The 57,671-nt window shown below is 42.4% G+C and carries 59 protein-coding genes (2 of these 59 only partly in view); 41 read left to right on the top strand and 18 right to left on the bottom strand.

Translation table 11 applies throughout. The features are described from left to right. The 4 genes in view from IQ13_RS09270 to mraZ are tightly spaced (at most 60 nt apart) and all read right to left on the bottom strand, a layout consistent with a single transcriptional unit that may run on beyond the window. Positions 1-858, bottom strand: partial view of a PASTA domain-containing penicillin-binding protein gene (locus tag IQ13_RS09270; RefSeq protein WP_144886063.1) — the beginning only. It extends 1,248 nt beyond the left edge of the window; the window shows 858 of its 2,106 coding nt (coding positions 1-858); it begins with the start codon at positions 856-858; the stop codon falls past the left edge of the window. Then, positions 858-1,184, bottom strand: a complete 327-nt coding sequence (locus IQ13_RS09265) for an FtsL-like putative cell division protein (protein WP_144886062.1) — start codon at positions 1,182-1,184, stop codon at positions 858-860. Before IQ13_RS09265 ends, IQ13_RS09270 begins: the two co-directional genes overlap by 1 nt. A gap of 60 nt (positions 1,185-1,244) precedes the next feature. Next, a complete protein-coding gene (gene rsmH / locus IQ13_RS09260; RefSeq protein WP_144886061.1) occupies positions 1,245-2,201 on the bottom strand; it encodes a 16S rRNA (cytosine(1402)-N(4))-methyltransferase RsmH in 957 nt (318 codons plus the stop codon). A gap of 14 nt (positions 2,202-2,215) precedes the next feature. After that, a complete protein-coding gene (mraZ, locus tag IQ13_RS09255) occupies positions 2,216-2,665 on the bottom strand; it encodes a division/cell wall cluster transcriptional repressor MraZ (RefSeq protein WP_144886060.1) in 450 nt (149 codons plus the stop codon). 219 nt (positions 2,666-2,884) lie between these two features. On the opposite strand from mraZ, the gene IQ13_RS09250 reads away from it, so the two are divergent. Beyond that, entirely contained in the window at positions 2,885-3,292 is a 408-nt protein-coding gene (locus IQ13_RS09250) for a DUF3052 domain-containing protein (RefSeq protein ID WP_144886059.1), read from the top strand. 3 nt (positions 3,293-3,295) lie between these two features. Here the strand turns inward: IQ13_RS09250 and IQ13_RS09245 are convergent, their stop codons facing one another. Then, positions 3,296-4,624 (bottom strand): sensor histidine kinase, encoded by a 1,329-nt coding sequence (locus IQ13_RS09245; RefSeq protein WP_144886058.1) that lies wholly within the window; start codon positions 4,622-4,624, stop codon positions 3,296-3,298. A gap of 157 nt (positions 4,625-4,781) precedes the next feature. Here IQ13_RS09245 and IQ13_RS09240 point away from each other — a divergent pair, with 157 nt between their 5' ends. Beyond that, positions 4,782-5,336 carry a YqgE/AlgH family protein gene (locus IQ13_RS09240; RefSeq protein WP_144886266.1) on the top strand — a complete coding sequence of 185 codons (555 nt, stop codon included), beginning with the start codon at positions 4,782-4,784 and terminating at the stop codon, positions 5,334-5,336. A gap of 66 nt (positions 5,337-5,402) precedes the next feature. Here IQ13_RS09240 and IQ13_RS09235 read toward each other — a convergent pair whose 3' ends face one another. From IQ13_RS09235 to atpD, 4 genes are all read right to left on the bottom strand, one after another. After that, complete coding sequence (locus IQ13_RS09235) at positions 5,403-6,464, bottom strand: VOC family protein (RefSeq protein WP_144886057.1); 1,062 nt, start codon at positions 6,462-6,464, stop codon at positions 5,403-5,405. Between the two features lie 165 nt (positions 6,465-6,629). Then, positions 6,630-8,525, bottom strand: coding sequence for a DUF4139 domain-containing protein (locus IQ13_RS09230; protein WP_144886056.1), 1,896 nt, complete (start codon positions 8,523-8,525; stop codon positions 6,630-6,632). A gap of 107 nt (positions 8,526-8,632) precedes the next feature. After that, entirely contained in the window at positions 8,633-8,884 is a 252-nt protein-coding gene (atpC, locus tag IQ13_RS09225) for an ATP synthase F1 subunit epsilon (protein ID WP_144886055.1), read from the bottom strand. Between the two features lie 86 nt (positions 8,885-8,970). After that, positions 8,971-10,470, bottom strand: coding sequence for a F0F1 ATP synthase subunit beta (gene atpD, locus IQ13_RS09220; protein WP_144886054.1), 1,500 nt, complete (start codon positions 10,468-10,470; stop codon positions 8,971-8,973). Between the two features lie 287 nt (positions 10,471-10,757). Between atpD and IQ13_RS09215 the strand changes: the two genes are divergently transcribed. From IQ13_RS09215 to IQ13_RS09130, 18 genes are all read left to right on the top strand, one after another. Further along, positions 10,758-11,591: a dienelactone hydrolase family protein gene (locus IQ13_RS09215; protein ID WP_242009517.1), complete on the top strand. Its 834-nt coding sequence runs from the start codon at positions 10,758-10,760 to the stop codon at positions 11,589-11,591. A 194-nt stretch (positions 11,592-11,785) separates the two neighbouring features. Continuing rightward, a complete protein-coding gene (locus IQ13_RS09210) occupies positions 11,786-12,202 on the top strand; it encodes a lipocalin-like domain-containing protein (RefSeq protein WP_144886053.1) in 417 nt (138 codons plus the stop codon). Positions 12,203-12,435: 233 nt separating this feature from the next. Continuing rightward, positions 12,436-13,155 carry a ferredoxin--NADP reductase gene (locus IQ13_RS09205; RefSeq protein WP_144886052.1) on the top strand — a complete coding sequence of 240 codons (720 nt, stop codon included), beginning with the start codon at positions 12,436-12,438 and terminating at the stop codon, positions 13,153-13,155. A gap of 189 nt (positions 13,156-13,344) precedes the next feature. Further along, positions 13,345-13,695 (top strand): NADH-quinone oxidoreductase subunit A, encoded by a 351-nt coding sequence (locus IQ13_RS09200; RefSeq protein WP_144886051.1) that lies wholly within the window; start codon positions 13,345-13,347, stop codon positions 13,693-13,695. Between the two features lie 19 nt (positions 13,696-13,714). Next, on the top strand, positions 13,715-14,257 hold the full coding sequence (locus IQ13_RS09195; protein WP_144886050.1) for an NADH-quinone oxidoreductase subunit B: 543 nt from the start codon (positions 13,715-13,717) through the stop codon (positions 14,255-14,257). Further along, complete coding sequence (locus tag IQ13_RS09190) at positions 14,254-14,718, top strand: NADH-quinone oxidoreductase subunit C (RefSeq protein WP_144886049.1); 465 nt, start codon at positions 14,254-14,256, stop codon at positions 14,716-14,718. The genes IQ13_RS09195 and IQ13_RS09190 overlap by 4 nt, the downstream gene beginning before the upstream one ends. 82 nt (positions 14,719-14,800) lie before the next feature. Continuing rightward, a complete protein-coding gene (locus tag IQ13_RS09185) occupies positions 14,801-15,916 on the top strand; it encodes an NADH-quinone oxidoreductase subunit D (RefSeq protein ID WP_144886048.1) in 1,116 nt (371 codons plus the stop codon). A 70-nt stretch (positions 15,917-15,986) separates the two neighbouring features. Next, positions 15,987-17,063, top strand: a complete 1,077-nt coding sequence (gene nuoH, locus IQ13_RS09180) for an NADH-quinone oxidoreductase subunit NuoH (RefSeq protein WP_144886047.1) — start codon at positions 15,987-15,989, stop codon at positions 17,061-17,063. Positions 17,064-17,220: 157 nt separating this feature from the next. Beyond that, positions 17,221-17,715, top strand: coding sequence for a 4Fe-4S binding protein (locus tag IQ13_RS09175; RefSeq protein ID WP_242009516.1), 495 nt, complete (start codon positions 17,221-17,223; stop codon positions 17,713-17,715). Between the two features lie 28 nt (positions 17,716-17,743). Then, positions 17,744-18,259, top strand: coding sequence for an NADH-quinone oxidoreductase subunit J family protein (locus IQ13_RS09170; RefSeq protein WP_144886046.1), 516 nt, complete (start codon positions 17,744-17,746; stop codon positions 18,257-18,259). Next, the gene (nuoK, locus tag IQ13_RS09165) at positions 18,256-18,570 is read left to right on the top strand and encodes an NADH-quinone oxidoreductase subunit NuoK (protein WP_144886045.1); all 315 of its coding nucleotides are present in this window, start codon (positions 18,256-18,258) and stop codon (positions 18,568-18,570) included. The genes IQ13_RS09170 and nuoK overlap by 4 nt, the downstream gene beginning before the upstream one ends. A 4-nt stretch (positions 18,571-18,574) precedes the next feature. After that, positions 18,575-20,536 carry an NADH-quinone oxidoreductase subunit L gene (gene nuoL, locus IQ13_RS09160; protein WP_144886044.1) on the top strand — a complete coding sequence of 654 codons (1,962 nt, stop codon included), beginning with the start codon at positions 18,575-18,577 and terminating at the stop codon, positions 20,534-20,536. A gap of 2 nt (positions 20,537-20,538) precedes the next feature. Then, on the top strand, positions 20,539-22,029 hold the full coding sequence (locus IQ13_RS09155; RefSeq protein WP_144886043.1) for a complex I subunit 4 family protein: 1,491 nt from the start codon (positions 20,539-20,541) through the stop codon (positions 22,027-22,029). Between the two features lie 8 nt (positions 22,030-22,037). Continuing rightward, positions 22,038-23,441, top strand: a complete 1,404-nt coding sequence (locus tag IQ13_RS09150; protein ID WP_144886042.1) for an NADH-quinone oxidoreductase subunit N — start codon at positions 22,038-22,040, stop codon at positions 23,439-23,441. Between the two features lie 63 nt (positions 23,442-23,504). Further along, positions 23,505-23,912, top strand: a complete 408-nt coding sequence (locus IQ13_RS09145) for a hypothetical protein (RefSeq protein WP_144886041.1) — start codon at positions 23,505-23,507, stop codon at positions 23,910-23,912. Further along, entirely contained in the window at positions 23,903-24,355 is a 453-nt protein-coding gene (locus IQ13_RS09140; protein ID WP_144886040.1) for a DUF1569 domain-containing protein, read from the top strand. Before IQ13_RS09145 ends, IQ13_RS09140 begins: the two co-directional genes overlap by 10 nt. Before the next feature lie 52 nt (positions 24,356-24,407). Further along, complete coding sequence (locus tag IQ13_RS09135; protein WP_144886039.1) at positions 24,408-24,650, top strand: hypothetical protein; 243 nt, start codon at positions 24,408-24,410, stop codon at positions 24,648-24,650. Positions 24,651-24,891: 241 nt separating this feature from the next. After that, positions 24,892-26,268, top strand: coding sequence for a tryptophanase (locus IQ13_RS09130; RefSeq protein ID WP_144886038.1), 1,377 nt, complete (start codon positions 24,892-24,894; stop codon positions 26,266-26,268). Positions 26,269-26,331: 63 nt separating this feature from the next. On the opposite strand, the gene nifJ is transcribed toward IQ13_RS09130, so the two are convergent. The 3 genes from nifJ to IQ13_RS09115 all read right to left on the bottom strand — a co-directional run bounded on the left by nifJ (position 26,332) and on the right by IQ13_RS09115 (position 31,744). After that, a complete protein-coding gene (gene nifJ / locus IQ13_RS09125; protein WP_144886037.1) occupies positions 26,332-29,907 on the bottom strand; it encodes a pyruvate:ferredoxin (flavodoxin) oxidoreductase in 3,576 nt (1,191 codons plus the stop codon). A gap of 304 nt (positions 29,908-30,211) precedes the next feature. Beyond that, positions 30,212-31,393: a hypothetical protein gene (locus IQ13_RS09120; protein WP_144886036.1), complete on the bottom strand. Its 1,182-nt coding sequence runs from the start codon at positions 31,391-31,393 to the stop codon at positions 30,212-30,214. Between the two features lie 87 nt (positions 31,394-31,480). Then, a complete protein-coding gene (locus tag IQ13_RS09115; RefSeq protein ID WP_144886035.1) occupies positions 31,481-31,744 on the bottom strand; it encodes a hypothetical protein in 264 nt (87 codons plus the stop codon). 136 nt (positions 31,745-31,880) lie between these two features. Between IQ13_RS09115 and IQ13_RS09110 the strand changes: the two genes are divergently transcribed. Continuing rightward, positions 31,881-32,495 carry a low molecular weight phosphatase family protein gene (locus tag IQ13_RS09110; protein WP_144886034.1) on the top strand — a complete coding sequence of 205 codons (615 nt, stop codon included), beginning with the start codon at positions 31,881-31,883 and terminating at the stop codon, positions 32,493-32,495. A gap of 68 nt (positions 32,496-32,563) precedes the next feature. On the opposite strand, the gene IQ13_RS09105 is transcribed toward IQ13_RS09110, so the two are convergent. The 3 genes from IQ13_RS09105 to glpK all read right to left on the bottom strand — a co-directional run bounded on the left by IQ13_RS09105 (position 32,564) and on the right by glpK (position 36,528). After that, positions 32,564-33,274, bottom strand: coding sequence for an MIP/aquaporin family protein (locus tag IQ13_RS09105; protein ID WP_144886033.1), 711 nt, complete (start codon positions 33,272-33,274; stop codon positions 32,564-32,566). Between the two features lie 120 nt (positions 33,275-33,394). Then, on the bottom strand, positions 33,395-34,945 hold the full coding sequence (locus IQ13_RS09100; protein ID WP_144886032.1) for a glycerol-3-phosphate dehydrogenase/oxidase: 1,551 nt from the start codon (positions 34,943-34,945) through the stop codon (positions 33,395-33,397). 98 nt (positions 34,946-35,043) lie between these two features. After that, positions 35,044-36,528, bottom strand: coding sequence for a glycerol kinase GlpK (gene glpK / locus IQ13_RS09095; protein WP_144886031.1), 1,485 nt, complete (start codon positions 36,526-36,528; stop codon positions 35,044-35,046). Between glpK and IQ13_RS09090 the strand changes: the two genes are divergently transcribed. The 11 genes from IQ13_RS09090 (at position 36,529) to IQ13_RS09040 (ending at position 46,997) form a co-directional block, all read left to right on the top strand. Then, positions 36,529-37,773: a hypothetical protein gene (locus IQ13_RS09090; RefSeq protein ID WP_242009514.1), complete on the top strand. Its 1,245-nt coding sequence runs from the start codon at positions 36,529-36,531 to the stop codon at positions 37,771-37,773. Between the two features lie 84 nt (positions 37,774-37,857). Further along, a complete protein-coding gene (locus tag IQ13_RS09085; RefSeq protein ID WP_144886030.1) occupies positions 37,858-38,970 on the top strand; it encodes a VIT1/CCC1 transporter family protein in 1,113 nt (370 codons plus the stop codon). 50 nt (positions 38,971-39,020) lie between these two features. Then, the gene (locus tag IQ13_RS09080) at positions 39,021-40,808 is read left to right on the top strand and encodes a DNA polymerase III subunit gamma/tau (RefSeq protein WP_144886029.1); all 1,788 of its coding nucleotides are present in this window, start codon (positions 39,021-39,023) and stop codon (positions 40,806-40,808) included. Between the two features lie 280 nt (positions 40,809-41,088). Next, complete coding sequence (locus IQ13_RS09075) at positions 41,089-42,732, top strand: pyruvate dehydrogenase complex dihydrolipoamide acetyltransferase (RefSeq protein ID WP_144886028.1); 1,644 nt, start codon at positions 41,089-41,091, stop codon at positions 42,730-42,732. A gap of 94 nt (positions 42,733-42,826) precedes the next feature. Then, positions 42,827-43,585 (top strand): type I methionyl aminopeptidase, encoded by a 759-nt coding sequence (gene map, locus IQ13_RS09070; protein WP_144886027.1) that lies wholly within the window; start codon positions 42,827-42,829, stop codon positions 43,583-43,585. Between the two features lie 215 nt (positions 43,586-43,800). Beyond that, positions 43,801-44,307, top strand: coding sequence for a GbsR/MarR family transcriptional regulator (locus IQ13_RS09065; RefSeq protein ID WP_144886025.1), 507 nt, complete (start codon positions 43,801-43,803; stop codon positions 44,305-44,307). Positions 44,308-44,378: 71 nt separating this feature from the next. After that, the gene (locus IQ13_RS09060; RefSeq protein ID WP_144886024.1) at positions 44,379-44,732 is read left to right on the top strand and encodes a hypothetical protein; all 354 of its coding nucleotides are present in this window, start codon (positions 44,379-44,381) and stop codon (positions 44,730-44,732) included. 23 nt (positions 44,733-44,755) lie between these two features. Next, positions 44,756-45,202, top strand: coding sequence for a hypothetical protein (locus IQ13_RS09055; protein WP_144886023.1), 447 nt, complete (start codon positions 44,756-44,758; stop codon positions 45,200-45,202). A gap of 35 nt (positions 45,203-45,237) precedes the next feature. Continuing rightward, positions 45,238-46,035, top strand: a complete 798-nt coding sequence (locus tag IQ13_RS09050) for an energy transducer TonB (RefSeq protein WP_158637360.1) — start codon at positions 45,238-45,240, stop codon at positions 46,033-46,035. A gap of 3 nt (positions 46,036-46,038) precedes the next feature. After that, complete coding sequence (locus IQ13_RS09045) at positions 46,039-46,401, top strand: CoA-binding protein (RefSeq protein WP_144886021.1); 363 nt, start codon at positions 46,039-46,041, stop codon at positions 46,399-46,401. 122 nt (positions 46,402-46,523) lie between these two features. Further along, positions 46,524-46,997: a ribonuclease H-like YkuK family protein gene (locus IQ13_RS09040; protein ID WP_144886020.1), complete on the top strand. Its 474-nt coding sequence runs from the start codon at positions 46,524-46,526 to the stop codon at positions 46,995-46,997. A gap of 67 nt (positions 46,998-47,064) precedes the next feature. On the opposite strand, the gene IQ13_RS09035 is transcribed toward IQ13_RS09040, so the two are convergent. Then, positions 47,065-47,778 carry an RsmE family RNA methyltransferase gene (locus IQ13_RS09035; protein WP_144886019.1) on the bottom strand — a complete coding sequence of 238 codons (714 nt, stop codon included), beginning with the start codon at positions 47,776-47,778 and terminating at the stop codon, positions 47,065-47,067. A gap of 65 nt (positions 47,779-47,843) precedes the next feature. Beyond that, positions 47,844-49,442, bottom strand: coding sequence for a replicative DNA helicase (gene dnaB / locus IQ13_RS09030; RefSeq protein ID WP_144886018.1), 1,599 nt, complete (start codon positions 49,440-49,442; stop codon positions 47,844-47,846). A 450-nt stretch (positions 49,443-49,892) separates the two neighbouring features. Here dnaB and pheT point away from each other — a divergent pair, with 450 nt between their 5' ends. Further along, complete coding sequence (gene pheT, locus IQ13_RS09025) at positions 49,893-52,316, top strand: phenylalanine--tRNA ligase subunit beta (protein ID WP_144886017.1); 2,424 nt, start codon at positions 49,893-49,895, stop codon at positions 52,314-52,316. A gap of 19 nt (positions 52,317-52,335) precedes the next feature. Next, positions 52,336-52,623 carry a hypothetical protein gene (locus IQ13_RS09020; RefSeq protein WP_144886016.1) on the top strand — a complete coding sequence of 96 codons (288 nt, stop codon included), beginning with the start codon at positions 52,336-52,338 and terminating at the stop codon, positions 52,621-52,623. Here IQ13_RS09020 and IQ13_RS09015 read toward each other — a convergent pair whose 3' ends face one another. Continuing rightward, positions 52,624-52,875 (bottom strand): hypothetical protein, encoded by a 252-nt coding sequence (locus IQ13_RS09015; protein WP_144886015.1) that lies wholly within the window; start codon positions 52,873-52,875, stop codon positions 52,624-52,626. A gap of 119 nt (positions 52,876-52,994) precedes the next feature. On the opposite strand from IQ13_RS09015, the gene IQ13_RS09010 reads away from it, so the two are divergent. From IQ13_RS09010 to IQ13_RS08985, 7 genes are all read left to right on the top strand, one after another. Continuing rightward, positions 52,995-53,297, top strand: coding sequence for a cell division protein ZapA (locus IQ13_RS09010; protein ID WP_144886014.1), 303 nt, complete (start codon positions 52,995-52,997; stop codon positions 53,295-53,297). A gap of 140 nt (positions 53,298-53,437) precedes the next feature. Beyond that, positions 53,438-54,997 (top strand): ribonuclease Y, encoded by a 1,560-nt coding sequence (gene rny, locus IQ13_RS09005; protein ID WP_144886013.1) that lies wholly within the window; start codon positions 53,438-53,440, stop codon positions 54,995-54,997. A 124-nt stretch (positions 54,998-55,121) separates the two neighbouring features. Beyond that, a complete protein-coding gene (rplS, locus tag IQ13_RS09000) occupies positions 55,122-55,475 on the top strand; it encodes a 50S ribosomal protein L19 (RefSeq protein ID WP_129132311.1) in 354 nt (117 codons plus the stop codon). 175 nt (positions 55,476-55,650) lie between these two features. Further along, entirely contained in the window at positions 55,651-55,776 is a 126-nt protein-coding gene (locus IQ13_RS21640; RefSeq protein ID WP_262711280.1) for a hypothetical protein, read from the top strand. Between the two features lie 119 nt (positions 55,777-55,895). Further along, positions 55,896-56,105: a Sec-independent protein translocase subunit TatA/TatB gene (locus IQ13_RS08995; protein WP_144886012.1), complete on the top strand. Its 210-nt coding sequence runs from the start codon at positions 55,896-55,898 to the stop codon at positions 56,103-56,105. A gap of 58 nt (positions 56,106-56,163) precedes the next feature. Continuing rightward, positions 56,164-57,606: an Asp-tRNA(Asn)/Glu-tRNA(Gln) amidotransferase subunit GatA gene (gatA, locus tag IQ13_RS08990; RefSeq protein ID WP_144886011.1), complete on the top strand. Its 1,443-nt coding sequence runs from the start codon at positions 56,164-56,166 to the stop codon at positions 57,604-57,606. Between the two features lie 10 nt (positions 57,607-57,616). Then, on the top strand, positions 57,617-57,671 hold the 5' end (the start) of the coding sequence (locus IQ13_RS08985) for a lytic transglycosylase domain-containing protein (RefSeq protein ID WP_158637359.1). Its footprint extends 1,031 nt past the window's final position; 55 of the gene's 1,086 nt are visible here — the first part of the coding sequence; it begins with the start codon at positions 57,617-57,619; the stop codon falls past the right edge of the window.

Genomic DNA, 57,671 nt, shown 5'->3' with positions numbered 1-57,671 from the left:
TTCGGGTGTACGACCCAAATTTGCAATGGCTTTAATTTTTCCTGTAGCTACTTCCATTACAATACAGGTTCCTTCCAATGCTTCGTTGGTGGTCATGGTACGCATCAATGCACGCTCAGTAATATCCTGGATATTTACATCAATGGTTGTGTACACATCATCCCCATTCTCCGGCTCTACTTCAAAACCTTCAACCGGCATTAATACACCGCCTGCTACATAGCGCACCAAACGTTTACCCGTTGTACCACGCAATACACTATCAAATGACCGCTCTAAACCTACGAGCTTCGAATTTTCACGATACAATCCAATGGTGCGGAAACCTAACTCACCAAACGGATTGAGACGCTTGGTTTTTACTTCGGCTATAAAACCACTTTTGTTACGTCCTAACCGAACCAACGGAAACGAACGCAACGCTTTGTATTCTTCAAATGAAACTTTTTTGTGCAACTGATAGTAGCGCTCTTTGTCTGCATATGCCTGCTTCAGTTCCTTTTTGTATTCAGCTGCCGTTTTATCGTTGAATAATCCCGCCAGTGAAATACTTAAGGAATCGATGTTCTCGTAAAAATTCTTTCCGTCTTTTGCACGCAAACCATCTGCACCAAAATCAATATAAATATCAAATTGCGGCAACGATGTACTGAGCATACTTCCATCTTCACTATAAATAGTGCCACGCTCTGCAGCGAGGTCGAGGATTTTTGTATGCAGACTATCGCCCATGCTTTTCCAGTAGCTACCTTCGAAACGCTGTGTGTAAAAAGCTTTCCCTAAAATGAGGAAGCCAAATACACCCAGGCCGAGAAAGCCGAGATACACACGCCACAATATGTCTTTTTTAACTTCCATTAATTGTCTTTCAGTTTGGTACTGTCGGTTAATTTGATGGGTTGCTGAATATTTTCTTTTAAACCAATTGCTTCGGTTGCTTTTGCTACTTCACTCAAACGATTCTGATACATTAATCGTCCGTTCAGTGTTTTGTATTCGTACTCCTGCTCCCGTAGCTCTTTGGTTGTTTTGTTAATGTTCCGGATGGTATTATCGGCATAATGGCCATTGGCGATGTAGATGATCGCCAGCACTGAGAGAAAGAGAAAGTATGGAACGTTGCGAACGATCCACTGGTAATTGAACCACTTTTTTACATCGATCTTCGGCTCTTTTACTGCCATTGGTTGTTTGTAATTTTCCCGTTTTCAGTTGTTGTTTATGCGCAATGTTTTACAATGGGTCTAAATTTTTTCGGCAACACGCAAGCGTGCGCTTCTCGATCTTGGGTTTCGCTTCAACTCTTCAGCAGAAGCTTCGATTGGTTTTTTCGAAAGGACATTAAAGACTTGTTCTTTTATTTCCCGATCAAATGGGTTATAGGTTTCCTCTTCAAAACTTCCTTTTTTAAAAAAGTTTTTAACCAATCTGTCTTCCAGCGAATGAAACGAAATGATGGCCGCTCGGCCTTTGGGTTTCAGTACTGCAGGCAACTGCTCTAACAACTCCTTCAATACACCTAATTCATCATTCACTTCAATACGCAATGCCTGAAATACCTGTGCGAAATATTTATTGGGATTACCCTTTACCACCGGTTGCAGTGCCTGTTTCAACTGCTCAATAGTTTGAAACGGATTGGTTTTGCGTTGCTGAACAATTGTTGCTGCAAGCGTTTTGGCATTGGTTACCTCACCATACTGTTCAAACAATTTATGCAGTTGCTGTTGCGAATAGTTGAGAAGAATGGAAGAAGCGGTTGCAGGCTGCGATGGATCCATCCGCATATCAAGCGGACCATCGAACCTTGTAGAAAAGCCTCTTGCACCTTCATCGAACTGGTGACTGGAAACGCCGAGGTCGGCCATAATGCCATCCACTTTTGAAAAACCGTTGAGTTTTAAAAAGCGGGTAAGATGCTTGAAGTTGTGCGGTACAAAAACAATACGCTCATCACCAGGGAGATTGCGTTTGGCATCGGGGTCCTGGTCGAAAGCAACCAGTTTACCATGCTTCCCCAAACGTTTCAATATTTCCCGGCTGTGCCCACCGCCGCCAAATGTGCAATCAACATACACACCGTTGGGCTGTATGTTCAATGCATCAACAGTTTCCATCAACAGTACAGGTACATGATAAACGTCCTGTTGCTGATTGGCCTCGCCATCATCAGCAGTTGGTATGTGTTTCTGTTTCGCCATACTTCTTGCAACACCTAAGGTTTCACCATCACCTCATTCGCCAGGTTACTGAAATCGCTGGCCGAAAGGGTTTCAAAGAACTGTTTGTACTTATTACTATCCCATATTTCTATCTTATTCCCTTTGGCAAATAACACAACGTCTTTGTCGAGCCCTGCATATTCTTTCAGCTGAGCGGGGATGAGCAAACGACCTGCAGAATCCAGTTCCACCGTAGTAGCCCCGTTCAAAAAGAAGCGTTGGAATTGCCTTACCTTCGGATCAAAATCGTTTAACTGACTGATGTGGGCGAATATGGGTTCCCAATGCTTGGTGTGGTACAGCGTGAGACATGAGTCTAAGCCACGGCTGATCACAAACTGGTTGTTCCACTCTTCCGGCACTTGCTTTTTAAAGCCGGCCGGGAGCAGGAATCGACCTTTTGCGTCGAGCGTAACCTCATATTCTCCCAGAAAACCAATCATTTAAACTTGTTTACTTCTAAACTTACACAATTACACACAAAATAACACTTTTTCCCACTTTCGAACCAAAACGGGAAAGTTTTATTTTTTCCACAAACCGCTATGCCCTGCTGGCAAAGGCTTTCGGGGGAAAATGGAAGCATTTTAGTGGAAACAGATGTGGATTAGCGTGAATAGCCTGTGGATAAGCCAAACTTCAATGTGAATTAAACATTTGTCATGACAGGTTACTCGGGTACACCGCTGCTGAAGAAACTCGGAATTAAAGAGGGAATGAGATTGTTCATTTTTAACCCGCCAGGTGGAATGGAAGATTATTGGAGGCTGATAGGGGCCGATTGTTCTGCACAATTATGCGGCACAAAAGAACGTCCAGACTTTATTCATCTGTTCGTCACTTCACAAAAAGAATTGCATCACTTATTCAGCACAATTGAAAAGCGCCTGAGCGGCAACGTTAGTGTGTGGGTGAGCTGGTACAAAAAAAGTTCGGGAATAGCAACCGATGTTACCGAAGACTGGATACGGCAGTTTGCCTTAGCGAATAATTTTGTTGATGTAAAAGTGTGTGCAGTTACAGAAAAATGGAGTGGTTTGAAGTTAGTGATACCGGTGGCGAAGAGATGATGATTATTTCTTCAACGGCAAATCAACAGTAAACGTACTGCCCTTACCAACCACACTATCGGCTTTTACTTTGCCGCCGTGTGCCTCCACCATTGTTTTTACATAGCTTAAGCCTAAACCAAAACCTTTTACGTTGTGTACATTACCGGTGTGTGCACGATAGAATTTTTCGAACACTCTTGCCAGTGTTTCTTTGTTCATACCAATACCGTGATCTTCTACACTAATCCGTATGAATTTGCCGGCATTGCGTGTAGCAATGTTTAATCGGAACGAATCATCTTTGGAGTATTTCAATGCATTGTCAACAAGGTTGTTGATGAGGTTGGTGAGATGTACTTCATCTGCATCCATCAGATCGTTGGTTGCGTTGAGCTGCACATCTACCTTGCCCTGTTTCTCTTCAATCTGCAGTTGCAGGTTACTTAATACTTTGTTGATGATGTCGTGTACATGCAGTTCACGCAGATTCAACTGTACTTCCTGCCGCTCCATTTGTGCCGCCTGCAAAATCGATTCAACATGCTTATTCATGCGTCTGTTTTCATCCTTGATCATATTGGTGAAATAGCTGAGCTTATCAGGATTGCTCAATACTTTTTCGCTCTTCAACGCATCTACGGCCAGTGAAATAGTAGCCAATGGTGTTTTCAGTTCATGCGTCATATTGTTAATGAAATCGTTTTTCATATCGCCGAGCTTTTTCTGACGCAACAACGTACGGATGGTTAAGAAGAAGGCAGTGATGATGATGAGTGTAAACAACAACGAACCTGCAATCATCCAACCCAACGACTGAATAACGTAGTTCTTTACATCGGGTACAACAATTACAAATACTTCATCGGGAGCTAGACTTTCCAGATAGGTGCCGCTTGCAGCAACCAACGGATACCAAACTTTCAGGTTATGTACAGTATCCACTGCCATGTCCATGAAATGTTGCGACTTGAGCTCGTAATGTCCAAACACATTGTCGCTTGCAACAGCAAATTCAAACCTTGTATCCCTTAAGTTCTGCCGTTGAAAGGCTTTCTGTAACTTTTCTCTTATCTCGTATAACGTAAAACGGTTGGTAACTGAAAACTGTTTGTAAATATCATAGCCATCACCACGAAACTTCATTCCCGGCATACGCCCGAGATTATTAAATGCATCGCTCCGCTGCATAACCATTTCATCGCCCACCTGCTGAATAACCGTTGACAACTTTTCCTTCAACTGCTCTTCCCGCAGCTGTGCAAGGTTTTTTAACCACGATACCTGGATGTAGATAATACCCATCAACGATAACGTGATCAATGCAATAATTACGGGAAATGTTTTCTTCATGTGTTGTGTTCCAGTTATTCAATTTTCGGCAGTCTGCAAAAATACCCTTGAAAATTAAAGGAAATACCCGATTTAAAAACAATACCCCTTTTTAACGTGCCTTTTACATTGGTTGTTAAAAGAAGGAAAATTGAATTTTCCGCAGTATATTACTGATATGATTGATCCTGCGAGTGGCATATTATTAATTTCTGATCCCTTTCTTCGAGATCCTAACTTCATGCGTACGGTTGTGCTTCTTTGCGAACACAACGATGCAACCGGAACGTTTGGCCTTGTCATTAACCGCACATTTGAACAAACGCTGGATCAATTGATAACTGATATTGACGGTTTTGATGTGCCGGTGTATTATGGCGGGCCTGTACAAATGGATACACTGCATTTTCTGCATCAACTGCCCAACGAAATACCCGGCGGACAAGAAATAGGAAAAGACATTTTCTGGGGTGGCGATTTTGATATTGTACTTACACTGTTACGGCAAGGCTTGCTTGATCTTGATAAGATCCGTTTTTATCTTGGCTACAGCGGTTGGAGCAATGGCCAGCTCGACAGTGAACTGAAAGAAAAAAGCTGGCTAACCGTTGAGGCTTCGAACCAGCTTGTATTTGAAAAAGATACTGATCTAATCTGGAAAAATTCATTGAAAGCAATGGGCGGTCAATACACACAACTCATCAATTACCCTATTGATCCGCAGTTGAATTGATAACTAAATTTTCAAACGTCCATCTCGACTATCGCTCGATGGACGCCTAAGCTCCTTCGACTGCGCTCAGGATACTTTCACTCTCGAAAAACTTAAACTCTTCACCATCCAGTTCGGCAATGGCTTTTCGGGTTTCCTGTTTTTCAAATTTAAATACCAGCCGATTTTTTTAAGAATTGGTACACGATGTGTTTCTACATATTCAATCCATGTGCCATCCGGATCTTCGTTGTACGAGAAGTGACCTGCAGCTTCACCCATATCGAAACTGTTGGCGCTATCAACCGTAAACGGAAAACCATTTTCGTTACAAATGCGTTCGTGTTCTTCGTAACCATTAATATCGAAGCAGAGATGAATATATCCCTGATCGCCCCAGTAACGGTTTTCAAATATTTTCTTGGGTGTACGATCGGTTACTTCTACTAACTCAATGTATGTTGGACCAAGCAGTTTTGAAAACGCACCTTCCTGCTTACGTGTATGCCCAAGCATTACACGTTTAAAATGATGCTGACCGCCAGGCATTTTGCTGAACTCTTCGTAATGACCTTCGTCTAAAAACAATTGCTTGTCGTAACCCAATACCTTTTCATAAAAAGGAATTGCTTTGGCAATAGAACTCACGCCAATCGTTACACCACATACACCACCGGTGTATCTGCCTGTATCGCCAAACCAGTTATCATCGGCCATTACTTCAAAGATGTTTCCGTAAGGATCTTTTAAGAAAAATGATTCGATACCACCGGGATTTTCTTTCGGTGCACTTAATAAATTCAAGCCGGCTTTCTGATATTCCGCATACGCCGCTTTTACATTCTTGCATTTTATTTTGATCACGAAAATACCGGTGTCGCCCAACTGCACTTCAAAAGCTGCCGGCTGCGATTTACGGCTGCGGTATTCCCAAATTTCGAAACCTCCACCACCTTGCATATTAATGGCAAGAATGGCATAACGCTCATGTCCTTCGCCACCTGTATAACGCTTCATTAATTCTGCACGGGCAGCATCTTTAAACACCACTACATCGGTACCAAAATGTTTGTTATACCATACAAAAGCTTCGTCGGCATTTGTTACGCCAATACCTACCTGTTGAATACCACTGATGATTCTACGCATATCAAGAATTTTGAAGTGCGTGAAGATAGGAAAGAAGTTTTTTGCTGCAAAAGAGGTTTTGAACCACGAAGACACAAAGACACTACGTATCACAAAGGAAAGTATAGAACCCTACATAGCCCTTAGTATATCTTTTTACCTTCGTGTCTTTGTGGTTCAGCTTTTCTAATCGAGTTGCAGCTTCTTTTCCTTCGGGTATTTTACACTGTATTTCAACTCCATTTTTTTCAATTGTTTTGCATCGATCCTATGCGTCCAGGTAACGATTTTTGTTTCATCGTTGAGCTTTCCGCCATCATATTTCAGATCATCCACTTCAATTTCTTTGAGGGTTGAAATCGGGAACTGATCTTCCACAATCATATTCACCGGCACATTTTTATTGTTGCGGATTACAATTTCATATTGTTTGTTATCGGTACGATTGCTGCCAAGAAATTTCTTATTGCTGAACTCTTTCAGCAATGTTCGCTTTACTGTAATGCCTTTATCTACACCTAATGAAAGTGATAAGGTATCTGAATCAGTTGACAGATCGAGGTAGGACTTGCCGAGAAATGTTCCTTCAAAAAACAAATTCGTTTCACCGGGAATTAAATTCAGCTCCTGCCAGTTGATGAGTTTGGCAGTGAGATAAGCTGCTTCATCCAGCTTTGGTGCCGTGTAGTATTCATAGTAAGCTTCAATACTTTTCTCATTGATGCTGATCGTATTTATTTTACCATCGTTATTTACCGTTGCAACTTCCTGAATTTCGTATTGGGCGGTGATAGGCTGGAAAGTTGTGATAACTTGCAGAGGCATCGACTTGGTTTCTTTTTTCACTGATGACGTTCCTCTTATTTGAACGCCGGGAGCACTTCCGGCTAAATACCCATCTGTACTTCCGTAGCCAACAACAACAACTTCTTGCAAATTATTCATAGCAGGTTTCAACGAAACATTGACAAAACTTCTTCCCGCAGCAAATTCATATGACTCATATCCTACAGAAGAAATAGCCAGCGTCTGTCCTACACCGTTTGTTTTAACACGGTAAAACCCATTGGCATCAGTAATTACAGCCTGGTTTGTTCCTTTTACTACTACACTTGCGTTTGGAAGAGGAACACCCTTGTCATCTGTTACTCTTCCCATCAGCATTTGATCACTTCCGCCAATATACCATTGCTTCATATAGTTGCTCATTTGTGCGTCGGCATAAGAAATAAACCAGGGATTAATGAGTGGCTTCGAATTATTTTCATTGGGATTGCCGGTTGATAAAACGAGTTTGATATTGTTCCAGTTTTCTCCACTTGTCTGGTAAACATTTGCATTCATTTCGAGTTGAAGGTTACTCACCACATCTTTTACACGGATATTATACGTAGGATACCAACCTGCTTTTTGTACGAGATAAGTTATCTCGAAAGGAACTGTTGCTGTCTCTTTTACATCAGTAAGCACAACAATTTCATTGGTAGAAAGATCGAACTTACGATTCATTTCTGCCAGCTGATTATTGAGCTTGTTGCGCTCTTTGTTCAACTCTTCTATTTCTTTTTGCAAAGCGAGTTGTTGCTTCAGCACTTCGGTTAAGCGTTGCCGTTGAAAATCGAGTGCCTGCCGCAATTCTTCAGGCTTTAGTGTAACTGTTGAACCAGCTATCTGCTGATTCTTGATGAGCATGGATTCTTCCTGTTTAAATACATCCAGTGTTTTTGCTGTGATACTGATTTTATCGTTGAGTGTACTTACTCTCTCCTGCAACTGTTTAATTTCTTCTCTTACCTCCTGTTCTTTCAAATAATCACGCTGCACACGCACCGATAGAATGATGAGTTTACCATCGGCTTTTACCTGTACACTCTGCTTTTCAATATCGGTGGAAATGCCGGTGAAGATGATCTCCTGTTTACCTGCAACGAGTGATTGCTTACCCGTACGTTTTACCTGTGCTCCCTTGGTAAACACGGTTACCTGCTCCATTTTGGTATCGACAGTTGTGCGTTTTATCTGTTGTGAAAGGAGTAAAAAAGGAGAAAGAAGAACGACAAGAATTGCTGCTGCTGTTTTCATAAACAATTGTTTTATGAAGGATGGATGCAGCTAAGCGGAGGATTACATAAAACAAAAATCCCGCCTGCTCGGCGGGACTTTTACATTCTTACCTGTATAGAAAAACTTTATACTGCTTCACTGCCTTCAACCAGCACCGTTACCTTGTTGTTGAGCACTTCTACAAAACCACCCTGAATCTTGTACGATTCATTGCGGTTCTTTTCAACCAGCACTTTTACCTGTCCGGCTTTCAATGCACTCACCAACGGAGCGTGGTTATCGAGCACTTCAAAGCTACCATCAATACCGGGTAACTGTACGCCGATTACTTCGCCGCTATATGTTTTTCCGAGTGGAGTTAATATTTCTAAATTCATACAATTTGAAAATTTGTGAATTTGAAAATTTGAAAATTGACGGGTTTCATTTTCAAATTAACCCATCTTCAAATTTTCAAATTGGTTTATCCTTTCGCTGCTGCCAGTAATTTCTTACCTTTTTCAATAGCATCTTCAATCGTACCTACCAGGTTAAAGGCTGCTTCAGGATACTCATCCACTTCACCATCCATAATCATATTGAAACCACGGATTGTGTCTTCGATACTTACGAATACACCTTTCAAACCGGTAAACGCTTCCGCTACGTGGAATGGTTGCGAAAGGAAACGCTGTACTTTACGTGCACGGAATACAGTCATTTTATCTTCTTCGCTCAATTCATCCATACCAAGGATAGCGATGATATCCTGCAGTTCCTTGTAACGCTGAAGAATCAGTTTCACACGGTTGGCAGTGTTATAATGCGCTTCACCAACGATAGCTGGCGTAAGGATACGTGAAGTAGATTCCAACGGACTTACCGCAGGGTAGATACCTAAGTCAGCGATCTTACGATCCAATACAGTAGTCGCATCCAGGTGAGCAAATGTTGTTGCAGGCGCCGGATCGGTTAAGTCATCCGCAGGTACGTATACCGCCTGTACGGAGGTAATTGAACCGTTACGTGTTGAAGTGATACGCTCCTGCATGAGACCCATTTCAGTAGCAAGTGTTGGCTGGTAACCTACCGCTGAAGGCATACGGCCTAACAACGCAGATACTTCAGAACCTGCCTGTGTGAAACGGAAGATATTATCTACGAAGAACAAGATATCTTTTCCTTTGCCGGTACCATCTCCATCACGGAAGTACTCAGCGATTGTTAAACCGGAAAGTGCTACACGGGCACGTGCACCAGGAGGTTCGTTCATCTGACCAAACACGAAGGTTGCTTTTGATTCTTTCAAACCTTCCATATCTACTTTAGAAAGATCCCAACCACCTTCTTCCATGCTGTGCTTGAAGTTGTCACCATATTTCATAATGCCCGCTTCAATCATTTCACGCAACAGATCGTTACCCTCACGAGTACGCTCACCTACACCGGCAAATACAGAAAGACCACCATAACCTTTTGCGATGTTGTTGATCAATTCCTGGATCAATACGGTTTTACCTACACCAGCACCACCAAACAAACCAATTTTACCACCCTTTGCATAAGGCTCGATCAAATCGATTACTTTAATACCTGTAAACAGGATTTCGTTAGATGTACTGAGGTTTTCGAAAGCCGGGGGCTTTGAGTGAATCGGGCGACCGGTAGCCTTGCTTACCTGTGGCAAACCATCAATCGCATCACCGGTTACATTAAATAAACGGCCATTAATCAGCTCACCGGTTGGCATCAGGATGTTTTTGCCGGTATCGGTTACTTCCATACCACGAACCAGACCTTCTGTACCGTCCATCGCAATTGTACGAACGCTGTCTTCACCAAGGTGCTGCTGAACTTCCATAACAAGCACATCGCCGTTTGGACGTTTTAATTCAAGAGCACTGTAAATTTCCGGGAGTTGACCGTCGAACTGAACGTCTACAACGGCACCGATAACCTGTTTTACCTTACCAGTATTGGCCATATTGAATGTTATTTAAAAGAATGGTTTTGAAAACTGGGCGCAAAGGTAAGTGTGAGCGAATGAATTGCCAATTTGTAACGGCCTAATTTTCTGATTCGTGGAAAAAAGCGGGAAAACCGGGGTAGCCGGGGCCGATCCGTCCCTTTTTACCCGGCGAGAAACCGCAGAATCACTACAAAATCAATCCAAACGGCCGCATATTCAGTAATTTATCCTTCGGGCAAAGCCCACCCTGTAAACTTTTTGGCGGTTTACAGGTTATTACTATTCTTAAAACTTGATTTACAATGAAAAAAATAGCAATTCGATTGATGGCGTTCGCCGCAATTGTATTTTCTGCAGTTGCCTGCAACAATGAGGCTGATAAAAAAGCAGAAGTAAAAGAACCTGTATTAAAAGAAGAAAATGTTACCTACACAGCCGACAGTGTAAGCATGAACGGTTTCGTTGTGTACGATGAAAGTATGGAAGGTGCCCGCCCGGCGGTTTTAATTGTTCCGGAATGGTGGGGTTTGAACGATTACGCCAAAATGCGTGCCCGTGAACTGGCAAAGCTTGGCTACACGGCGATGGCCATGGATATGTATGGTAATGGTAAAACAGCCGAAACTCCCGACAGTGCGGGTGCAGCAGCAGGACCGTTTTACCAAAACCCGCAAATGGCGAAGGCAAGAATGGATGCAGCCTTGGCTAAACTGAAAAGCTACCCGCAAACCGATACAGCTAATGTGGCCGCCATTGGTTATTGCTTTGGCGGAGCTATGGTATTAAATACTGCACGTTTGGGACTGGGTGTGAAGGGTGTGGTTAGTTTCCATGGCAACCTTGTTGGTACGCCGTTGAATAAAGATCTGCTGAAAGCAAAAATCCTGGTTTGCCATGGCGCAGCCGACCCTTTTGTACCGGCAGCCGAAGTAACTACGTTCAAACAGCAAATGGATTCGGCCGGTATTACTTATACCTTTAAAGAGTATGCCGATGCGGTGCATGCCTTTACCAACCCCAACGCAACCGCAATGGGCGAAAAATTCAAGATTCCGATTAAATACAATGCCGCTGCTGATACTGCGAGCTGGAACGATATGAAGGAATTCTTTAAAACATTATTTCCCGGTAAATAAATAATACAGTTAGTATAACGAAAAAGGATCTTCAATTGAAGATCCTTTTCATTTCTACAATATTGTATCACCAATAATCATATTTTACTTACACACTCATTGGTAAAACAACACAGTTACCAATTTGTCCTTCTAAAATAGTCCGATCTAATGAGCAGCATCTATATTCGCTGCATTAAACCAAAAAACAACACATGAAAAATTACTTTCTTGCAGCCCTTGCTGCATCCGCTATCCTTACATCCTGTAAAAAAGAAGATAAAACTTCTTGCGACAACACTGTTGCTGCCATTGCCGGCAATTACAAAATAACCAAGGGCACCATTGCAGGTCAAGACATTACCAGTCAATTATTTTTTGAAGACTGTTTAAAAGATGACATCTATGAATTGAAAGCAGACAAAACTGTAATCTACAGAGATGCCGGTACAGCATGTAGTCCATCATCGGAAGGAACAGGAACCTGGGATGTAGTAAATGGCCGAATTACCATTACACACACCGGCGACGGAGATGATTTCGATGGAAATGTGAGCAACAAATGTAAGAGCATTGAAATTTCTGAAAGCTTTAGCGGACAGACCCTTGTTGTTACCTTAACCAAACAATAACAGCAGCGATTTAACATGTAAAGAGGAACCTGAACTCAGGTTCCTCTTTTTAATTTACAATGTTCTATAATACTGTTACAGATAATTACCAACGAGAACAAGCTAATACCTGTCAGCTAATAAACAGAACCCTTAAGTATGAACTGATCCTCATCACTCCGCACTCGTTTCCGCAAAAAAAGATTGGTTTATCCATACAGATAAAATAAATTGGGGCATTAAAACTGAAACTAATGGCGCTACAACCCTGGCGAACCGGTACCATCATCCGTATTGTGGATGAAACTCCCAACACAAAACGTTACTGGATACAACTTGCCGAAATTGATGTGTTCGATTTCAAACCCGGACAGTTTGTACAACTCGAATTTCCTATTCACGAACAGCAAAGCAAACGCTTACGCAGCTACAGCATTGCCTCACCACCCGATGGCACAAATGTTTTTGAACTGTTGATTGTATTAAACGAACAAGGCGCCGGTACTACCTGGTTATTTGCAAATGCAGTTGTAGGCACACAATTTCCGGTACGTGGTGCCATGGGTGTATTTACATTACCCGAAAAAATTGAAAAAGATATTTTCTTCATCTGCACCGGTACGGGTATTGCTCCTTTCCGCAGTATGTCGCAGTACATTAAAATGCACAACATCCCCCACAAGAATATTTACCTGTTGTTTGGTACCCGTAAAAAAGCCGATCTGCTGTATTACGAAGAATTAACACAACTGCAGAAAGAATTACCAAGCTTCCATTACATACCCACGCTTTCGAGAGAAGAATGGGAAGGCCGTTCCGGTTATGTACACCCGATATACGAAGAACTCTGCGCCAACAAACAGGACGCAAGCTTTTTCCTTTGCGGATGGAAAGCCATGATTGATGAAACAAAAAAACGCATCATGGAAATGGGCTACGATAAAAAAGCTATTCATCAGGAACTGTATGGTTAATTGATGATGATGTTTGTGAGGTGAAACAGTTTTTTGTATGATGATAATCACTGCTTGAAAATTGTACAGCATCGACCTTCACCTCGCAAATCATACATCACTTTATTAAATCTGAATAACTTTTATGCGTTGCATAATTGAGGATTCAATAAATGATGTATATTAAATCTTCAAACAAACCAAACGCATATGGGTGCTGCTTCACTCATTGTTTTAATTCTTGCTGCCATTGCCTTTTCGGCCGGTGCTATTCTTATCGCTAAAGTGGTAACCAAAGCCACAAAGAATAAGCAAAAAGCCGAGCCTTACGAAAGTGGTATCCCTACCCGTGGCCCCAGCTGGGTACAGTTTAATGTCGGTTATTATTTATTTGCACTTCTCTTCCTCATCTTCGATGTGGAGTTGATCTTTTTATATCCATGGGCAGTTGCTGCTAAAAAAGTTGGCCTGCTTGCCCTTGTTGAAATCATTATTTTCTTTTTCATTTTATTCATGGGCTTTTTATACGCACACAAGAAAGGTGCGTTGAAATGGAAATAACATTTACAAACAGTACCGGATGATAACACAACAACATACAGCAAGTGATTTTCCCGGAGAGATACATGAAACACCCGGTGGCGGCATCGTTCTCAGTAAACTGGATGATGTCATCAACTGGGCACGTTCCAACTCCTTATGGCCATTAACATTTGCTACCAGCTGCTGTGGTATTGAAATGATGAGTACCGCTGGTGCGAAATACGATTTCTCCCGTTTTGGATTTGAAGTGGCACGTGCTACGCCACGCCAGGCCGACGTCATTATTATAGCGGGAACCATTGTAAATAAAATGGCGCCTGTACTGAAACGTTTGTACGATCAGATGGCCGATCCCAAATATGTAATTGCAATGGGTGCATGCGCTATCAGCGGTGGTCCTTTCTTTTATAATACATACTCTGTTGTAAAAGGAGCTGATCATGTAATACCGGTTGATGTGTATGTTGCCGGTTGTCCGCCACGGCCCGAAGCATTGTTACATGCGTTAATCACACTTCAACAAAAAATTAAAATGGGTTTAACCCGTGAACAAATAAGAGAGGGAAAAGAAAGCGTATGACGAACGAAGAATTAAAGACGACCCTTGGTGAGTTAGCCGCAACTGCTGTTATTGATGAAGCAGATGCAAACGGCTGGCTTACTGCAAACATTGACGCATCCAATTGGTTGTCGTTTGCACAAAGCTTACGCAACGTTCCCGAACTGCAATTCAATTTCCTGTTTTGCTTAACCTGTGTTGACTGGAAAACACATCTTACCATGGTGTATCATCTCCGCTCAACCATGCACAAACACGAGCTGGTTGTAAAAGCAAAACTCGATCGTACCAATCCCGAAATAGAAACGGTTGCACATATCTGGCGCACGGCAGAATTTCATGAACGTGAAGTGTATGAATTGTTTGGTGTGCAATTCCTGAACCATCCTGATCTGCGTTTATTGATTTTACCTGATGGCTGGGAAGGAAAGAAACCATTACTGAAAGATTTTGAAGATCCGATTAACATGATCAGACTATAGCCCCCATCCCCTGAAGGGGAGTAAGGCAAGAATAACAGAACGAACTTTAAAAACAAAAAATTCTCTTAAGGAGAACATTGGCATGTTTGAAGAAGTAGGCACAACAACGGAAGGCGATTTGATTATTAACATGGGGCCGCAGCATCCTGCCACACATGGTGTGTTGCATTTGGTTGTAACGCTCAATGGCGAAACCATCAAGAATGTAGAACCGCATCTCGGTTACATTCACCGCTCTATTGAAAAAATGTGTGAGAGCCTTACCTATCGCCAGTTCATTTATGTAACAAGCCGTATGGATTATCTTTCTGCACACATCAACAACCATGCATGTGCCATGTGCGTGGAAAAAGGTTTGCAGCTGGAAGTGCCGCCACGTGCACAAGTGATCCGTGTGCTGATGGATGAACTGACACGTCTTGCCTCGCATGAACTATGGTGGGGAGCAATGGCTATGGATCTTGGAGCCTTCACGCCTTTCTTTCATGCGTTTCGTGAACGTGAAGTCATCAACGATATCATGGAAGAAACATGTGGTGCACGCTTAACCATGAACTATATGGTGCCCGGCGGTGTGATGCATGATCTTCATCCCAACTTTCAACAAAGAGTAAAAGACTTTTTACAACTTTATAAACGTAAGATCCACGAATACGATGAACTGGTAACGGGTAACATCATTTTCCAGAACCGTATGAAAGGTGTGGGTATTATTTCACCTGAAGATGTGATCTCCTACGGTTGTACAGGACCAGTAGCAAGAGGCAGCGGTGTAAGCAGCGATGTACGCAAGCTTTATCCGTATGAGATTTATGACAAGCTGGAGTTTGATGAAGTATTGGAAGATGGCTGCGATTCGTTTGCACGTTACATGGTACGTATTCGTGAAATGCAGCAATCGGTTCGCATTATTGAACAACTGATCGATAATATTCCCGATGGTGAGTTCCAGGCAAAAACAAAAGCGGTATTGAAATTACCCAAAGGTGAATTCTACAGCAAAGCTGAAACAGCACGTGGTGAGTTAGGTGTATATATTGTAAGTGAAGGTGGCACTACGCCTTACAGAATTAAATTCCGTTCGCCGGGGTTCTCCAATTTATCAGCGTTAAATCATTTGGTGAAAGGTGGAAAGATCGGCGACTTGATTGCAGCGATGGGAACATTGGATCTGGTGATACCGGATATTGACCGATAAAGAATTTCAGAATGGCGATTGCAGGTTTCAGAGGTGAATCAGCAATCAGAAATCATAAATCGAAAATCGAATGTGGAGCTTAAGTAACATAGCAGCAAATATTGATCAATGGCTCAACGCAAACATGAGCCCTACATGGGCATTGATTGTGGAAATGGTGATTGCAGGTGTTGCCGTAATTGGTTTGTTTGCCGCTCTCGGATTGGTTTTGGTAATTATGGAACGTAAAGTATCGGCATGGATACAAATCCGTCTCGGACCAAATCGTGTAGGACCAAAAGGAATGTTGCAATCGTTAGCTGATACATTGAAGTTATTGGTGAAAGAAGGCATGACACCCGGTGGTGCAGATAAATTGTTGTTCAACGTTGCACCGTTTGTTGCCATGATCGTTGCCATGCTGCTGCTTGCACCCATTGCGTTTGCAAAAGATTTTCAACTGTGGGATTTGAACATCGGCGTATTGTATATCTCTGCTGTATCATCCATTTCTGTCATTAGTATCTTAATGGCAGGCTGGGCCAGCAATAATAAATATTCGTTGCTGGGTGCCATGCGCAGCGGTGCACAGATTGTGAGCTACGAATTATCTGCCGGTCTTGCTGTGCTTGCCATTGTTGTATTAACAGGCAGTTTGCGTATCAGCGATATTATCCAGGCACAGGAAAACGGTTGGTGGTTGTTTAAAGGACATATTCCTGTCATCATCGCCTTTATCATTTTCATTATTGCGGTTACAGCCGAAACAAACCGTGCACCATTTGATCTGGCTGAAGCAGAAAGTGAACTGACTGCAGGTTTTCATACAGAATATTCGGGAATGAAATTCGCTCTTTTCTTTCTTGCAGAATATGTGAATGTGTTTATTGTGTGTGCCATTGGTGCTACTTTATTCTTAGGTGGATGGATGCCGTTTCATATTGGTAATTGGCATGCATTTAACGGTGTGATGGATTGGATCCCATCGAGCGTATGGTTCTTTGGCAAAACCTTCTTTTTAATTTTTGTGATCATGTGGTTCCGCTGGACCTTCCCCCGTTTACGGATCGATCAGCTGCTGAACCTGGAGTGGAAATATTTATTACCCATCAGCATGTTCAATTTACTGCTGGTAACATTGATTGCAATTATGGGTTGGCATTTTTGAAACCCCTCCCAACCTCCCCTGAAAGGGAGGAGAGCAAGGCACAACGCCAGCTTATTTGAAAGTGTTGATTTGTTGAATAAAGAATAAATGTTGAAGTGGAAGATTTGATGTTTAAATAAAAATCAAAAGTACCGCTCCTTCTCTACAGGAGAAGGAGATGGAGGATGAGGCCATGTTTTTAAAACAATACATACAAGACATCTGGGGTGCGATAAAATCGCTGGCAACAGGTATGAAACGTACCGGTTACTATTTCACCCACCACAAAGAAATCATTACACAACAATATCCTGATAACAGGGATACACTGGTGTTACCCGAACGCTTCAAAGGCGAAGTGGTAATGATTCATGATGAGAACAATGAGCATGCCTGTACCGGTTGTACAGCTTGCGAACTGGCTTGTCCGAATGCAACGATCAAGATCATTACCAAGTTTGATGTAGATGCAGAAACAGGAAAGAAGAAAAAAGCGATCGACACATTTGTGTATCATCTTGAACTGTGTACGATGTGTAACCTGTGCGTAGAAGCTTGCCCAACGGATGCTATTAAAATGGCACAAACATTTGAACATAGTGTGTTTGATAGAAGTCAGCTGACGAAAAAATTAAATAAGCCCGGTTCAAAGATCCGTGCAGGTATCGAGTAATTGATCATTGGTTTTACAAAGAATAGAAATGACAGCATCACAAATCATATTTTATCTCATCTCAGCATTTATTCTGAGCATGGGTGTTTTATCGGTAACCAGCCGTAAGATTTTCCGTTCGGCAATCTGGTTGTTATTTTCGTTAATTGGTATTGCCGCCTTGTACTTCTGGATGGATGTGCAGTTCATTGCTGCTGTACAAATTGTGGTGTACGTTGGCGGTATTGTTGTACTCATCATTTTTTCCATATTTCTTACACAGCAATCAGGAAAAGAAATGCCGAAGGCTCCGCTGTTACGAACAATTGCAGGCGCATTGGCTGTGCTGTTTGGTTTTGCGTTTACCTTTTTACTCATCGATCAATACGGATTTCCTGCAATCGATCAGCCGTTTGATAATGATGTAGCCCGCATTGGTAATGCCATGCTTAATACAGAACAAGGCGGTTATGCATTACCGTTTGAAGTAGTGAGTATTCTCCTGCTTGCAGCAATGGTTGGTTGTATTGTGATTGCCCTTAAAACAAAACCCGAAGAAAAATGAGCGATATACCCATTTCACATATTCTATTCGTCAGCACAGCGCTGTTCTTTATCGGCATGTATGGTTTGTTTACCCGTCGTAATATGATTACGATGCTGATGGCAATTGAACTGATCCTGAACAGCGTCAACATCAACTTTGTGGTGTTTAACAAATATCTCTACCCCGACAAGTTAGACGGCATCTTCTTCACCATATTTATTGTAACCATTGCTGCTGCAGAAGCTGCGGTGGCAATTGCCATCATCATTAATCTTTACCGCAGTCACAAATCAATTGATGTGGAAGATGCAACTGACATGAAATATTAAAGCCATGAACTACTCATCATACATTGCCCTGATTCCGCTTTTGCCACTGGCAGCATTTGTACTGCTGGGTTTGTTTGGGCGAAAATATTTTAACCAGTCGGCAGGTATAATAGCTACAATGTTGTTACTTGTTGCAGCAGGTTTATCACTCTACACTGCTTACCAATACTTTTTTGTGAATGGAAAAGTGGGTGATGCATACCAAAGTATTACCGCTGTAAAATATACCTGGCTTACGTTCAGTGAAAATGTGTCGATCGATATGGGCATTCTGCTCGATCCTATTTCGGTGATGATGCTGGTTGTGGTTACGTTTGTTTCGCTGATGGTGCACATCTTCAGCCTTGGTTATATGAAAGGTGAAGAACGGTTTGCAACGTACTACGCATTCCTTGGCTTGTTTACATTCTCCATGTTGGGTCTCGTTGTATCATCCAATCTGTTCCAGATCTACATGTTCTGGGAACTGGTGGGTGCATCATCCTACTTACTCATCGGTTATTATTTCCAGAAACCATCTGCTGTAGCTGCATCGAAAAAAGCATTTATTGTTACACGCTTTGCCGATCTTGGTTTTCTCATCGGCATTTTAATCCTCGCATTTTATGGTGAAAGTTTAGACTTCAACACCATTATTCATAACTTAACCACACAGCAATCTTCACAGTTCTTAGCCATTACATCGGCATCCTTCCTTGGTGTCTCAGCGTTAACCTGGGGATTGGTGATGGTGTTTATGGGTGGTGCAGGTAAGAGTGCGATGTTTCCGTTGCACATCTGGTTACCCGATGCAATGGAAGGTCCTACGCCCGTTTCAGCATTAATCCACGCTGCAACCATGGTTGTTGCCGGTGTGTTTCTTGTTGCAAGACTATTTCCTGTTTTCTCTATTAACAGCGATGCGTTAACTGTTGTAACCATCATTGGTGTTACCTCTGCACTGTTTGCAGCCATCATTGCATGTACACAAACAGATATTAAACGTGTACTCGCCTACTCTACCATGAGCCAGATCGGATACATGATGTTTGCTTTAGGTGTAAGTGGTTATGGTGGTGAGAATGCCCGCCTGACCGATTCAGTCGGGCAGGGTCTTGGTTATACCGCATCCATGTTTCACCTGTTTACACACGCCTTCTTTAAATCGCTATTGTTCCTTGGTGCAGGTGCGGTGATTCATTTAGTACACAGCAACGAAATGAAAGACATGGGCGGCTTACGCAAATTGATGCCGATTACACATATCAGTTTCTTAATTGCATGTTTAGCGATTGCAGGTATTTGGCCATTTGCAGGTTTCTTCAGCAAAGAAGAAATTCTGTTAGCGGCTTATAACAAAAGTATGGTTGTGTATGTGATCGCCTTGCTTACATCCGGCCTCACCGCTTTCTATATGTTCCGTTTGTATTTCTCCATTTTCTGGAACAAAGAAGCTGCAGTACACGATCATCATCACGGCGAAGGAACATTGTCAATGAAATTACCATTGATCTTATTGGCTGTATGCAGTGTTGCGGCAGGCTTTATCCATTTCGGTAATTATGTTTCAAGCGATGGTACTGCATTGGCTTCAGAGTTTCATCTCAGCTTTGCTGCTGCCCCACTTGCATTGGGTATTGGCGGCATTCTGCTGGCGATGTGGTTGTACAAAACAGCAAATGATAAACCCGAACGTTTGGCAACAGCACTCGGCGGTTTATACAAAGCAGCGTATAAAAAATTCTATATCGATGAGTTGTACCTGTTCATCACAAAAAAGCTTGTCTTTAATCTTATCGGTCGCCCGGCAGCATGGATCGACAAAAACATTATTGATGGCCTGATGAATGGTATTGCTGCAGCAACAGGTTGGATATCGAACCTGATTAAAACATTGCAATCGGGTAAAGTGCAGAATTATCTGCTGTATTTCTTTGGCGGTATTGCTGCACTTGTGATCATATTTATTTACATCTGGAAACCATAACTATGAACTTATCCTTACTTCTTATATTGCCCCTTGTATTTTCACTGCTGGTATTGGTAGTGAAAGGTCAGCAGCAGGTACGCAGTGTTGCACTGGCAGCAGCTGTAGCACAATTGGGTTTAAGCATTTATTTATTGATTCAGTTTTTAGGCGAACGTGCAGTAAACAATGCTGCTTATTTGTTTGAACTCGATCACAGCTGGTATCATGCTTTAAAGATCCATTACCATGTGGGTGTAGATGGTATTTCTGTTGCCATGATCCTGCTTACTTCCTTTGTTGTATTGGCAGGTGTATTGGTATCATGGAAGCAGGAAAAGTTATACAAAGAATTTTTCTTCCTGCTGTTGTTCCTGAGTTTAGGTGCGTATGGTTTCTTTTTATCGCTCGATGTATTCCTGATGTTCTTCTTCCTGGAAGTTGCGGTGATTCCTAAATTCTTACTCATCGGTATCTGGGGCAGTGGTAAAAAAGAATACAGTGCGTTGAAACTGGCGTTGATGTTAATGGCCGGTTCTGCATTGGTGTTTGTTGGATTGGCAGGTTTGTTCTTCAACAGCAATGTGGATGGCGAACATACATTCGATATTGTAAAGCTGGCGGCAAATCCGCTTGCGGGTGATCTGCAACGCTTCTTCTTCCCGTTTGCATTTATCGGCTTTGGCATTTTCACAGCGCTGTTTCCGTTTCATACATGGGTGCCCGATGGTCACTCGAGTGCACCAACTGCAGCTTCGATGTTTTTGGCAGGCATCTCCATGAAGCTTGGCGGTTACGGATGTTTGCGTGTTGCAACATGGCTGATGCCGGATGCTGCACAACATTATTCAACCATCATTATTGTGCTTGCATGTATCGCTATTTTATACGGAGCGTTTGCGACGATGATGCAGACCGATCTGAAATACATCAATGCGTATTCATCGGTTAGTCACTGCGGATTTGTATTGCTGGGTATTGGTATGCTCACAAAAACGTCCATCAATGGTGCAGTGCTGCAGATGGTGAGTCATGGTTTAATGACGGCTCTTTTCTTTGCTGTGATCGGTATGATTTACGACCGTACACATACACGACAGGTTTCACAACTCGGCGGATTGTTGAAAGTAATGCCGTTCATTTCTTCTGTGTTTGTAATTGCAGGTTTGTGTTCACTTGGGTTACCCGGCTTAAGTGGATTTGTTGCAGAGATGACCGTGTTCATGGGCAGCTGGCAACGTGCCGGTGCATTCTATCATACAGCAACCATCGTTGCCTGTGCATCGATTGTTGTAACAGCAGTGTACATTTTACGTGCAGTTGGTTCCAGCATTATGGGACCAATCAAAAACAACGAGCATTTGAGTTTGAGCGATGCAGGCTGGCACGAAAAAACTGCAGCTGTTGTATTACTGGCAGGAATTTTAATTATGGGTATTGCACCATTCTGGTTAACGGATTTAATTAATCCCGGTACCGAAGTGCTGATGCAAAAGATTGGATCGATAAAGTAAATTAAGCGATGAGTATCTTTTTTCTTTTACTTCAACAGGAACTGCTGTTAACAGCAATCATCTTTGTATTGCTTTTTGTGAAGCTGAGTACAAAGCAATGGAACAGTCAAACAGTGCTTTCCTTCGTCAATATATTATTGGTCGTTAACCTGGCAGCGGGTTTCTTTTTCAAGGAAAAAGGAACACTGTTTGGCGATATGTTTCAAACCAACGATCTGCTGCGATTCGAAAAAAATATTCTCAACCTCGGCACATTGCTTATTTCGTTACAGGCCTACAACTGGCTGCTGAAACACAAACACGCCATAGAGTTTTATCTGCTGATGCTTTCTACCTTGCTGGGTATGTTCTTTATGCTGAGCAGCAGTAACCTGCTGATGTTTTATGTTGGTCTTGAACTGGCCAGTATTCCGTTGGCTGCCTTGGCCAACTTCGATTTGGATAAAAAACGTTCATCCGAAGCAGCTATGAAATACATCATGAGCTCGGCGTTTGCATCGGGTTTGTTGTTGTTTGGTATTTCATTGATCTATGGCATGGTTGGTTCAGTAAACTTCACAGACATAGCTGTTGCTGCTTCCGAAAATCCATTGTTTCTGTTTGGCTTTATTTTATTGATTGCAGGTTTTGGATTTAAAATATCAGCAGTGCCGTTTCATTTATGGACAGCCGATGTATACGAAGGTGCGCCTGTTGCCGTTACCTCTTATCTTTCGGTTATTTCAAAAGGCAGTATGCTGTTTGTAATGACGAGTGTATTGTCTACTGTATTTGCCAACCTGCTGTTTCAATGGTACAATATTGTGGCTGTACTGGCAGTGTTGTCAATGATCGTTGGTAACCTGTTTGCTATCCGTCAGCAAAATATCAAACGCTTTCTTGCCTTCTCTTCTATATCGCAGGTTGGTTTTATTTTAATCGGTATGTCGGGCGCAAATATAGAAAGCCACAGTTCGGTTGTTTATTTTGTATTGGTGTACCTATTCTCGAACCTTGCGGCCTTTGCAGTTATTAATGTGATAAGCGAAGCAAGCGGAAAAGAAAACATTGATGATTACAAAGGATTGTACAAAACGAATCCTGCGCTTACCTGGGTATTGGCCATTGCGTTGTTTTCATTGGCAGGTATACCGCCAACAGCTGGTTTCTTTGGTAAATTCTTTTTACTGCTGGGCGGTGCAAGCAAAGGCAATTACCTGCTCATTATTGTTGCAGCATTGAACATGGTGATATCGCTCTATTATTACCTGCGCATCATCAAAGCCATGTTTATGGATGCCAATGAAACACCTGTTGAAAAATTGGCAATCAGCTGGAGTCCGAAAATTTCGATGGCAGTTTGTATGGCAGGTATTGTTGTTACCGGTATCATCAGCGGTGCGTATGAATACATTTACTCGTTGTTGAAATAAACTGTTACAGGTTACTTGTTACCGGTTACCGCAACAAGAAACCAGAAACTATAAACTGTTTTTATGGCTATTAATAAAAATCATGAGTTTGAAGAGTTAGATGGCGTGAAGTGTGCAATCGTAGAAAAGAATGCATCGCCTGAACGTGTAGCCTTTTTAAAAAATCTGCTCGAACAGAATCGTTATACAGTTGTGGTAGTTGCCTCTCCTCCACCGAAAGCAGCACCCGCACCAAAGCCTGTTGAGGGCGAAGCAGCTCCGGCTCCTGTTGAAGCGCCGCCGCCTCCATCAACGTTTACAGTTGGTGTTACCGATGTTACCTTCAATCCTACCAATGCGATATTCGGTCGTTTGCTCAAAACAAAAAACGGAAAGGTAGTTACACTGGCTTACTGGAAACAGGAAGAAGAAAGCAATGATGATACAATTCCGTATTTTGCGGAAGACGAAATCATCAGCAAATGGAAGTAAAGAATATGTTCGATCAGGAGGCGTTTGAAGAAATCTATCAGCGCCTGCAAAATCTTACCATCCATCATCAGCGGCAATGGGGCAAAATGACGGCCGCACAAATGCTTACCCATTGCAAAGAAGCGTACAAAGTACCGTTAACCAGCAAACCGCTGAAGCGGAAACCCATCAGTTATATTGCCTGGCTGTTTCGTCCTGCATTGTATAATTCAAGGCCATACGGCAAAAGTTTGCCCACTGCTCCCAATTTTATTGTAAAAGACGATCGGGATTTTGAAAAAGAAAAGGCAGAGATGCTTTCCATTACCAAAGCTTTTTATGAAAAAGGTGCTGCAGGTGTGGGCGATAAAGTACATCCCTTCTTTGGAAAAATGACCGCCGAACAATGGGGCAAGAGTATGTGGAAACATCTTGATCATCATTTGCGGCAGTTTGGGGCGTAAAACGCTTTCAGTTATTCAATACATACAATCATCACAACCAAAACCGACAACTATGGCACAAAAACAAATCTCTGAAATGACCACTGAAGAACTCAACAGAAACCTGAAACTGATGCGTGTTGCCATTGCTGTTATTTCAGCATCAATTGGTGTTATGATTGTTTCTGCAGTGGTAAGCTATCAACAAAAAGGATTTTCTGTGTTTACAATTTTGCCGCTAATGTTCCTCCCAATCCTGATGATGAACATTGCTAATATGAGAAAGATCAAGACTGAATTGCAATCGAGAAAATAAACACAATCTTTCTTCCGGTTCAACAAATCAGGCAGAAGCTTCATCCTTCTTCCTATCTTTGCAACATGCTTTCCAATCTCTGGAAAAATATTATCAGACGTCCTTCATAACGATGCAATCCGGTTCGCTCCGAACCAATTTTCTTTTTTATCTATCACATTAAATGATGCTGCTTACTGCAGTGCATTACTCTTCTATTCATACAACTGTTGTACAACGCAACAGTATAAACCAATCTGTTATGATCAAGACGATTATTGAACCCTTCCGTATAAAATCGGTTGAACCGATTTATTTCACAACAACTGAACAACGCATCGAATTGCTCAAACAAGCCAGCTACAATCCCTTCTTAATAAACTCGGAGCATGTACTCATCGATCTGCTCACCGACAGTGGCACCAGTGCTATGAGCAGTCGCCAATGGGCGGGCATTATGCAAGGCGATGAATCGTATGCAGGCAGTCCCAGCTTTTACCGGTTTGAAAAAGCGGTACGTGATATCACCGGTATGCCCATTGTTATTCCTACACACCAAGGACGGGCATCCGAAAAAATTCTCTTCAGTATTACCGGCGGCAAAGGAAAATATTTCATCAGTAATACACTCTTCGATACAACAAGAGCGAATATTGAATTCTCCGGAGCAGAAGGAATTGACCTGTTATGCGAAGAAGGAAAACATCCATCGATTCCAGCTGCATTTAAAGGCAACATGGATGTAGATGCGTTGAAACAAACTATTGAAAGAGTTGGTGCTGCAAATATTCCGATGGTGATCATGACAGTGACGAACAACTCCGGTGGCGGGCAACCCGTGAGCATGCAGAATATTAAAGAAGCGAAAGCAATTTGTGCAGCACACAATATCCCGTTCTTTATTGATGCCTGTCGCTTTGCAGAGAACTGTTACTTTATTAAACTGCGTGAAGAAGGTTATGCCAATAAATCGATTAAAGAAATTGCCAACGAATTATTTTCTTATGCGGATGGTTGTACCATGAGTGCCAAGAAAGATGCGTTTGCCAACATCGGTGGTTTTCTTGCATTGAAAGATGAAGCCCTGGCAATGCAATGCCGCAACCTGCTCATTATTACAGAAGGTTTTCCAACCTATGGCGGACTTGCCGGTCGTGATCTGGAAGCCATTGCTATTGGTTTAAACGAAGTGCTTGAAGAACCTTATCTGCAATACCGCATCCGCAGCATTGAATATCTCACCAATAAATTAATTGATGCAGGTGTTCCGGTGATGCAGCCGGGCGGCGGACATGCAGTATATCTGGATGCAAAAGCTTTTCTGCCACATATTCCGCCACAACAATATCCAGGACAGGCATTGGTGTGTGCGTTGTATACCGAAGCTGGTATACGTAGTGTGGAGATCGGTTCGTTGATGTTTGGCAAATATGACGAAACAAACAATCTTATTCCTGCACAAATGGAATTGGTACGCCTTGCAATACCCAGAAGAGTATATACCCAAAGCCATATTGATTATGTGGCCGAAGTAATTATTGAAGTGTTTGCAAAACGCAACAACATAAAAGGATTAGTGATAACAGAAGAAGCACCGATGCTAAGGCATTTTACAGCAAAGCTGAAACCGGTTGAATAAGTAAAATAAAAAGGGAGCTTCTTTCGAAACTCCCTTTGCTTTATTCATATGGGTTTAATCTGCTTACAATCCTTTCAATGTTTGCAAACGGTGCCACTTGCCCTCTTTCAACTCTTCTGCTGTTTCAAGGAAGCGTGCAGCCAGTGCAGGATCTTTTGCTTTAATGACATTGAAACGGTTTTCATGGTACATGAATTCACTCAATGGTAACGATGGATCTTTTGAATCAACCACAAAGCGTTCGCCTTTTGGTTTCAGCGGATTGTAGTGGAACAATGGCCAGTAACCACTCTTCACGGCGAAGTCCTGTTCTTCTGCACCATGTGCCATATCAATACCGTGGGCAATACAATGACTGTAGGCAATGATCAACGATGGACCGGGATACGCTTCTGCTTCAAGAATCGTTCTGATCGTATGCATATCATTACCACCCATAGCTATCTGTGCAACATACGCTGTGCCGTGTGCAATGGCCTGCATCGCCAAATCTTTCTTACCAGCTGTCTTACCATTTACACTAAACTTCGCACTTGCACCAATTGGTGTTGATTTTGATTTTTGTCCGCCGGTATTGCTGTACACTTCAGTATCCAATACCATGATGTTGACATTTTCACCGGTGCTGAGGATATGATCCAACCCACCGTAACCAATATCATACGCCCAACCATCACCACCAACAATCCAGATTGATTTTTCTTCTAAGAAATCTGCCAGGTGGAACAGATTTAATGCAGCCATGGAACGTTCATGGCTCAACCTGTTTTTCAATTGTTTTACCAGCTCATGTTTTTCTGCAAGCTCAGCTTCGGTTGTGCCGTTGTTATTGATGATCTTATCAGCCAGCTCTTCACCAATCATCGGACGCAATTCATCGAGCAACTGCAAAGCCATTTCTTTTTTCTTATTGCTGGCCATGCTGATACCTAAACCAAACTCTGCATTGTCTTCAAACAAACTGTTTGCCCATGCCGGACCCACACCTTCTTTGTTTTTTGTCCAAGGCGTAGTTGGTAAGTTACCACCAAAGATGGATGAACAACCTGTTGCATTCGCAACAATCATTCGCTCACCAAACAATTGTGTTAAGAGTTTAATGTACGGTGTTTCACCGCAACCGGCACATGCACCGCTGAACTCAAACAACGGCTGGAAGAATTGTGAACCCTTCACCGTATTCTTGTTCACTCTTGTACGATCAACTTCGGGCAGCGTTAAGAAATAATCCCAGTTTTCTTTTTCCTGTTCCTGGATATCTGTTTTATCCATCATGTTGATGGCTTTATGACCGGGATCTGTTTTGCTCGTAATCGGGCAGAACTCCACACACAATGTACAACCGGTACAATCTTCTGTTGATACCTGTAAGGTGTAGGCTTCTGTTTCTTTGTTCCACTCTTTACCAATCGGGTCAACATGTTTCCAACCATCGGGTGCATCAGCCAGCAATGCTTTGTCATACACTTTTGGACGAATCGCTGCATGCGGACAAATCATAAAACATTTACCACACTGTGTACACAACGATGTATCCCAAACAGGAACTGCATCTGCAATATTTCGTTTCTCCCATTTGGTTGTTCCGCTTGGGAAGGTGCCATCAACAGGAAATGCACTCACGGGTAATTCATCACCTTCACCGGCAATAATTTTACCCAACACCTGTTTTACAAAATCAGGGGCTGCATCGGGTACAGGCGCATCAATTGGTTTATCGCCAATGGCATATTGTGCATAATCCACTTCGTACAAATTGGCCAAGGTTTGATCAACGGCATCGTAGTTCTTTTGTACAACCGCTTCACCCTTTTTCCAATAGGTATCGTAAATGGCTTCTTTAATTTTTGCAATGGCTTCTTCACGTGGCAATACATTGCTGATGGCGAAGAAACAGGTTTGCAGAATGGTATTGATACGGTTACCCATGCCTGCATCCTTTGCTACGGTGTACGCATTGATGGCATAGAACTTTAATTTTTTATGTACAATTTCTTCCTGAATTTTCTTGGGCAGCTTACTCCACAACTCTTCTTTTTCATACGGAGCATTTAAGAGGAACACTGCGCCCGGTTCTGCATCTTTTAAAATATCGTACTTGGTTAAATAGTTGAAATGATGACAGGCCACAAAGTTTGCAGACTGTACCAGGTAAGTTGATTGAATGGGGTTCTTACCAAAACGCAGATGCGACACCGTTAATGAACCAGATTTTTTTGAATCATATACGAAGTAACCCTGCACATGATCATCGGTTTTATCGCCAATGATTTTGATGGAGTTTTTATTGGCACTCACTGTACCATCGGCACCCAAACCAAAGAACAATCCACGGAACTGGTGTTGCTCTTCCAGGTGAAATGTTTTATCGTATTCCAAACTTGTATGTGTAACATCATCATCAATACCGATGGTAAAGTGATTTTTCGGATGTTCTTTTTTCAACTCACGGAAAACAGCTTTTACCATCGCCGGTGTAAACTCTTTGCTCGATAAACCATATCGTCCGCCAATTACATGTGCATGATGATTTTCCTGCGCTTCGTTCAACGCATTCACCACATTCATGTACAATGGCTCACCAATACCGTTGGGTTCTTTACAACGGTCGAGCACGGCAATACTCACCACACTCTTTGGCAATGCTTCCATAAAAGCTTCCACATCCAGCGGACGGAACAAGCGAACAGCAATCATACCTACATGTGCACCATGTGCGTTCAGATAATCAACGGTTTCTTTTACAGCGCCTGCAGCAGAGCCCATCAATACAACTACACGATCGGGATGCGCATGACCATAGTATTCGTACAATTTATATTTACGTCCGGTTAAAACTGCAAATTCATCCATCACTGTTTGTACTGTGTTCGGCACATTTGCATGATACGTATTGGCTGCTTCCCTGTTCTGGAAATACACATCAGGATTTTGTGCAGTACCACGTATCGAAGGATTGTTCGGATTCAATGCACGGTTACGGTGTGCATGAATGGCTTCCATATCCATCATGCGTTCAATGATTTCATCAGGGATTACTTCAACTTCATTCAACTCATGCGAAGTACGGAAGCCATCAAAAATATTAAGGAAAGGAACTCTTGAACGCAAGGTAGATGCCTGTGCAATCAACGCCATATCCATTACTTCCTGCGGATTGTTGCCGAACAACATCGCAAAACCTGTTGATCGTACTGCCATCACATCACTATGATCGCCGAAGATTGAAAGCGCATGTGTTGCTAAACTACGTGCAGCAATATGAAATACCGTTGGCGTTAACTCACCGGCAATTTTAAACATGTTGGGAATCATGAGCAGCAACCCCTGCGATGCCGTAAAGGTGGATGCCAAAGCACCGCCTTGTAACGCTCCGTGTATGGCACCTGCTGCACCTGCTTCACTCTGCATTTCCATAATGCGGGGAACCGTGCCGAAAATATTCTTCATGCCTTTGGCACTCCACTCATCGGCCCACTCGCCCATAGTGGAAGAAGGAGTGATGGGATAAATAGCGCACACTTCATTGCACTTATAGGCAATGTAAGCGGCGGCCTCATTGCCATCCATTACTTCGTAAACAGCTTTGTTCTTTTGCGCTGGTTCTGCAGTTACTGCAAGGTTGGTTGTTGCTTCCATGATTTACTATTATTTGAAGCAACGAATTTACCCGAGCCCGGGAGGGTGATACATGACCATCATCAGCCAAAAAGCTAATTGATATGAGGAAAGGCAGGTTTGGTAGCGGGCTGTATATTATAATGGCATCAACTGTTGCCACGCTCGGTTGATGGTTCCATTTTCATGGCGGCATTTGGGGCAATGGTGCAGAAAAGGAACAGATGGCTAAAGATTATGAGCTGCCGTTGTTGTGTCACCCGACCAACAACTTGTGATGCAGGTGAAGTATGGTTTACTGTATAAAAAAGAAGGAGCAGAGTTTCTAAAAGTCTCTTACATACTTACCACCATTCTCTTCAGTTCTCATGCCATAAAACTTATAAACACCATTCATCTTTACAAACTCAAACCGATGCTTTTGTTCTGACCGATATCCGTCAAAATTTTCAATAACAGTGAAATCAATAGAATAAACGACTTCAATCCCTGTATTCCTTATTAAAGAATTTTCTTTCGCAGGCTCGATCTTTCGGGCAGACACTTCAAACACTTTATTCTTTATCTCGAGTTCAAGTTGTGAAAAAGTCAAATACTTATTAATTGAAACATAAAAACTATCAAACGTTTCCAGATTATTTTCATAATCACGACGTGTTGGCTCTTCACATATAGAACAAAAAACACTGTCAAACGACATTTGCCGAACTGCAGCAGAATCCCGACGTCTTAAAAAATCAAAAAATCTGTATGCAGCCTTAACTATTTCACTTTTGTTTTTTTGCAGCATTTGTGACTCATCCACCTGTTTAATATCTGCTAATGTTACATCCTGGATTTTAATCTTATTATCAGCAGTTTTTCCATAATAACCCCTTGCTTTTAGCACTCCCCTTTTTTTAAACTCAACCACCTCTTCAACATAATTGCCATACTTAGCAATTGCTCTTTTATTTCTTATTTCATAATAAGGATTGGGATAATGTTCCTTCAGCCAATTCCTTGAACCACCTTTTACATCAAACGACACTTCCTCTGCAAAATCAACAGGCCTCGGGATCATTTTCTGAACAGTTGGGTCAGCAAATGCGAAATTCGAAGGAGCGCAGGGGCTAGCCCACTCGCCAGATTTTGTTTTATACAAAGCATCATATAAATAGGATTCATGATAAAACGTATCTCTGTCTTTATGAACATAAAGAATACAGTTTTTATAATCAGAAAAAGCAGGCATACCATAATGATCGTATCCTATAAACGTAATTTCGTTACCATCATAATCACCACAAACAATATCCAATACTTTATACCTTGCTTTAAATTTAAGGTACGGAATGTCTGACTCATGATCTTGTTCCATTTCGGTCACTTCAATCTTCTCGCCAACAAAAATCAGTAACTGTTCTTTATCTGGGTTTTCCATGCAACTATCCGGATGCCTATTGAAGCGATTGCAGGAATAAAAACTACAGCAGCATAAGACAAGAAAAAGAACAAATGATTTCATTTGTCAGTATTTATGTGAATACAACTTCTATTTCAGCATATCTCATCCAAACTTAAGGTCGCAAATTGCGACCTCAAAAATCATTACTCAATACTCCACCTCTCTCAAATCTTCCGTATCTCTTGCAACCGGCACCCCATTCGGGTCTAAGATCATGGCTTCCTGTATGGGTGTTTCGCCCAAACGGTCGCCACTGGCAATCAGTTTGTAGCCGTTTTCATATTCGGTATAGTAACCGCAGGGAAAAGCAGAATAACCATTCGGCAATTGCACCCGTTTCTGCTGCTGAAATCCCCAGCCAATTACTTTCTGATGGAGAATAAATGTATTGAATGCTTCGTTGAATGTCATAATGAGCTTTAGGGTTATAATCAATTCGGGTTCGCAGGAAAATTAATCTACTCTTCCTTGCCTGCTAATATAAAATTAATTCACCAGCCTTTCTATCCGTTGTAATATTGCAAAACAAACAAGACAAAGTTCCATCATGTTTCAACCGATAAAAGAACGTTGCGCTGCACTTGCCAACAACTTTAAAGAAATACCCGCAGCACGCAAACAACTGCTGGAAAAAATTGCAGACTATATCAAAGTAAAACAGTCAGCGAATGAAACCATCAATCTCATTTACGTTTGTACGCATAACTCACGCCGCAGTCATTTAGGCCAGGTATGGGCAGCAGTAGCCGCAGCGTACTATGGCGTAAACAATGTACATACATTTTCAGGTGGTACTGAAGCAACTGCTTTTAATCCGAATGCCATCAACGCATTAACAGCAGCAGGTTTTACAATTCAGAAAACAGACGAAAGCAATAACCCTGTGTACAATGTATTTTTTACTGAAGACAAGTTCAGCACCTGTTTTTCAAAGCTGTATAACCACGAAGCAAATCCAACCCAAAATTTTGCAGCGGTAATGACCTGTTCTGATGCTGATGAGAATTGTCCGTTCATTCCCGGTTGCGATTTACGCATTGGCACAACCTACAACGATCCCAAAGCATTTGACAATACCATTCTACAAAACGAAAAATATACTGAACGCAGTAATCAGATAGCGATGGAATGTTTGTATGTATTTTCGAAAGTGGTTGAATAACAAAAGTAAATTACTGGTCAATCTGGAGACTGCTTCGTTCCTCGCAGTGACGTCTTAGTTGAAAAACTTTACGACTGTATCAATTGAAAAAAAAAAGCCGCAATCACTGCACCAATGATTGGCCCAACCACAGGTATCCAGCTGTAACGCCAGTTACTGTTGCGTTTATTTTTAATGGGCAATAAAAAATGCATGATGCGTGGACCAAGATCACGTGCAGGATTTATAGCATAACCGGTTGGTCCGCCTAAACTCACCCCAATACCAAGTACAAGCAGTGCAACAGGCAACGCATCCAATGCGCCGAGCTTTGCTTCAGGTGCACTAATGAGCAACGCACCTAACATCAATACAAATGTGCCAATGGTTTCTGTTGCTAAATTGTAAAATACACTGGAAATAGCAGGTGAATTACAAAACACAGCCAGCTTAGCTTCTGCATCTTCTGTTGCATCGAAATGTTGTTTGTACGCCAGCCACATTAATGCAGAGCCCGTCATAGCTCCAAGAAACTGTGCAAGAATATACGAAGGCACATTGCTCCATTCAAACTTGCCAATGCTTGCAAGACCAATGGTGATGGCAGGGTTTAAATGTCCGCCGCTGTAATTGGCACTGCTGTACACGCCTACAAACACTGCAACCGCCCAGCCAAAAGCAATCACGATTAATCCGCTGTTATTACCTTTTGTTTTACTGAGCAACACATTTGCAACAACACTGTTACCTAATAACAATAAGAGCATAGAACCGATGTATTCTGCAACGAAAGGAGACATATGGCAAATAAAGATTATGATTTTAGATGTATGATTTCGGATTTGACCAATCTTTAAAATCCGTCAGACGAGGGCGTCAGACGGTGGTGTACTTCTTTCTTCGTAACTCGTACTTCTTTCTTACCTCAACACATATCCTTCTGCCACTTTATAAAAATCGTGCAGCTGCTGTTCTTTCCACTGTTCATCTTTGTTCAACTCTTTCATCATAATATCGGCCACAAGTGGTGCTGCAGCAATCGCTGCTTTTGCATCAAGCACCAACGCTCTTGTTCTTCTGCTCAATACGTCTTCAACAGTCATTGCCATTTCGTTACCTACAGCCCAGAAAACTTCTGCAACCGTATAAGGCAAATCAGGATGAATCAACTGCGAATAACCCTGGTGCTGTAAGAAACGGATAGCTGCTGCATCGCTGCCGTAATAATGCAGCGGATCAGTAAAATCAACTTTCTTCATCCAGCCATGCAGCTTCATGGTTTCCGTTTGGCAACGGGTGTAAGCAAGTCCACCTTCGTAATGTGCTTTCAGAATTACTTCCTGCGCCATCTTACGATAGGTTGTCCATTTACCACCGCTGATATTGATCATGCCGCCCTTCGATACCCAAATGGTATGATCACGGGGAAGCACAGCTGTTTTTTTCTGTCCGGGTATTTTCACCAAAGGGCGTAATCCGGCGAATACACTTTTTACATCGCTGCGTTGCAAACCGGTTTGTACATACCGTTTAAAATGGTTGATGACAAACTCCACTTCTTCTTCTAATGCCTTTGGTTCTATCTCTGCTGCTTCAACGCTGGTATCAGTTGTGCCAATAATTACTTTATCATGAAACGGAACGGCAAACAATACACGACCATCATCGGTACGTGGAATAAACAAAGCCTGCTCGCCGGGAAAGAATTTTTTATCCACTACAATATGAATTCCCTGCGATGGTGATACCGATCGTTCCAATCCATCATCATCCATCTTCAACACCTCATCTACAAACACACCGGTTGCGTTTACCACTACTGTTCCTCTTGCCTCGTATTCTTCGTTGGTTAAACAGTCTTTAATATGTACGCCTTTTACTTTGCCGAGATCATGTATTAAGCCGGTTACTTTGCAATAGTTCAATACTGTTCCGCCAATATCGGAAGCAGTTAATGCCAGCGAAATACATAAACGGGCATCATCAAACTGTCCATCGAAATAAGCAACACCACCGCTCAGCTTTTTTCCGTCAAGCCCCTGAATGTATTGCTGTGTTTTTTTGATTGAAAGAATTTCACTTGGCCCCAAACTCAACTTGGCCGATAAAAAATTGTACACCTTCAGCCCCAAACCATAATACAGTTTCTCCCACCAGCGATAAGCTGGTAACACCAACTTTAACGGATGCGCAATATGCGGTGCGTTCTTCAGCAACAAACCACGTTCACGCAAAGCATCACGCACCAAACGGAAATTTCCCTGCTGCATGTAACGCACACCGCCATGAATGAGTTTGGTTGAACGGCTGGATGTTCCCTTGCCGAAATCGTACTGCTCCAGTAAAAGTGTTTTATAGCCACGGGCAGCAGCATCCACTGCCGCACCAAGACCGGTAGCGCCACCACCAATGATAATGATATCCCAATGGTTGGTGGTTTTTAATTGTTGTATTTGTTGCGAACGATTCAAAAGCTGTTTCTTGTTTGACGTTTTTTGTTTCTGGTTCGAAAATTCTGAAGTGCAAATTAAATGAAACAGGTTAAGGTTGAACAACTATAAACCATAAACTAAAAACTAGTTGCTGCCTTAACCGCCTTCAGCCAGCCATTGTACAAAGCTGTTCGCTTTTCATCGTCCATTAAAGGTTCAAATTTTCGTTCGACCTTCCATTGTAGCTGTATTTCATCAATACTGCTCCAGTAACCCGTTGCAAGCCCGGCAAGATAAGCAGCACCTAATGCTGTGGTTTCTGTAATCTGCGGACGAACAACATTGGTATGCAGCACATCGCTTTGAAACTGCATGAGCAAATTATTTACAGTAGCGCCACCATCTACTCTTAACTCCGCAATGGAAATGCCGGCATCGGCTTCCATCGCTTTCAGTACATCTACCGTTTGGTAAGCAATACTGTCGAGGGCTGCTTTGGCAATATGTGCAGCGGTGGTTCCTCTCGTCATCCCCACCATCGTTCCTCTTGCATGCTGGTTCCAGTAAGGCGCTCCAAGTCCTGTAAAAGCAGGCACCAAATAAACGCCTTCACTATCGGTTACTTTGGCCGCCAGCTTCTCTACATCGCCCGACGAACGGATGATACCCAAACCATCACGCAGCCATTGTACCACTGCGCCGGCAATAAACACACTTCCTTCCAACGCATATTCTGTTTTACCGTTGATCTTCCATGCAACAGTTGTCAGTAAGTTGTTTCTTGAAATCACTGCCTTCTCTCCTGTATTCATCAGCATAAAACAACCGGTGCCATAGGTATTTTTTACCATGCCTTGTTTGGTACACATTTGTCCGAACAAGGCACTCTGCTGATCGCCTGCAATACCTGCAATAGGGATATTCGTAGCCGTTAGGATGTTTTGTGTGGTGCCGTATACTTCGCTGCTGCTGCGTATTTGCGGCAACATGTTTCCGGGTATATCGAATATTTTTTCCAGTTCACCATCCCACTGCAATGTTTGCAGATTCATAAGCATGGTGCGGCTGGCATTACTAACATCGGTTACATGCACCTGCCCTTTTGTAAGATTCCATAACAACCACGTATCAATGGTGCCAAAACAGAGTTCCCCTTTTTCGGCTCTTGTTCTGGCGCCTTCTACATGATCTAAAATCCATTTTATTTTCGAAGCACTGAAGTAGGCATCCACCACCAATCCTGTTCGTTGCTGAATAAGGATGTGCAGATTTTTTCGTTTCAGTTCATCGCAGAAATCGGCCGTGCGCCTGTCTTGCCAAACGATTGCGTTGTAAACGGGCTTCCCCGTTTTACGATCCCACACCACGGTTGTTTCCCGTTGATTGGTGATACCGATGGCATGGATCTGCTCGGTGGTTAATCCAGCTTTGGTAATAGCTTCAGCAGCTACACCTAATTGTGTGCTCCATATTTCTTCGGGATCATGCTCTACCCAACCGGGCTGCGGAAAAATTTGTGTGAATTCTTTTTGTGCAACGGAAACAATACTTCCATCGTGTGCAAACACAATTGCACGGCTGCTGGTTGTTCCCTGGTCTAAGGCAAGAATATATTTTTCCATATGACATCTGTATTAAACTTCTTACAATACGCTAACAATCCGTTGTTGTATGAACCCTTACATTTGAGTATTAAAGAAGGGCACATGCAATTGGTTGAAGTTAATGATAAACAGTCAGCAAAAGAATTTTTACAGGTGGCTGTTGAACAATATACACATGATGCTGATTGGATCCGTCCGCTGGATAAGGATATTGAACAGGTGTTTGACAGAAAGAAGAATAAAACCTTTCAATATGGCGAGGCAATTCGATGGGTGCTGAAAGATGATGCCGGCAAATTAATTGGCCGTATTGCAGCGTTTGTGAATAGCCGTTATAAATCGAAAGGCGATGATGTGCCTGTTGGTGGTGTGGGCTTTTTTGAATGCATCAATGATCAAACTGCTGCCAACTATTTATTTGATACAGCAAGGCAATGGTTGCAAAGCAAGGGTATGGAAGCCATGGATGGGCCCATCAACTTTGGTGAGCGTGACCGCTGGTGGGGCTTGCAGGTAGAAGGCAGCGGACAACCGTTGTACTGCATGAATTATAACCCGCCTTATTACCAACAGTTGTTTGAACAATCCGGCTTTCAGCTTTTCTTCAACCAATATTGTTATTCCGTTAAAGTAAAAAATCAACTCGATGATAAATTTTATACCCGTCATGCTGCAATAGCAAAGAATGGCGATTACAAAGCAGTGCATGTAAACATTCATCAACTGGAAAAATTTGCCAAAGACTTTTGTACGGTTTACAACAAAGCATGGGCTACACATGCAGGCTTAAAACAAATGGAAGAGAAAACAGCCCTTGCGATGTTTGAAGCGATGAAGCCGGTGCTTGACGAACGCATCGCCTGGTTTACCTATTATAAAAATGAACCCGTTGCCATTTGGTTGAACCTACCCGACCTCAATCAATGGTTCAAGTACCTCAATGGCCGTTTCGACTGGTGGGGTAAGCTGCAGTTTTTGTGGATCAAGGCCAGAAAGAAAAATAAAAAATTCACCGGTATTATTTTCGGTGTGGTGCCTGAACACCGGGCCAAAGGTGTAGATGCATTTATGATTGTTGAAGCATCAAAACTAATACAGCAACAATTGCAGTATGAAGATTATGAAATGCAGTGGATCGGCGATTTTAATCCGAAGATGATGAACGTTGCATCCAGCCTCGGTACGCATATCAGCCGCCGGTTGGTTACGTATCGTTACAATTTCGATCGTACAAAACCATTTTACCGCCATCCCATTGTTTAAACCTATTACTGTCAGTACTGTTCGTGCTTAACATCACTGCTCTTCTGAAACAGATGAAGTACATTAGTGCAAACTCTTCAGCAAATGAACAAAGCAGCCGCCAGTGTACAAACCGAAATTGATGCCGCTTATTTATACAGTCAGTTAGCAGCGGCAGAAGATAATGAAACCATTGCTTCCATTTATCAACAAATGGCGGCTATCGAACGCAGCCATGCAGATGGTATGGTTGCCAAAGCAAAAGAAAAAGGCGAAGCATTTGAACTGCCTTCCCCATCGTGGCGTGCAAAAACACTCAATCGTATTGGGAAACTATTCGGTTATGAATATGTGCTTGATTCATTAATGCAAACAGAAAAGGTATTGGCCTTTAAACAATCGAGCGATAAAGTCCAGCAAAATATTCCATTATCCGGTGCAGAAAATAATCATGTAAAAATCCTCAAGAATTTAATTGGTGCCGATTCAAAAATCAGCAGCGAAAAGTTAACGTCATTAGAAGGCAGAAGACATAAATCGGTTGGTGGTAATGCCTTGCGTGCTGCCGTGCTTGGTGCCAACGATGGACTGGTATCGAACATGAGTTTAGTGATGGGCGTGGCCGGTGCCACCAATGGCGAAACAGGTGTGTTACTGGCCGGGCTAGCCGGTTTGTTAGCCGGTGCATTATCGATGGCGCTGGGCGAATGGATCTCTGTAAAAAGCTCGCAGGAATTGTATGAGCGACAGATGGCATTGGAAATGGAAGAGATTGAAAACAATCCGGAGACAGAGATGAAAGAACTGCAGTTGATTTATATGGCCAAAGGTATTCCTGCAGAACAGGCCGAACAAATGGCGAAGGAAGTGATCAGCAATCCATCGCATGCACATGAAGTGTTGATTAAAGAAGAGCTGGGCATTAATGCCGAAGAATTAAGAGGCAGTGCATGGACAGCCGCCATTGCTTCGTTTGTTTTGTTTGCGATTGGTGCGGTTATTCCTGTTGCGCCTTTCTTTTTTGGTACAGGCTTCACCTTTATTATCTGGAGCATTGGTTTAAGTGCAGTGGGTTTATTTCTTATTGGTGCAGCCATTACCTTGTTCACCGGCAAAAGCATCTGGAGCTCCGGCTTTCGCCAGGTGCTGTTTGGTTTAGCTGCAGCAGCTATTACGTTTGGAATAGGCAAACTGATTGGGGTGAATATTGCGGGGTAGGTAAACCTTACAGGTCTAACTCGCTTTTTCACTAAATTGCAGCCGCAGTTATGGATAAATTCATTGTTTCGGCACGAAAGTACAGACCCCAGACTTTTGATACAGTTGTGGGGCAAAGTCACATTACTACAACATTAAAAAATGCCATCAGCCACAACCAGCTGGCGCATGCATTTTTGTTTTGCGGTCCACGTGGTGTAGGTAAAACAACCTGTGCCCGTATTCTGGCCAAAACCATCAACTGCGAAAATATTCAACCCAACGGTGAGGCTTGCGATACCTGCGTAAGCTGCCGCACTTTCAACGAAGGCACATCGCTCAACATTCACGAGCTCGATGCGGCCAGTAACAACTCGGTAGATGATATCCGTTCACTCATTGAACAGGTACGTTTCGCACCGCAGATGGGTCAATACAAAGTATACATCATCGATGAGGTACACATGCTCAGCTCCAGTGCCTTCAACGCTTTTTTGAAAACACTGGAAGAACCGCCATCCTATGCAATTTTTATTTTGGCTACAACGGAGAAGCATAAGATTCTTCCAACCATATTGAGTCGTTGTCAGATCTTCGATTTCAAACGAATTACCATTAACGATACGGTTGAACATTTACAGGAAATTGTTGATAAGGAAGAACTGAAAGCAGAGAAACCAGCCCTGCAGGTAATTGCGCAAAAAAGCGAAGGTTGTATGCGTGATGCACTCAGCATCATGGATAAGATCGTGAGTTTTACCAATGGTGAATTAACCTATCAAAACACATTAGAACATCTGAACATACTCGATGCCGATTATTTCTTCAAACTGCTTGATGCGATGCAACAGCAGGATCTGGCAACCGGTATGTTGTTGTTTGATGATATTAACCGCAAAGGTTTTGAAGGCGACATGGTACTCAACGCCATGGCCGAATTCTTCCGTAATTTATTAGTGTGTAAAGATGAACGTGTGGCCAATTTGCTGGAAGTAGTGGAAAGTTTTAAAGACCGTTACATTGCTGCAGCAAAAAAAACATCGGCTTCTTATATCATCAGCGCACTGAATGTTTTGAACGAAGCGGAAATTGGTTTCAAAGCTGCCCGTAACAAACGCCTGCATGTTGAGTTGGCCATTATTAAACTCACGTACCTGCAACAAGCCATTGATCTTGCTGATAAAAAAAAAGTAGTTGAGAAAGCAAAAGCTGTTCAGTTTCGTGCATTAAAGCCGGTTGAAATAAAGGAGCAGACTGAAGGTACAAGGAACAAGGTGCAGGAAACAAGTGGAGCCAAGCTGTTAGTGGAAGAACCGCAGCAGAAGATAGAAGGATCAAGGTACAAGGAACAAGAGCCAAAAACCAATGTCCAAACCCCATCCGTTTCAGTTCCAAAACCAAGTTCCCCGGGTTTAAAAGGTGGCTTATCAAAACTTCGTGAAAAAATTGCAGCAGAAAGTAACAATGCAGCTAACCAGCAACGTGATCTTGATGAAGAAGGATTAAAAATTGCCTGGCAGGAATACATTCTCAAATTAAAAGCAGCAGCTAAACATTCGGTGGTATCTATTTTTGAAATGATGGAGTACCGCATCAAATCGCCGGTTGATTTTGAAGTGGTGGTATCGGGTGCTATCCAGGCTGGTTTTCTGAAACAGGAAAAAACATCATTGCTACTGCATGTACAAAGCTTTTTCAAAAATCCCAACATCAATATTCATGTGGAGCTCATTGAAGACCCGGAAGATGACACGCCGATTGAACGTCCGCTTACCGTACGGGAACAGTTTCAACTAATGGCTGAAAAATATCCTTTGGTGAAAGAATTGAGAGATCGTTTGGGTATGCAGCTCGATTAAACTGTTCGTTCGGCGCTTTCTCAAAAGCAAATCACCCTTTTCAAACAAAAGCATACCGCTTTTCGAAAGCAATTGAGCGATATGTAACCCACAACTTTTGCCGGCAATAACAATGATGGGAAACGCTTTTTCCACCTGAAAAAAGTGCCGGAACCGGACTTCCGTTAACCTGCTTCTGCCCCATGCAAAAAGCTAACAGTTATTGGCCAGAAAGCACAGGAAGATATTTGGCCAAATTGCCTTAATTTCACGCCTTCATTACGACAAAAAAACTGATTTTATGGCTGAAGTGATTCGTATGCCCCTGTTAAGTGATACAATGACCGAAGGAAAGATTGTAAAATGGAACAAACAGGTAGGCGATAAGGTAAAAAGCGACGATGTGCTTGCAGATGTTGAAACTGATAAGGCTACCATGGAAGTGGTTGGCTATGCAGATGGCACATTATTATACATTGGCGTGCCCGAAGGAAAGGCAGCCCAAATCAACGAAATCATTGCAATTGTAGGTAAAGAAGGCGAAGATTATAAGAGCCTGTTGGATGGTGGCTCTGCTGCTCCGGCTCCGGCTCCCGCTGCTGCAACTGAAACTGCTGCCCCTGCTCCATCGGCTCCTGCCGCTGCGGGTGTTGATGCAGATGCATTGGCAAGTCAACTGGGTGTTACGGTCATCCGCATGCCTTTGTTGAGCGATACAATGACGGAAGGAAAGATTGTTGCCTGGAATAAAAAAGTGGGCGACAGTGTAAAAGCCGACGAAAGTTTAGCGGATGTTGAAACCGACAAAGCAACCATGGAAGTGGTTCCTTATGCTGACGGTACCATTTTATATACCGGTGTTGAAGCCGGCAATGCTGCGAAAGTAAACGAAGTAATTGCAGTGATCGGTAAAGCCGGTACTGATATTACAGCGTTGGTAGCTGCCTTTAAAAATCCGGGTGCAACCGCAGCTCCTGCAAGTGCACCGGCTGCTGCAACTCCTACTGCTGCCAGTGCTCCTACGGTTGCAACAACAACGACTTCAAGCACTGAAAATGGTCGTGTTAAAGCATCACCTTTAGCAAAGAAAATTGCTGCTGAAAAAGGTATCGATCTCCACGCTGTACAAGGCAGTGGCGATGGTGGCCGTATCATTAAAGCAGATATCGATAATTTCAAACCTGCAGCAGCTACGGCTCCTGCTGCTTCGAAAGCGGCAACGCCTTCTGCTCCTGTTATGGCATTTACGCCGGGTGCAGGCGAAGGTTATGTTGATACGCCAAACAGCAACATGCGTAAAACCATTGCACGTCGTTTGGGCGAAAGCATGTTTACCGCTCCACACTTCTACCTGAAGATGGAACTGAACATGGACAATGCAATGGCTGCACGTGCGCAAATGAATGCAGTGAGTCCTGTTAAGATCAGCTTCCAGGATATGATGATCAAAGCCTGTGCAATGGCCTTGCGTCAACATCCGGCAGTAAACTCTTCCTGGATGGGTGATTTCATCCGCACTTACCAGCACATTCATATTGGTAGTGCAGTTGCCGTTGATCAGGGATTGATTGTTCCGGTATTCAAATTTGCAGATCAGAAAAGTTTAAGCCAGATTGCGGCAGAAGCAAATGGTTTGTACGATAAAGCAAGAACAGGTAAACTGCAGCCACAGGAATTCAGTGGCAACACCTTTACCATTTCTAATCTTGGTATGATGGACATTGAAGATTTCACTGCCATCATTAATCCGCCAGACAGCTGTATCCTTGCTGTTGGTCGCATTAAAGAAATTGTAATCAAGAAAAAAGATGGCAGCTTTGGTACAACTAATGTGATGAAAGTAACATTGAGCTGCGACCACCGCAGTGTGGATGGTGCAATTGGTGCAGCCTTCTTACAAACACTCAAAAAATATATCGAGAATCCTGTTACCATGTTGGTATAAGTTCATCGATTATCGCATACAATCCCGTTGCCATGCAACGGGATTTTTTTTGTGTATTCATTACCTAACTTAGCAGCCATAAGCACTTATAAAAATGAGCATCACCAACAACGAAGAACTGGAGGGCATGAAACAAATCAGCAATGCCGTTGCTGTTACATTAAAAGCCATGCGGGAGTATGCAAAGCCCGGCATCAGTACAAAAGAATTAGATGAATATGGAAAGAAGATGCTGGAAGAAATGGGTGCGAAATCGGCTCCTTATCTTACCTATAACTTTCCCGGATACACCTGTATCAGTGTCAACAAATCGTTTGCACATGGTATTCCATCTGCCGATATTATTTTACAGGAAGGCGATTTGGTGAATATTGATGTATCGGCAGAGTTAAATGGATTTTGGTCTGACAATGGTGGTTCTTTTGTTGTGGGTGAAGATCTTCATCAACATCAACCACTTGTTGATTTATCGAAACGCATTTTATATAATGCACTCAACGAAATAAAAGGCGGTGTACGCATTGCAGAAATTGGTAAGCTCATCGAAACACAGGCAAAAAAAGCAAACTGTAAAGTAATCCAGAACTTAACCGGCCATGGTGTTGGCAGAAGTTTACACGAAGAGCCGGAAGAAATACCCAACTATTACGATCGCTTCAACACCAAACGCTTTCGCAAAAATTCGGTTGTAGCTATTGAAACATTTATTGCCACACATTCAACATTAGCAGTGGAGTTAAGTGATGGCTGGACTTTTGTTGGCAACAAAGGTGGTTATGTTGCGCAGCATGAACACACCATTTTAATTACCGATAACAAACCAGTTATTCTTACAGCAGCCAACGAAATATAGTATCTGCTAGTACAGTGGAGTTGTTGCACATGCATCGTTGTGTGCATGGCAGTACTATTAGCAGTCGTGTACTTTAAACAATGTTGTTCTGCAATCGGACAGGATACTATCCATTTTAGCCAAACCCTTGCTGCAGCATACTTACAGCCGTTCATATTTGAAAATTATTTTTCAGTAATTTTTGAAAATTCTAAACTTCTTGCTAACTTAGGGCCATGAAGATTTCAGAAGCAAGGCAACAATTCATCAGCACATGGGGAGCGATGGGAACGCATTGGGGTATTAACCGTACCATGGCGCAAGTACATGCGTTGCTGATGATCAGTGCTGATCCGCTTACACAGGATGATATTATGGCACAACTCAACATCAGCCGGGGAAATGTAAATATGAATATCCGGGATCTGATTGATTGGGGGTTGGTTGATCGTGTGCTGATACCGGGTGAACGCAAAGAATATTTTACGGCAGAAAAAGATATCTGGAAAGTTGCCACGCAAATCATCAAGGAACGTAAGAAACGTGAGCTTGACCCAATGATGAAGCTGATGGATCAGCTGAGCAAAGTGGAAGGTGATAAACGTGATAAAGAAGTGAAAACTTTTCTCGACACCATCAACGGCATCAAGAAATTTGGTGCGCATGCCGATGACATGCTCGACGTGTTGGTAAAGAGTGATGAAAACTGGTTTTTAAGTACAGCACTCAAAATATTCAAATAGTTAACAGCCGGTATTTCCCGGCTTTTTTTATACACAATCGTTTTGCATTATTTCGATCATAAAAAGAACCCATGAAACGTTTTAAGCAAATTGAATTTTACAGCAGTGTTCTGCTGATCATTGGATTTTTTATCAGCTGGCTCATCAGCAGAGACAACAGCCAGTTGCTTACCGCTTATTTTGTTGTGGGCGCAGTACACATTGTTGGTATGTTGGTACATGCGGCTAATAAATGGTTTACCAACCGAAGCAGTCTGCGCCTTTATTATCATTGGCTCATTGCTATTCTAATCCTGCTTGTTCCGTTTGGCTTTGGCTTATTTATTCTGTTGTACACCGCACCTGTTCTTGCACTCATCTATACCATCATCTGCAAGCTTGAACTGAATGCACTGGAGCTGAAAGAGCTTGTGCATTTGAAATAATAGCTGTTGCTAAATTATCTGTAATGAAATTCGAAATTCCAAACTGGGTTATCTACGTAGGAGCAGTAGGACAAATGTTTACTGCACTCATCTATCCATACATACGCCACAAAGTATTTGATTGGTATAATGATATTAAAAAACTAAAGCCTCTTAACCAGGAAATAGCAAAAACATACGGCAGGTATATTCAGGGGTTAAATTTTTCATTCGGACTCATTTCTTTACTGCTAGCCGATGAATTGAAAAACGGCACATCACTGGCAGTGGCTTTAACCGGCTTAATAGCAGCTTATTGGACAGGGAAAGTTGCGACACAGTTTGCCTACTACCCTATGTACCAGATACCCAAAAAACTGATTTTCAAAATAGGCGAAATAGGCATGAATGCTCTATTTATAACATTTGCACTTGTATTTATTTTGCTGTTTGTGTATAATCTGTTGTTACTAAAAACATCTCCCCTTTAGTTAGAATATTCCTCGTTATGCAATATTTTTATTCAATGAGAACACTTCAAATAACATTGCTTTTTTTTATTTCAGTCTTTACGGTAAATGCACAGGAAGTAAAGCAAAATTTGCTAAATCGCTATTTCGAAGTAACCACCAATGTAAAAGAAGCTTTCTTTTATCGTTTATCGCAGCCTTTTAAAGGTTATTGGGCTTATACCGATTACGATTCAAAAGACAGAGTTGTACGAACAGGGTATTTTACAGATAGCAATTTCACAACACAAATAGGACCTCACTCCTTTTTTTGGGAAGGAAAACCAATGTATAAAGGAAAATTTGTAGATGGTAAACCAAGCGGCTATTGGTATTTCTATAATACTAAAGGAGAAATCTACGACTCATTGCACTATGTTGAAAAAACAACAGCGGAAGTAAAAAATTCTTTTCCGGAAAAGAATGATGAAGCTGAAAAAAATAAAACAGCAATGCTGCAAAATGAGCATATGAAAAAAGACAGTAGTGTTGTTTTTGCAACAGTTGAAAAAGAAGCTTCGTTTCCGGGAGGAGACAAAGGATGGTCGAAATATCTTACCAAGCAGTTAAGCATGCCCGATCTTATTATGGCTATTAACAGACCGCAACGTATGACTGTTGAAGTTCAGTTTGTAGTTTGTAATGACGGAGAAGTTTGCTCTGTTGAAGCAATAAACAGCTCCAGCCCTCTGTTGGATATTATGGCCGTTAATGCAATCCGAAAAGGCCCAAAATGGGAGCCTGCTTTTCAGAACAATAAAAATGTAAAAGCATGGCGTCGTCAAAAAATTTCATTCATCATACCCGAAGATTAAATAATGTCCAAGTTAACCTTAGTCATAGGTGCCTCAGACAACAGCATTCGGTTTAGTTACCTGGCTGTCCACCGGTTACGCAGCAATGGTCATCCGGTAAAAGCTATTGGCAAACACAAAGGAACCGTGGCAGATGTAGCCATTGAAACAGAACAGCAACCTTACCACGATATTGATACGGTTACCCTGTATATCAACCCAACACACCAGAAAGCGTATTACGATTATATACTCTCCTTACATCCTAAACGCATCATTTTTAACCCGGGTACTGAAAATCGGGAGCTGGAAGAATTGGCACGTAATAACAATATTGAAACGATGGAAGCCTGTACACTTGTGCTCTTAAGTACAGGCCAGTATTAGCTTTCAGCGTTCCGGCAGTTTTGTTGAAGTGGCTTCGGTTATCCCCAGCTGTTAATAAACTAATAACTGAACAAGCTTGCAGCAGGCAAAAAGAGTTTCGTAAATTAGGGAAAACCCTTTTTATGAAATGGAGAAAATTTAACGGCGAGCACATCCGTATTCCTATTAAGGATGAGGTACGTACCGCCATCATAAGAGAAACCGAAAAAGGTTTCCGTTTAAAAGTTTGTATTGGTACCGATAGCCAGGTAAAAGGAAGCGATACCGAATTTGCAACAGTTATTGTTTTTCTGCGTGAAGGACATGGTGGCTTCATGTTCATTCATAACGATAAAACCAAACAGAAGTATTCCATCAAAGAACGGATGTTGGTAGAAGTGGCAAAGAGTATTGAAATTGCCTACGAGCTCTGCGATCTGTTTACACAGTACGATGTGGATATGGAAGTACATGCCGATATTAATACCAATCCGCATTTTAAAAGCAATGAAGCATTGCGTGAAGCCATGGGTTATATCCTCGGTATGGGCTTTGCTTTTAAAGCCAAGCCCGAAGCTTTTGCCAGCAGCAGCTGTGCCAATAAAATAGTAAACTGATTGTTTCGTTTACGATTCTGTCTCTCAACCGTGTAAACCACGGTTCGTAAATTCTTCGCCCCTATTCTTACCGGATTTTCAATAAAGTGGCTGCAACAACAGCAGCTGTTTCTGTTCGCAATCTTGTTTCGCCCAGCATTACGGGTTGGCATCCGCTTGCAATTGCAGATTCAATTTCAGCAGAAGTAAAATCACCTTCCGGACCAATCAGGATCATACAATTTGCACCTTCGACTTCGCTCAGGATATCGGTGATCGATGTTTTTTCTCTTTCTTCACAATGTGCAATCAGCTTTACTGCATTTTCAAATTGCATCATTTTTAAATTTTCAAATCTCATTGGTTCATGCAGCACAGGCATCCATGTTTGCTGGCTCTGCAGCATGGCACTTACAAGTATTCCTTTCATCCGGTCGTAACGGAAATGCTGGCGCTCGGTCCGGTCGCACAACAACGGAATAATTTCGGTGATACCGATTTCTGTTGCCTTTTCTAAAAACCATTCGAAACGACTTGCATTCTTCACCAGCGAAACAGCTATGCATGTTTTGCGTGCAGCTTGCGGTGTAAAGCTTTTTGTTTGAATTTTTACTACACAATGCTTTTTATGTGCATCGTTTATTAGCGCTGTAAACAAATTGCCTTTCCCGTCGGTTAAATTCAACTGCTCTCCTGCCTGCATACGCAATACTTGCACCACATGCTTCGAGGTTTCTTCGTTTAACGTAAGAAGTTGTTGCGATGAATCTAAAGACTCGATATAGAAAAAAGGTAATGCCATAAAAAAGAATGTCCCGCTTTAAGCAAGCGGGACAAATCTAAAATCATACATCCGAAATCAGAAATCTAAAACGGCGTTTCCTCATCGAAGTTCATATCATTCATTTTACTTCCTTTCTGTACGTAAACTTTGGGGCCGTCATCTTCTGGAATTTGCTTCCAACTACCACTGCCCGGCAACATGCCCGGTCCGCCCGGTAATGGCGCATTGTAACTACCACCGCCACCTGGCATTCCACCTGCATCACCAAAATCATCTTCAATAAATTTCTGAATATGCAGTAAGCCTCTCAGTTTAATTGTTTCGAGCGAACCATTCCTGTGCTTGGCAATACGTACGTGTGTTTCACCACGGTTGCTTTCACCAAACTCATTCGATGTAATATCGTAATATTCGGGACGATACAAGAACAACACCATATCCGCATCCTGTTCAATCGCACCCGATTCACGAAGGTCACTCAACTGCGGCATCTTGTTACCATCCTTACGTTTCTCCACATCACGACTTAACTGCGAAAGTGCAATGATGGGAATATGTAATTCTTTTGCCAGCTGTTTTAAACCACGTGAAATGGTACTGATCTCCTGTTCACGATTGGTGTTTTTATTTCCTGCACCGCTCATCAACTGCAGATAGTCGATGATCAATAAGCCTACACCATGCTTGTTTACCAATCGGCGGGCTTTTGCACGCAATTCGAAAATGTTGAGTGCCGCACTGTCGTCAATATAAATCGGCGCCTTTGCTAAAGGTTCAATTCCTTTTTTATACAGCTCTTGAACTTCATGATCTTCCAGTTTACCACGGGAGATCTTTTCGAGCATAATTTCACTTTCGGCCGAAAGAATACGCTGCACCAGCTGTGCAGCACTCATTTCAAGCGAGAAGAAAGCAACCGGCGTTGGCTTTGTTTTATTTAATGCAGCGTAACGTACTAGATTTAAAGCAAACGCTGTTTTACCCACGGCAGGACGGGCAGCAAGAATAACCAGATCGGATGGCTGCCAGCCATAAATTACTTTATCCATTGAGGGGAAGCCACTCGGTACACCCGTAATATCTTCCTGCTTGTTCCGCATGTCTTCGATACGCTGGATAGTCTTCACCAAAATATCTTCCATCGATTCGAAGTTCTTGCGCATGTAGTTATTGGTGATCTCGAATAACTTGCTTTCCGCATCATCCAGCAAATCGAAAATATCTGCAGCATCTTCATATGCCTCTGCAATCGTTTCGTTGCTGATGGTGATTAATTTCCGCTGAATAAATTTTTCGAGTACAATACGTGAATGCGCTTCCACATTGGCAGTAGATACAACCGAATTGGTTAGCTTGGCCACATAATACGCACCACCAACCATTTCCAGTTCGCCATTAATTTTCAGCTGTTCAACAACCGTTAAAATATCAATGGGCGTCGATTTGCTTTGCAGCTCCTGCATTGCTTTAAAAATGCTTTGGTGTGCCGATACATAGAAGCATTCCGGTTTCAGAATTTCGCTTACAATATCGAATGCACTTTTCTCCAGCATAATAGCGCCAAGCACTGCTTCTTCCAGCTCTCTTGCCTGGGGTTGCACTTTGCTGTAGCTGCCGGTGAGCTGATCTACCGTAGTACGTTTTTTCTTAGAACGGTCTGTATTTAAATTCGGAATAGCCATAGTTCACAAAGAATACTACAATGTTATTTTGGGATTTGCCTTGCCGGCGTTGTACAATCGTTTTTTCATGTTAAGCAATTGTTACCGGAACAAGGGCGACGAATGTAAAGGACAAACCAATACCAGCAAAAACAAATCCACAGTATAATTTTTTCAACCTCAATCCACATTAAATTCCGGGTTATCCACGCTTTTCTTGAAGTGATGCACATAAAACACCCGGCTTATCCTCAATTTAATTTATTTTTTCGCTCCAACAGTGCGCATTTCCACACAGGCTGTGCAGAAAGATTTTGAACCGATTCTTTTGCTGTGTGGCGCAGATTACAATATGGACTTTTGCTTCCAAAACCCTGTTTTTGCTCCTTTCGTCAGCTGCCAAAAACTACTGTAGGGCTCAAGCAGTCAATCAATTATCTTTGCAGCTTTCCGAATAAAAGTTCTCTTAGCATGACGATCAGTTATAAGTGGTTGCACGAATATTTACCCGTTTCGGTTGAACCGGAGCGTTTGAGCCGTATTCTTACATCAATTGGCCTAGAAGTAGAAAGCATGGAGGCCTACGAAGAAGTAAAAGGAGGTTTGCAGGGTTTGGTTATTGGCGAAGTACTTACCTGCGAAAAACATCCCGATGCCGATAAATTATCGCTCACTACAGTAAATATTGGTGCGGCTGAGTCTTTGCAAATTGTATGTGGCGCACCGAATGTTGCTGCTGGTCAAAAAGTAGTAGTGGCAACGATTGGTACAACCATCTACCCGGCAAATGGCGAACCGTTAACCATGAAGAAGGCGAAGATCCGTGGTGTTGAAAGTCATGGTATGATTTGCGCTGAAGATGAAATTGGTTTAGGCAACAGCCATGCAGGCATTATGATTCTACCCGCCAACGTAACTGTGGGTACAAGTGCAGCTGATTATTTTAAACCCTACACTGATTGGATCATCGAAATTGGTTTAACACCCAACCACATGGATGCCATGAGCCACATGGGTGTTGCCCGTGATGTAATTGCCTACCTCAACTTTCATGATAAGAAAAACTATGTGCTGAAATCGCCTTTCAGCAATGGTTTCAAAACCGATCATAAAAACTTACCCATCACAGTTAAGGTTGAAAATACAGAAGCTTGTCAGCGTTATGCAGGTGTAAGTATTGCCAATGTTACCGTAAAAGAAAGCCCTGTTTGGCTGAAGCAACGGTTAAAAGCAATTGGTGTAAGACCGATCAATAACATTGTAGATATTACCAATTATATTCTGCACGAAACAGGCCAACCGTTACATGCATTTGATGCAGATGCTATTGCCGGTGGCGAAGTAATTGTAAAGAACTTACCCGAAGGCACTGCCTTTGTTACACTTGATGAAAAAGAACGTAAGCTCAATGCAGAAGATCTGATGATCTGCAATAAAGAAGAAGCGATGTGTATTGCAGGTGTTTTTGGAGGCATGAAAAGCGGTGTAAAAGAAACCACTAAGAATATCTTTTTAGAGAGTGCCTGGTTCAACCCGGTTACAACACGTAAAACATCGTTCCGTCATAACCTGCGTACCGATGCTGCTACACGTTTTGAAAAGGGTGTTGACATTAGTAATACTGTAAACGTACTGAAGCGTGCGGCGTTACTGATTAAAGAACTCGGTGGCGGTGAAATTGCAAGTGATGTTGTTGATGTGTATCCGAAGCCAAAAGAGAAAACACAAATTGCGCTCAAATTCCATTACCTCAAAAAGATCAGCGGTAAAAACTATCACCCCGATACGGTGAAGAAAATTTTTGAATCGCTGGGTTTTGAATTGGTGAAAGAATCCATTGATGAACTATGGGTGGCCGCACCTTTCAGCAAACCCGATATGGAATTACCGGCCGATCTTGCAGAAGAAGTAATGCGTATTGATGGATTGGATAATGTAGAAATTCCAACCAGCATCACCATCTCTCCTTCTACCGAAGCCGATCAAACAAGCTTTGCGTACAAAGAAAAAATAAGCAACATCCTGGCCGGTCAGGGCTTTAATGAAATCTTCACCAACTCCATTGCCAACAGTGCATGGTACAGCGAAGAAGTGCTGGCAACAACGGTTAAAATGCTCAACAACCTGAGTGCCGAGCTGAATGTGATGCGTCCGTCGATGCTGGAAACAGGCTTGCAGTGCATAGCGTTTAACCTCAACCGTAAAAACAGCAGTCTGCGTTTGTTTGAGTTTGGTAAAACGTACAAAACAACCGAAACCGGTAAATATTTCGAAACCGATCACTTAGCTATTTATACAACCGGCACTACCGAAGCTTCATGGAAACAAAAAGCATCGGCTACCGATGTGTACTTCCTCAAAGCAGTGGTGAATGGTATTTTACAACAGGCGGGGCTTACTGCCGAAACAGAAATTGCAGAAGCAGAAAAAGGCTTCAGCGGAGTCATCAACTACAAAACCCAAAAACAGGTAATCGCCAAAGTAGGTATTGTTGATGCTGCCCAGTTAAAACAGTTCGATATTAAACAACCGGTTTACTTTGCCGATATTAACTGGAACATTTTAACTCAGCTTGCTGCAAAAGCCAAACTGGAGTACAAAGAAATTCCACGTTTCCCTGCCGTAGAGCGTGACTTGGCGATTGTAATTGAAAAGAATATCAGCTATGCGGAAGTGGAGAAAGCAATTAAGAATGCGAAAGTGAGCCGCCTGAAAGCTGTGTCGTTATTCGATGTTTTTGAGAGTGAAAAAATTGGAGCCAACAAAAAATCACTGGCGCTCAATTTTGTGTTCCAGGACGATGAAAAGACATTGGTAGATAAAGAAACAGAGAAGATGATGAGCACACTCATTCAAACGCTGGAAAAACAACTTTCGGCTGAAATACGCAAATAATGTTCATTAAACCTTTACGGTGACAGCTATCGAGCAACACATACAATCACTGCAGCAAAAAATGCAACTGCTGGTAAAAAAACATCAGCAGCTTGAAAAAGAGAATAAAAAGCTCAAGGAAGAACTGCTGCAGTTAAAGGACAAGCATAGCGATCGTAAACAGGAAATGGAAATACTGGAAATGCAGAATGCAATTTTAAAAGCATCGCAACAGCAATTAGACGAAAAAGAAAAAAAGGAACTGGAAAAAAAGCTGAACGGATTTATAAGAGAAATTGATCGTTGTATTGCCTTGCTTACAGAGTAGTTACACCCGCTTAACGATCTGCATTTTCATCTCGTTTTCACCCTGCTTTAATTCGATGGTATACACGCCGTATGGAAGATCGTTGAGTCCACTCCAGATGAGCGAACGATGAGAAGATGCTTCTGATTCGAGATGGCGACATACAGCTCCACCTTCATCTTTCAGTACTGCTTTTATTGCTTTCCGTTCCGGTGACGAAAGTTCCAACGTAAGTGTATCGATAAACACTTGTGGTTTAACTTTTGCAAACATTGTTTTGATCCTGGTTTGAGGTAAGTGATAAGCAGTGCTTCTCAAAAAGTATGCAACAAAACAGATAAGGGAACTTTTTTACGAGTTTCGAATATATAAAAACTTAGCCTTATTTTGGTATGATGGAATCATTAATTCCCATAAACATTGTTATTGGCGACCGCAGCTACCGTATTAAAGTAAGCAGCGAGCATGAAGAACATGTTCGCAAAACGGTTAAAATCATCAATGAAAAAATAATTGAATACAAAACCAGCTTTGCCGGCAAAGACATGCAGGATTATGTTGCAATGGTGTTGATATGGTATGCTACTGAAGTGAGCGCCAAAACGGGCAATACCCCAGCTTCAGCCAACGCTGCCGATGCAGAAGAAGCCTTGAAAAAACTCGAACTGCAAATAGATCAGCTGCTGCAATCGTAAGCCATATTCTCCGCTCGGGCTGTATTACGTCGGTATGCTTTCTTTTTTTCTGTATTTTCGCCACTATTGTCCCGCTATGTATATGTATAAAGCCATAGAAAGGAACGATTTGCAGAAAGAAAACAAACCCCACATCAACAATGGAACTCATTTATGTTATAATTGGTATTGTAGCACTCCTCATAGGGGTGGTAGCAGGAAAATTCATCTTTGCTAAAAACACACAAAAGCAGGTAGAAGAAGCCGAAGCACAGGCACAATCCATTATTAAAGAAGCAGGCATCCGGGCCGAAACCATCCGGAAAGAAAAAGAACTCGAGGCAAAAGAAAAGTTTGTTCAACTGAAGGCTGATCACGACCGTGACGTGATGGAACGCAACCGCAAAATCAGCGAAAGCGAGAACCGTGCCCGCCAGAAAGAACAATCCATTAACCAGAAGGAAGCTAACCTCGATAAGCAGATTAAAGAAAACGAGGCTATCAAAGAAAACCTCAACCGCCAGATCGAAGTGGTGAACCTAAAGCGTACCGAACTGGAGAAACACCAGGAGGAGCATATCCGCCGCCTCGAAAAAATTGCTGGTCTTAGCGCAGAAGAAGCCAAAAATCAATTGGTAGAAAGTCTGAAGCAGGAGGCACAGACCCGTGCACTGGTATTGCAACAGGAAATTATTGAAGATGCCAAGCTCAAAGCCGGTAAGGAAGCACGTAAGATTGTCATCCAAACAATTCAGCGTACTGCAGCAGAACAGACTATTGAAAATACAGTAACCGTTTTCAACCTTGAAAGCGATGAAATAAAAGGTCAGATCATCGGTCGTGAAGGCCGTAACATCCGTGCGATTGAAGCAGCGACAGGCGTTGACCTGATTGTTGATGATACGCCTGAGGCGATTCTGTTATCTTCTTTCGATCCGCTTCGCCGTGAAGTAGCCCGTTTGAGCTTACAGCGTTTGGTGGCCGATGGTCGTATTCACCCTGCCCGTATTGAGGAAGTGGTGGAAAAAACCCGTAAGCAACTGGAAGAGCAGGTAATGGAAATTGGCGAGCGTACTGTTATTGAACTCGGCATTCATGGCATGCATAAAGAGCTGATCCGCATGGTAGGCCGTATGCGTTTCCGTTCTTCTTACGGTCAAAACCTGTTAATGCACAGCCGTGAAACAGCGAACCTTTGTGCCATCATGGCTTCTGAACTTGGTTTGAATCCAAAGCTGGCTAAACGTGCCGGTCTTTTACACGATATTGGTAAAGTACCAGACGAAGAAACTGAACTGAGCCACGCATTGCTCGGTGCTAAACTGGCTGAGAAGTACGGTGAAAACCCTGCAGTTGTCAATGCCATTGGTGCCCACCACGATGAAATGGAAATGCAGTATGTTATTTCTCCGATTGTCCAAGCTTGCGATGCCATTAGTGGTGCAAGACCGGGTGCACGCCGTGAAATTATGCAGCAGTACCTGCAGCGTATTAAAGATCTTGAAAGCCTGGCAATGGGCTATCCTGGTGTTGAAAAGGCTTACGCTATCCAGGCCGGTCGTGAGTTGCGTGTAATCGTAGAAGCAGAGAAGGTTACCGATGCAGAATCGGACAAGCTGAGCTTTGAAATGGCGCAGAAAATTCAGACCGAAATGGTTTATCCTGGCCAGATTAAAGTAACCGTTATCAGAGAAAAAAGAGCTGTAAACGTGGCGAGATAAGACTGAAAGCAACTGGTAATTAGTGATCGGAAATATTGTCTGAACTTTTTTTCCAAATTCCTGCGAACAAATTACCATTTACTACAAAAACCCCTTACCTTTGCCGTCCTAAAAATTAAGAGTTATGAACGCCGCTGTTGCATTTGTACATGAGCAATTAACTGCAGGAAAACAACATCCCAACTTTAAAGCTGGTGATAATGTTACTGTTAACTATAAAATCGTTGAAGGTGGTAAAGAGCGTATCCAGGGTTTCCGTGGCGATGTAATCAAGCGTCAGGGCCAGGGTGCAACTGCATCATTTACAGTTCGTAAGATCTCTGATGGTGTTGGTGTTGAGCGTACCTTCCCTGTAAACTCTCCTAACGTTGAGTCAATTGAACTCAACAAGGTTGGTAAGGTTAGCCGTGCTAAACTGTTCTACCTCCGTGAAAGAAGCGGTAAGAGCGCACGTATCAAGGAAAAGCGCATGAAATAATCCAAAAGATTATCACAATACTTAAAAAGGGGAAAGAAATCTTTCCCCTTTTTATATGAATATACCAGGCCTTTGCGTTATATTTATGCTCCCGGGCAAGCATTGCTTGTTTGTAATTCCATACCTTTTGAAAGAATCGTAACTCTATTTATTAACTAAATCAGTTGTTCCGGTCATGAAAAAGGTATTAGTAGCTCTTGCAGTTGTCGCTTTCTTTTTAATGTCTTGTAACAGGGGTATTACTCCTTACCAGGCAGCCAATGGCAAAGCAGGCAAATGCGGCAAAAATTACATTCGCTAATTTGCAGACTTTCATAAAAATGTTGAAACCTTCCCTCTCCGGAAGGTTTTTTTTATCAAATTGTTTCAAAGCCCGAGTTATAAATAACTGTAACTTTGTGTTCCTTTAAATTTTTGATCATGAATTTTCAACCCATATTGCTTGGTGTTCTCGGTACGCAGGAAATCATCATTATTGCCATTATTATTTTGCTCCTTTTCGGAGGTCGTAAAATTCCTGAACTGATGAAAGGCTTGGGTAAAGGTATCCGTGAATTTAACGATGCCAAGAATACTGTACGTAAGGAGATAGAGGAAAGCACAACTGAAACTCCTCAGAACAAACAGTAATCGATTACCCCTTTCGATTTGATTCTTACACTTCAACTTTTTTGAAGCGATCTCCCTTTTGTATCCTTTCGCATCCATAAACGCATATCAACAGCAACTTTTTGCAGGCACAACCTCCTGTAAAGAAGCCGTTGAATTCTATTTGCAACAAATAGAACGACAAGAGCATTTAAATGCGTTAGTTGCCGTGTTCCCGCAAGAAGCAAGACAACGGGCTGAACTGCTCGATGCAAAACGAAAAGCGGGAACATCAACCGGAAAATTGCATGGTGTAGTTGTAACCATTAAAGATGTAATTGCATGGGAACAACATCCGCTTTCTGCCTCTTCAAACATCCTGAAAGGTTTTCATTCTATCTATAATTCTACCGCCGTTCAAAAATTAGTAGCCGAAGATGCTATTATCATCGGTATTAATAACTGCGATGAATTTGCAATGGGCAGCAGTAACGAGAAATCTGCCTTTGGACCTGTGCGTAATAAAATTGATGAAAGTCGAGTACCAGGTGGATCATCGGGTGGATCGGCGGTAGCAGTACAGGCACACCTTTGTATGGTTAGCTTGGGAAGCGATACCGGAGGTTCTGTTCGGCAGCCAGCCGACTTCTGCGGTATTGTTGGTGTAAAGCCCACCTATGGCCGTGTCAGCCGTCATGGATTGATTGCCTACGGTTCAAGCTTCGACCAGATTGGCATTCTTGCAAACAATGTAGAAGATGCCGCTTTGGTACTTTCGGTTATTGCCGGAGAAGATGAGTATGATGCTACGGTCTCAACCTTGCCTGTTCCCTCCTATGCTGAGGAATTGACTTCTGCGTCTACCAAACCCGTAATCGGTTATTTCAAACAAACCCTGCAGCACGAAGGATTGGATGAAGAAATCCGTTCATCGCATCTTGCATTTATTGCACAGCTGAAGCAGGATGGATACCAGGTAAAAGAACTGGAGTTCGATCTCATCGACTATATCGTTCCAACTTATTATGTGCTAACAACTGCTGAAGCCAGCAGTAACCTTTCCCGTTTTGATGGTGTGCGCTATGGCTACCAGGCTACACCTGTAAAAGAAGAATTAACGGAATTTTATTCGGCCAATCGTTCCGAAGGATTTGGCAAGGAAGTACAACGCCGTATTATGCTGGGTACTTTTGTGTTGAGCGCCGGTTATTACGATGCTTATTATACCAAGGCACAGCAAGTTCGTCGTAAATTATTTGAACAAACAAAACTGGTTTTCAGTGAAGTAGATGTTTTGCTGATGCCTGTATCGCCTTCTACCGCTTTTAAAATTGGTGAAAAGAACAGCAACCCGGTTGAAATGTACCTTGCTGATATTTATACCGTGTTTGCCAACCTGGTTGGTATTCCCGGCTTATCAATTCCCCTCTTTCAGCATAGCAATGGTTTACCATTTGGTTTACAAATGATGACCAAGCACTTCGATGAAGTATCTTTGCTTCGTCTTGCACATACGTTTATGCAAACGTATAAAGCAGGGTAAGTTGTTATCCATGCAAAAATTAATCATTACACTTTCATTTATTCTATTTGTAGTTGGCTCCTTTG

This window comes from Lacibacter cauensis (assembly GCF_007830055.1).
Classification (GTDB): domain Bacteria; phylum Bacteroidota; class Bacteroidia; order Chitinophagales; family Chitinophagaceae; genus Lacibacter; species Lacibacter cauensis.
The sequence above is the reverse complement of the archived record's forward strand: the minus strand, read 5'-3'. Positions and strand labels throughout refer to the sequence as shown.

Bases quoted from the DNA above. Each gene is read 5' to 3' on its own strand.
- IQ13_RS09210 (WP_144886053.1), top strand. From the start codon at position 11,786: ATGAAAAATTACTTTCTTGCAGCCCTTGCTGCATCCGCTATCCTTACA.
- nuoH (WP_144886047.1), top strand. From the start codon at position 15,987: ATGTGGAGCTTAAGTAACATAGCAGCAAATATTGATCAATGGCTCAAC.
- IQ13_RS09150 (WP_144886042.1), top strand. From the start codon at position 22,038: ATGAGTATCTTTTTTCTTTTACTTCAACAGGAACTGCTGTTAACAGCA.
- IQ13_RS09055 (WP_144886023.1), top strand. From the start codon at position 44,756: ATGAAATTCGAAATTCCAAACTGGGTTATCTACGTAGGAGCAGTAGGA.
- IQ13_RS09205 (WP_144886052.1), top strand. From the start codon at position 12,436: ATGGCGCTACAACCCTGGCGAACCGGTACCATCATCCGTATTGTGGAT.
- IQ13_RS09135 (WP_144886039.1), top strand. From the start codon at position 24,408: ATGGCACAAAAACAAATCTCTGAAATGACCACTGAAGAACTCAACAGA.
- IQ13_RS09010 (WP_144886014.1), top strand. From the start codon at position 52,995: ATGATGGAATCATTAATTCCCATAAACATTGTTATTGGCGACCGCAGC.
- IQ13_RS09240 (WP_144886266.1), top strand. From the start codon at position 4,782: ATGATTGATCCTGCGAGTGGCATATTATTAATTTCTGATCCCTTTCTT.
- IQ13_RS09185 (WP_144886048.1), top strand. From the start codon at position 14,801: ATGTTTGAAGAAGTAGGCACAACAACGGAAGGCGATTTGATTATTAAC.
- IQ13_RS09265 (WP_144886062.1), bottom strand. From the start codon at position 1,184: ATGGCAGTAAAAGAGCCGAAGATCGATGTAAAAAAGTGGTTCAATTAC.
- IQ13_RS09060 (WP_144886024.1), top strand. From the start codon at position 44,379: ATGAAACGTTTTAAGCAAATTGAATTTTACAGCAGTGTTCTGCTGATC.
- atpC (WP_144886055.1), bottom strand. From the start codon at position 8,884: ATGAATTTAGAAATATTAACTCCACTCGGAAAAACATATAGCGGCGAA.
- atpD (WP_144886054.1), bottom strand. From the start codon at position 10,470: ATGGCCAATACTGGTAAGGTAAAACAGGTTATCGGTGCCGTTGTAGAC.
- IQ13_RS08995 (WP_144886012.1), top strand. From the start codon at position 55,896: ATGAATTTTCAACCCATATTGCTTGGTGTTCTCGGTACGCAGGAAATC.
- nuoL (WP_144886044.1), top strand. From the start codon at position 18,575: ATGAACTACTCATCATACATTGCCCTGATTCCGCTTTTGCCACTGGCA.
- nuoK (WP_144886045.1), top strand. From the start codon at position 18,256: ATGAGCGATATACCCATTTCACATATTCTATTCGTCAGCACAGCGCTG.
- IQ13_RS09250 (WP_144886059.1), top strand. From the start codon at position 2,885: ATGACAGGTTACTCGGGTACACCGCTGCTGAAGAAACTCGGAATTAAA.
- nifJ (WP_144886037.1), bottom strand. From the start codon at position 29,907: ATGGAAGCAACAACCAACCTTGCAGTAACTGCAGAACCAGCGCAAAAG.
- IQ13_RS09140 (WP_144886040.1), top strand. From the start codon at position 23,903: ATGGAAGTAAAGAATATGTTCGATCAGGAGGCGTTTGAAGAAATCTAT.
- IQ13_RS09050 (WP_158637360.1), top strand. From the start codon at position 45,238: ATGAGAACACTTCAAATAACATTGCTTTTTTTTATTTCAGTCTTTACG.
- IQ13_RS09130 (WP_144886038.1), top strand. From the start codon at position 24,892: ATGATCAAGACGATTATTGAACCCTTCCGTATAAAATCGGTTGAACCG.
- IQ13_RS09015 (WP_144886015.1), bottom strand. From the start codon at position 52,875: ATGTTTGCAAAAGTTAAACCACAAGTGTTTATCGATACACTTACGTTG.
- rsmH (WP_144886061.1), bottom strand. From the start codon at position 2,201: ATGGCGAAACAGAAACACATACCAACTGCTGATGATGGCGAGGCCAAT.
- IQ13_RS09170 (WP_144886046.1), top strand. From the start codon at position 17,744: ATGACAGCATCACAAATCATATTTTATCTCATCTCAGCATTTATTCTG.
- IQ13_RS09245 (WP_144886058.1), bottom strand. From the start codon at position 4,624: ATGAAGAAAACATTTCCCGTAATTATTGCATTGATCACGTTATCGTTG.
- IQ13_RS09085 (WP_144886030.1), top strand. From the start codon at position 37,858: ATGAACAAAGCAGCCGCCAGTGTACAAACCGAAATTGATGCCGCTTAT.
- IQ13_RS21640 (WP_262711280.1), top strand. From the start codon at position 55,651: ATGAAAAAGGTATTAGTAGCTCTTGCAGTTGTCGCTTTCTTTTTAATG.
- IQ13_RS09175 (WP_242009516.1), top strand. From the start codon at position 17,221: ATGGAGGATGAGGCCATGTTTTTAAAACAATACATACAAGACATCTGG.
- IQ13_RS09120 (WP_144886036.1), bottom strand. From the start codon at position 31,393: ATGAAATCATTTGTTCTTTTTCTTGTCTTATGCTGCTGTAGTTTTTAT.
- IQ13_RS09065 (WP_144886025.1), top strand. From the start codon at position 43,801: ATGAAGATTTCAGAAGCAAGGCAACAATTCATCAGCACATGGGGAGCG.
- IQ13_RS09155 (WP_144886043.1), top strand. From the start codon at position 20,539: ATGAACTTATCCTTACTTCTTATATTGCCCCTTGTATTTTCACTGCTG.
- pheT (WP_144886017.1), top strand. From the start codon at position 49,893: ATGACGATCAGTTATAAGTGGTTGCACGAATATTTACCCGTTTCGGTT.
- glpK (WP_144886031.1), bottom strand. From the start codon at position 36,528: ATGGAAAAATATATTCTTGCCTTAGACCAGGGAACAACCAGCAGCCGT.
- IQ13_RS09145 (WP_144886041.1), top strand. From the start codon at position 23,505: ATGGCTATTAATAAAAATCATGAGTTTGAAGAGTTAGATGGCGTGAAG.
- IQ13_RS09040 (WP_144886020.1), top strand. From the start codon at position 46,524: ATGAAATGGAGAAAATTTAACGGCGAGCACATCCGTATTCCTATTAAG.
- IQ13_RS09035 (WP_144886019.1), bottom strand. From the start codon at position 47,778: ATGGCATTACCTTTTTTCTATATCGAGTCTTTAGATTCATCGCAACAA.
- IQ13_RS09090 (WP_242009514.1), top strand. From the start codon at position 36,529: ATGACATCTGTATTAAACTTCTTACAATACGCTAACAATCCGTTGTTG.
- IQ13_RS09230 (WP_144886056.1), bottom strand. From the start codon at position 8,525: ATGAAAACAGCAGCAGCAATTCTTGTCGTTCTTCTTTCTCCTTTTTTA.
- IQ13_RS09200 (WP_144886051.1), top strand. From the start codon at position 13,345: ATGGGTGCTGCTTCACTCATTGTTTTAATTCTTGCTGCCATTGCCTTT.
- IQ13_RS09215 (WP_242009517.1), top strand. From the start codon at position 10,758: ATGAAAAAAATAGCAATTCGATTGATGGCGTTCGCCGCAATTGTATTT.
- IQ13_RS09075 (WP_144886028.1), top strand. From the start codon at position 41,089: ATGGCTGAAGTGATTCGTATGCCCCTGTTAAGTGATACAATGACCGAA.
- IQ13_RS09045 (WP_144886021.1), top strand. From the start codon at position 46,039: ATGTCCAAGTTAACCTTAGTCATAGGTGCCTCAGACAACAGCATTCGG.
- IQ13_RS09195 (WP_144886050.1), top strand. From the start codon at position 13,715: ATGATAACACAACAACATACAGCAAGTGATTTTCCCGGAGAGATACAT.
- map (WP_144886027.1), top strand. From the start codon at position 42,827: ATGAGCATCACCAACAACGAAGAACTGGAGGGCATGAAACAAATCAGC.
- mraZ (WP_144886060.1), bottom strand. From the start codon at position 2,665: ATGATTGGTTTTCTGGGAGAATATGAGGTTACGCTCGACGCAAAAGGT.
- IQ13_RS09115 (WP_144886035.1), bottom strand. From the start codon at position 31,744: ATGACATTCAACGAAGCATTCAATACATTTATTCTCCATCAGAAAGTA.
- IQ13_RS09080 (WP_144886029.1), top strand. From the start codon at position 39,021: ATGGATAAATTCATTGTTTCGGCACGAAAGTACAGACCCCAGACTTTT.
- rplS (WP_129132311.1), top strand. From the start codon at position 55,122: ATGAACGCCGCTGTTGCATTTGTACATGAGCAATTAACTGCAGGAAAA.
- IQ13_RS09235 (WP_144886057.1), bottom strand. From the start codon at position 6,464: ATGCGTAGAATCATCAGTGGTATTCAACAGGTAGGTATTGGCGTAACA.
- IQ13_RS09105 (WP_144886033.1), bottom strand. From the start codon at position 33,274: ATGTCTCCTTTCGTTGCAGAATACATCGGTTCTATGCTCTTATTGTTA.
- IQ13_RS09110 (WP_144886034.1), top strand. From the start codon at position 31,881: ATGTTTCAACCGATAAAAGAACGTTGCGCTGCACTTGCCAACAACTTT.
- dnaB (WP_144886018.1), bottom strand. From the start codon at position 49,442: ATGGCTATTCCGAATTTAAATACAGACCGTTCTAAGAAAAAACGTACT.
- rny (WP_144886013.1), top strand. From the start codon at position 53,438: ATGGAACTCATTTATGTTATAATTGGTATTGTAGCACTCCTCATAGGG.
- IQ13_RS09190 (WP_144886049.1), top strand. From the start codon at position 14,254: ATGACGAACGAAGAATTAAAGACGACCCTTGGTGAGTTAGCCGCAACT.